Source organism: Gordonia amarae NBRC 15530, assembly GCF_000241345.1.
GTDB lineage: Bacteria > Actinomycetota > Actinomycetes > Mycobacteriales > Mycobacteriaceae > Gordonia > Gordonia amarae.
Genome location: NZ_BAED01000058.1, coordinates 1 through 57,671 on the forward strand (window position 1 = coordinate 1; position 57,671 = coordinate 57,671).

The 57,671-nt window shown below is 66.9% G+C and carries 52 protein-coding genes and 2 pseudogenes (1 of these 54 running past the window's edge); 24 read left to right on the forward strand and 30 right to left on the reverse strand.

Annotation, left to right across the window (positions count from 1 at the left end; genetic code table 11):
• The 10 genes from GOAMR_RS15875 to GOAMR_RS15915 form a co-directional block, all read left to right on the forward strand.
• A partial coding sequence (locus GOAMR_RS15875) for an MlaD family protein (RefSeq protein WP_005190016.1) occupies positions 1-940 on the forward strand: 940 nt, incomplete at its 5' end.
• Between the two features lie 2 nt (positions 941-942).
• Positions 943-2,034 carry an MlaD family protein gene (locus tag GOAMR_RS15880; RefSeq protein ID WP_005190018.1) on the forward strand — a complete coding sequence of 364 codons (1,092 nt, stop codon included), beginning with the start codon at positions 943-945 and terminating at the stop codon, positions 2,032-2,034.
• Positions 2,031-3,125 carry an MlaD family protein gene (locus GOAMR_RS15885; RefSeq protein ID WP_005190020.1) on the forward strand — a complete coding sequence of 365 codons (1,095 nt, stop codon included), beginning with the start codon at positions 2,031-2,033 and terminating at the stop codon, positions 3,123-3,125. The genes GOAMR_RS15880 and GOAMR_RS15885 overlap by 4 nt, the downstream gene beginning before the upstream one ends.
• Positions 3,125-4,114 carry an MlaD family protein gene (locus tag GOAMR_RS15890; protein ID WP_005190022.1) on the forward strand — a complete coding sequence of 330 codons (990 nt, stop codon included), beginning with the start codon at positions 3,125-3,127 and terminating at the stop codon, positions 4,112-4,114. Before GOAMR_RS15885 ends, GOAMR_RS15890 begins: the two co-directional genes overlap by 1 nt.
• Before the next feature lie 11 nt (positions 4,115-4,125).
• Complete coding sequence (locus GOAMR_RS15895; RefSeq protein WP_005190023.1) at positions 4,126-4,803, forward strand: hypothetical protein; 678 nt, start codon at positions 4,126-4,128, stop codon at positions 4,801-4,803.
• A 106-nt stretch (positions 4,804-4,909) separates the two neighbouring features.
• Positions 4,910-5,056 (forward strand): hypothetical protein, encoded by a 147-nt coding sequence (locus GOAMR_RS24260; protein WP_005190026.1) that lies wholly within the window; start codon positions 4,910-4,912, stop codon positions 5,054-5,056.
• A gap of 171 nt (positions 5,057-5,227) precedes the next feature.
• The gene (locus tag GOAMR_RS15900; RefSeq protein ID WP_005190029.1) at positions 5,228-5,419 is read left to right on the forward strand and encodes a ferredoxin; all 192 of its coding nucleotides are present in this window, start codon (positions 5,228-5,230) and stop codon (positions 5,417-5,419) included.
• A gap of 260 nt (positions 5,420-5,679) precedes the next feature.
• Complete coding sequence (locus GOAMR_RS15905; protein ID WP_005190031.1) at positions 5,680-6,405, forward strand: TetR/AcrR family transcriptional regulator C-terminal domain-containing protein; 726 nt, start codon at positions 5,680-5,682, stop codon at positions 6,403-6,405.
• Between the two features lie 129 nt (positions 6,406-6,534).
• Positions 6,535-7,665 carry an alcohol dehydrogenase catalytic domain-containing protein gene (locus GOAMR_RS15910; RefSeq protein ID WP_040515538.1) on the forward strand — a complete coding sequence of 377 codons (1,131 nt, stop codon included), beginning with the start codon at positions 6,535-6,537 and terminating at the stop codon, positions 7,663-7,665.
• 31 nt (positions 7,666-7,696) lie between these two features.
• The gene (locus tag GOAMR_RS15915; RefSeq protein ID WP_005190036.1) at positions 7,697-8,125 is read left to right on the forward strand and encodes a PaaI family thioesterase; all 429 of its coding nucleotides are present in this window, start codon (positions 7,697-7,699) and stop codon (positions 8,123-8,125) included.
• A gap of 140 nt (positions 8,126-8,265) precedes the next feature.
• Here GOAMR_RS15915 and GOAMR_RS15920 read toward each other — a convergent pair whose 3' ends face one another.
• The 12 genes from GOAMR_RS15920 to GOAMR_RS15975 form a co-directional block, all read right to left on the reverse strand.
• The gene (locus GOAMR_RS15920; RefSeq protein ID WP_005190039.1) at positions 8,266-8,931 is read right to left on the reverse strand and encodes a hypothetical protein; all 666 of its coding nucleotides are present in this window, start codon (positions 8,929-8,931) and stop codon (positions 8,266-8,268) included.
• Positions 8,931-9,428 (reverse strand): hypothetical protein, encoded by a 498-nt coding sequence (locus GOAMR_RS15925; protein WP_138943773.1) that lies wholly within the window; start codon positions 9,426-9,428, stop codon positions 8,931-8,933. The genes GOAMR_RS15920 and GOAMR_RS15925 overlap by 1 nt, the downstream gene beginning before the upstream one ends.
• Positions 9,429-9,454: 26 nt before the next feature.
• Complete coding sequence (locus GOAMR_RS15930; protein WP_005190046.1) at positions 9,455-10,915, reverse strand: MCE family protein; 1,461 nt, start codon at positions 10,913-10,915, stop codon at positions 9,455-9,457.
• Entirely contained in the window at positions 10,912-12,273 is a 1,362-nt protein-coding gene (locus tag GOAMR_RS15935; protein ID WP_005190049.1) for an MlaD family protein, read from the reverse strand. The genes GOAMR_RS15930 and GOAMR_RS15935 overlap by 4 nt, the downstream gene beginning before the upstream one ends.
• Complete coding sequence (locus GOAMR_RS15940) at positions 12,273-13,577, reverse strand: MCE family protein (protein ID WP_005190052.1); 1,305 nt, start codon at positions 13,575-13,577, stop codon at positions 12,273-12,275. The genes GOAMR_RS15935 and GOAMR_RS15940 overlap by 1 nt, the downstream gene beginning before the upstream one ends.
• A gap of 57 nt (positions 13,578-13,634) precedes the next feature.
• On the reverse strand, positions 13,635-14,879 hold the full coding sequence (locus GOAMR_RS15945) for an MCE family protein (RefSeq protein WP_005190055.1): 1,245 nt from the start codon (positions 14,877-14,879) through the stop codon (positions 13,635-13,637).
• A complete protein-coding gene (locus GOAMR_RS15950) occupies positions 14,876-15,940 on the reverse strand; it encodes an MCE family protein (protein WP_005190058.1) in 1,065 nt (354 codons plus the stop codon). The genes GOAMR_RS15945 and GOAMR_RS15950 overlap by 4 nt, the downstream gene beginning before the upstream one ends.
• A complete protein-coding gene (locus GOAMR_RS15955; protein WP_005190064.1) occupies positions 15,940-17,151 on the reverse strand; it encodes an MCE family protein in 1,212 nt (403 codons plus the stop codon). Before GOAMR_RS15955 ends, GOAMR_RS15950 begins: the two co-directional genes overlap by 1 nt.
• Before the next feature lie 15 nt (positions 17,152-17,166).
• Positions 17,167-18,030, reverse strand: coding sequence for an MlaE family ABC transporter permease (locus GOAMR_RS15960; protein ID WP_005190067.1), 864 nt, complete (start codon positions 18,028-18,030; stop codon positions 17,167-17,169).
• A gap of 28 nt (positions 18,031-18,058) precedes the next feature.
• Positions 18,059-19,573: an acyl-CoA carboxylase subunit beta gene (locus GOAMR_RS15965; protein WP_005190070.1), complete on the reverse strand. Its 1,515-nt coding sequence runs from the start codon at positions 19,571-19,573 to the stop codon at positions 18,059-18,061.
• A 107-nt stretch (positions 19,574-19,680) separates the two neighbouring features.
• Positions 19,681-20,517: an enoyl-CoA hydratase-related protein gene (locus GOAMR_RS15970; RefSeq protein WP_005190073.1), complete on the reverse strand. Its 837-nt coding sequence runs from the start codon at positions 20,515-20,517 to the stop codon at positions 19,681-19,683.
• The gene (locus tag GOAMR_RS15975) at positions 20,514-21,746 is read right to left on the reverse strand and encodes a cytochrome P450 (RefSeq protein WP_005190076.1); all 1,233 of its coding nucleotides are present in this window, start codon (positions 21,744-21,746) and stop codon (positions 20,514-20,516) included. The genes GOAMR_RS15970 and GOAMR_RS15975 overlap by 4 nt, the downstream gene beginning before the upstream one ends.
• A gap of 263 nt (positions 21,747-22,009) precedes the next feature.
• Between GOAMR_RS15975 and GOAMR_RS15980 the strand changes: the two genes are divergently transcribed.
• Both GOAMR_RS15980 and GOAMR_RS15985 read left to right on the forward strand, forming a co-directional pair.
• Complete coding sequence (locus tag GOAMR_RS15980; protein ID WP_005190079.1) at positions 22,010-23,671, forward strand: AMP-binding protein; 1,662 nt, start codon at positions 22,010-22,012, stop codon at positions 23,669-23,671.
• Positions 23,671-24,507, forward strand: coding sequence for an alpha/beta fold hydrolase (locus tag GOAMR_RS15985; protein WP_005190082.1), 837 nt, complete (start codon positions 23,671-23,673; stop codon positions 24,505-24,507). Before GOAMR_RS15980 ends, GOAMR_RS15985 begins: the two co-directional genes overlap by 1 nt.
• A 33-nt stretch (positions 24,508-24,540) precedes the next feature.
• On the opposite strand, the gene GOAMR_RS15990 is transcribed toward GOAMR_RS15985, so the two are convergent.
• The 3 genes from GOAMR_RS15990 to GOAMR_RS16000 form a co-directional block, all read right to left on the reverse strand.
• Complete coding sequence (locus GOAMR_RS15990) at positions 24,541-25,860, reverse strand: amidohydrolase family protein (RefSeq protein WP_005190084.1); 1,320 nt, start codon at positions 25,858-25,860, stop codon at positions 24,541-24,543.
• Positions 25,860-27,035, reverse strand: a complete 1,176-nt coding sequence (locus GOAMR_RS15995; RefSeq protein ID WP_005190087.1) for a CoA transferase — start codon at positions 27,033-27,035, stop codon at positions 25,860-25,862. The genes GOAMR_RS15990 and GOAMR_RS15995 overlap by 1 nt, the downstream gene beginning before the upstream one ends.
• An 82-nt stretch (positions 27,036-27,117) precedes the next feature.
• Positions 27,118-27,735 carry an acyl-CoA-like ligand-binding transcription factor gene (locus GOAMR_RS16000; RefSeq protein ID WP_005190089.1) on the reverse strand — a complete coding sequence of 206 codons (618 nt, stop codon included), beginning with the start codon at positions 27,733-27,735 and terminating at the stop codon, positions 27,118-27,120.
• A gap of 140 nt (positions 27,736-27,875) precedes the next feature.
• Here GOAMR_RS16000 and GOAMR_RS16005 point away from each other — a divergent pair, with 140 nt between their 5' ends.
• From GOAMR_RS16005 to GOAMR_RS16020, 4 genes are all read left to right on the forward strand, one after another.
• Entirely contained in the window at positions 27,876-28,703 is an 828-nt protein-coding gene (locus GOAMR_RS16005) for a mycofactocin-coupled SDR family oxidoreductase (RefSeq protein WP_005190092.1), read from the forward strand.
• 52 nt (positions 28,704-28,755) lie between these two features.
• Positions 28,756-29,610 carry a mycofactocin-coupled SDR family oxidoreductase gene (locus GOAMR_RS16010; protein WP_005190095.1) on the forward strand — a complete coding sequence of 285 codons (855 nt, stop codon included), beginning with the start codon at positions 28,756-28,758 and terminating at the stop codon, positions 29,608-29,610.
• Positions 29,607-30,575 (forward strand): AAA family ATPase, encoded by a 969-nt coding sequence (locus GOAMR_RS16015; protein WP_005190098.1) that lies wholly within the window; start codon positions 29,607-29,609, stop codon positions 30,573-30,575. Before GOAMR_RS16010 ends, GOAMR_RS16015 begins: the two co-directional genes overlap by 4 nt.
• A gap of 69 nt (positions 30,576-30,644) precedes the next feature.
• The gene (locus tag GOAMR_RS16020) at positions 30,645-31,571 is read left to right on the forward strand and encodes a vWA domain-containing protein (protein ID WP_005190100.1); all 927 of its coding nucleotides are present in this window, start codon (positions 30,645-30,647) and stop codon (positions 31,569-31,571) included.
• Between the two features lie 253 nt (positions 31,572-31,824).
• On the opposite strand, the gene GOAMR_RS16025 is transcribed toward GOAMR_RS16020, so the two are convergent.
• From GOAMR_RS16025 to GOAMR_RS16040, 4 genes are all read right to left on the reverse strand, one after another.
• On the reverse strand, positions 31,825-32,172 hold the full coding sequence (locus GOAMR_RS16025; RefSeq protein WP_138943774.1) for a hypothetical protein: 348 nt from the start codon (positions 32,170-32,172) through the stop codon (positions 31,825-31,827).
• A gap of 284 nt (positions 32,173-32,456) precedes the next feature.
• Complete coding sequence (locus GOAMR_RS16030; protein WP_005190104.1) at positions 32,457-32,876, reverse strand: pyridoxamine 5'-phosphate oxidase family protein; 420 nt, start codon at positions 32,874-32,876, stop codon at positions 32,457-32,459.
• Positions 32,873-34,573 carry a sensor histidine kinase gene (locus GOAMR_RS16035; protein ID WP_040515543.1) on the reverse strand — a complete coding sequence of 567 codons (1,701 nt, stop codon included), beginning with the start codon at positions 34,571-34,573 and terminating at the stop codon, positions 32,873-32,875. Before GOAMR_RS16035 ends, GOAMR_RS16030 begins: the two co-directional genes overlap by 4 nt.
• Positions 34,570-35,280: a response regulator transcription factor gene (locus tag GOAMR_RS16040; protein WP_005190110.1), complete on the reverse strand. Its 711-nt coding sequence runs from the start codon at positions 35,278-35,280 to the stop codon at positions 34,570-34,572. Before GOAMR_RS16040 ends, GOAMR_RS16035 begins: the two co-directional genes overlap by 4 nt.
• Positions 35,281-35,498: 218 nt before the next feature.
• Between GOAMR_RS16040 and GOAMR_RS25765 the strand changes: the two are divergent.
• A pseudogene (locus GOAMR_RS25765) lies at positions 35,499-35,945 on the forward strand (acetyl-coenzyme A synthetase N-terminal domain-containing protein); the annotation flags it as partial.
• A 91-nt stretch (positions 35,946-36,036) separates the two neighbouring features.
• The gene (locus GOAMR_RS16045; protein ID WP_259064793.1) at positions 36,037-37,470 is read left to right on the forward strand and encodes an acetoacetate--CoA ligase; all 1,434 of its coding nucleotides are present in this window, start codon (positions 36,037-36,039) and stop codon (positions 37,468-37,470) included.
• 157 nt (positions 37,471-37,627) lie between these two features.
• Here GOAMR_RS16045 and GOAMR_RS16050 read toward each other — a convergent pair whose 3' ends face one another.
• From GOAMR_RS16050 to GOAMR_RS25815, 8 genes and pseudogenes are all read right to left on the reverse strand, one after another.
• The gene (locus GOAMR_RS16050) at positions 37,628-38,539 is read right to left on the reverse strand and encodes an LLM class flavin-dependent oxidoreductase (RefSeq protein ID WP_005190120.1); all 912 of its coding nucleotides are present in this window, start codon (positions 38,537-38,539) and stop codon (positions 37,628-37,630) included.
• A gap of 182 nt (positions 38,540-38,721) precedes the next feature.
• On the reverse strand, positions 38,722-40,410 hold the full coding sequence (locus tag GOAMR_RS16055) for a class I adenylate-forming enzyme family protein (protein WP_005190126.1): 1,689 nt from the start codon (positions 40,408-40,410) through the stop codon (positions 38,722-38,724).
• A gap of 265 nt (positions 40,411-40,675) precedes the next feature.
• Complete coding sequence (locus GOAMR_RS16060) at positions 40,676-42,316, reverse strand: acyl-CoA synthetase (RefSeq protein WP_005190129.1); 1,641 nt, start codon at positions 42,314-42,316, stop codon at positions 40,676-40,678.
• A gap of 172 nt (positions 42,317-42,488) precedes the next feature.
• Entirely contained in the window at positions 42,489-43,673 is a 1,185-nt protein-coding gene (locus GOAMR_RS16065) for a lipid-transfer protein (protein ID WP_005190132.1), read from the reverse strand.
• Positions 43,670-44,086 (reverse strand): MaoC family dehydratase, encoded by a 417-nt coding sequence (locus GOAMR_RS16070; protein ID WP_005190135.1) that lies wholly within the window; start codon positions 44,084-44,086, stop codon positions 43,670-43,672. The genes GOAMR_RS16065 and GOAMR_RS16070 overlap by 4 nt, the downstream gene beginning before the upstream one ends.
• Positions 44,083-45,102 (reverse strand): bifunctional MaoC family dehydratase N-terminal/OB-fold nucleic acid binding domain-containing protein, encoded by a 1,020-nt coding sequence (locus tag GOAMR_RS16075; RefSeq protein WP_005190139.1) that lies wholly within the window; start codon positions 45,100-45,102, stop codon positions 44,083-44,085. The genes GOAMR_RS16070 and GOAMR_RS16075 overlap by 4 nt, the downstream gene beginning before the upstream one ends.
• Positions 45,099-46,262 (reverse strand): acyl-CoA dehydrogenase family protein, encoded by a 1,164-nt coding sequence (locus tag GOAMR_RS25810; RefSeq protein WP_040515565.1) that lies wholly within the window; start codon positions 46,260-46,262, stop codon positions 45,099-45,101. Before GOAMR_RS25810 ends, GOAMR_RS16075 begins: the two co-directional genes overlap by 4 nt.
• A gap of 255 nt (positions 46,263-46,517) precedes the next feature.
• Positions 46,518-47,519 (reverse strand): annotated as a pseudogene (locus tag GOAMR_RS25815) (acyl-CoA dehydrogenase family protein); the annotation flags it as partial.
• Positions 47,520-47,717: 198 nt separating this feature from the next.
• Between GOAMR_RS25815 and GOAMR_RS16085 the strand changes: the two are divergent.
• Both GOAMR_RS16085 and GOAMR_RS16090 read left to right on the forward strand, forming a co-directional pair.
• Positions 47,718-49,391 (forward strand): HsdM family class I SAM-dependent methyltransferase, encoded by a 1,674-nt coding sequence (locus GOAMR_RS16085; RefSeq protein WP_005190144.1) that lies wholly within the window; start codon positions 47,718-47,720, stop codon positions 49,389-49,391.
• Positions 49,381-50,466 carry a hypothetical protein gene (locus GOAMR_RS16090; RefSeq protein WP_005190147.1) on the forward strand — a complete coding sequence of 362 codons (1,086 nt, stop codon included), beginning with the start codon at positions 49,381-49,383 and terminating at the stop codon, positions 50,464-50,466. Before GOAMR_RS16085 ends, GOAMR_RS16090 begins: the two co-directional genes overlap by 11 nt.
• On the opposite strand, the gene GOAMR_RS16095 is transcribed toward GOAMR_RS16090, so the two are convergent.
• Positions 50,463-50,762 (reverse strand): hypothetical protein, encoded by a 300-nt coding sequence (locus tag GOAMR_RS16095; RefSeq protein WP_005190151.1) that lies wholly within the window; start codon positions 50,760-50,762, stop codon positions 50,463-50,465. The two genes, GOAMR_RS16090 and GOAMR_RS16095, sit on opposite strands and share 4 nt — an antisense overlap.
• Positions 50,763-50,915: 153 nt before the next feature.
• Entirely contained in the window at positions 50,916-51,854 is a 939-nt protein-coding gene (locus GOAMR_RS16100) for an oxidoreductase (RefSeq protein WP_005190152.1), read from the reverse strand.
• 497 nt (positions 51,855-52,351) lie between these two features.
• Between GOAMR_RS16100 and GOAMR_RS16105 the strand changes: the two genes are divergently transcribed.
• The 4 genes from GOAMR_RS16105 (at position 52,352) to GOAMR_RS16120 (ending at position 56,462) form a co-directional block, all read left to right on the forward strand.
• Entirely contained in the window at positions 52,352-53,374 is a 1,023-nt protein-coding gene (locus tag GOAMR_RS16105) for an ABC transporter substrate-binding protein (RefSeq protein WP_211599632.1), read from the forward strand.
• A gap of 1 nt (position 53,375) precedes the next feature.
• Entirely contained in the window at positions 53,376-54,254 is an 879-nt protein-coding gene (locus tag GOAMR_RS16110; RefSeq protein ID WP_005190159.1) for an ABC transporter permease, read from the forward strand.
• A 35-nt stretch (positions 54,255-54,289) separates the two neighbouring features.
• The gene (locus tag GOAMR_RS16115; protein WP_005190161.1) at positions 54,290-55,051 is read left to right on the forward strand and encodes an ABC transporter ATP-binding protein; all 762 of its coding nucleotides are present in this window, start codon (positions 54,290-54,292) and stop codon (positions 55,049-55,051) included.
• A gap of 64 nt (positions 55,052-55,115) precedes the next feature.
• Positions 55,116-56,462, forward strand: a complete 1,347-nt coding sequence (locus GOAMR_RS16120; RefSeq protein WP_005190164.1) for an LLM class flavin-dependent oxidoreductase — start codon at positions 55,116-55,118, stop codon at positions 56,460-56,462.
• A 2-nt stretch (positions 56,463-56,464) separates the two neighbouring features.
• Here GOAMR_RS16120 and GOAMR_RS16125 read toward each other — a convergent pair whose 3' ends face one another.
• On the reverse strand, positions 56,465-57,671 hold the 3' portion of the coding sequence (locus GOAMR_RS16125; RefSeq protein WP_005190168.1) for a carboxylesterase/lipase family protein. 284 nt of this gene lie beyond the right edge of the window; 1,207 of the gene's 1,491 nt are visible here — the last part of the coding sequence; its start codon lies beyond the right edge, outside the window; its stop codon occupies positions 56,465-56,467.

Below are 57,671 nucleotides of genomic sequence, written 5' to 3' on the forward strand. Positions count from 1 at the left end.
TGGACCCACACTCTCCGATCGCCACTGGGGCCTCATCGGTTTCGCGGTGCTCGCGATCATTCTCGGGGTGATCGCCGCGATCTCGATGGTCGACCTCGACTCCACCGAATACCACGCCGACGTGTCCGACGCGGGCGCCATCAAGAAGGGCGCCGACGTGCGCCTGGCGGGGATCACCGTCGGCGAGGTCACCGACGTGAAGCTGCATTCGGACCACGCGAGCATCACATTCACCGTTGAGGACACCGTGTTCGTCGGTTCGCAGACTTCGCTGTCGGTGCGGATGCTGACCGTCGTCGGCGGCCACTACCTCGCGCTGATGCCGGCGGGCAGCACACCACTGGGCAAGGCGACGATTCCGGAGAACCGGGTGCTGCTGCCCTACAGCCTGCCCGAGATCTTCCAGGACGCCATCGAACCGGTCAGCGGCATCGAGGGCGAGAACCTGCGCAAGACCATGAAAGTCCTGGGCGAGGCCACCGCCGACAATCCGCAGTCGCTCAAACGGGCTGTCGCCGCGGTCGATTCGATCGTAGAGATCCTCGACAAACAGAACGCCGATGTCTCCCGCACCCTGAAAATGGCCGACGAATATGTGGGGGCGATCGAGGACACCAAGACCTCCTTCCGGCAGATCATCGATTCCTGGAACTTCCTGGAGGATCTCGCGGAAGAAAAGATGGTCGTCGTCGGCAAGGCGCTCACGTCCGTCGCCTCGATCCTGCAGTCGTTGTCGCCGCTGGGCAAGCACTACAACTCGACGTTGCGGCCAATGGTCATCGAACTGGCGAAGGCGCAGAAACCGCTGGGCGAACTGCTCAACAAGTGGGGTGAGGTGGTGGGTTCGGTCAAGGAGATCGGCGACAAACTGCGCACCGCCGCCGGCGAGAAACGTGAACCCATCACGATCTGCGTCCCGACCCCGGACAAGGCGTGCTGATCATGCAGTGGCTCGTGAAGTCTCGTTCGCGTGTCGCGCTCATCGCGCTGGTGCTCATCGCCGCCGTCGTCGCGGTGGGGTACCGGGCATTCGGCCCGGACGAGGACACCCGCTCCTACTGCGCGCTCATGCCCGACTCGATCGGCCTGTTCCGCGACAGCGCCGTCACCTCCTTCGGGGTCCAGGTCGGCAAGGTCACCAAGATCGGCACCGAGGGTACCGAGGCCAAGGTGGAGTTCGAGATCCGCAAGGACCGCAGGCTGCCCGCCGATGTTGGCGCGACGACGCTCTCGCACACCCTGATCGCCGACCGTAGGCTCGCCCTCATCGGCGCGGAGCCCGAAGCCGGTGCGCCGACCTGGGATTCGGGCAAATGCATTACCAAAACCCTGACCCCGCAATCGATCACACAGACCTTCGCGGCGCTGTCCAAGCTCGCCGACGAACTGAATGGAACACTGACCCCCGCCGAGGCGAAGGACATCTCGCGCGGCGTCAAGGGATTGGCCGCCTCGCTGGACGGCACCGGCGAGGACATCAACGCCGTCATCACCCAACTCGGCACCGCCCTGAAGTCGCCCGATGCGGCGATCGCCCGGCTCGGTGAGATCATCACCGACCTCGCCGGTATCACCGAACCGACCGCCGACCACTGGGCCGACATCAAGTCGTTCCTGGTGCGCCTGGAGCCGACCATCGATTCGGTGAACCAGCACATGACGGTGCCCGCCGCCGAGATCCTGCAGCGGCTGCGCTATGTGGTGCCGCAGCTCAACGACATCGCGATGCTGTACGGCGCCGACTTCATCAACAATGTGCAGAACATGGACAATCTGCCCGCCCAGATCTCGGCGGGCGTCACCGGACTCACCGAGATGATCGACCGGCTGCCGGTGATCACGAGCGCCTTCAGCAATGCGATCGACCCGAAGACACAACGCGTCACGTTGCACTACACCGCCAAACCTGCTGCCCTGCCGCAACTGTCATCGAAGCAGTTGTGTGCCGCCTTGGGCCGCAAGGACAGTTCCTGCACCGACGACGGTCCGCTCGCCGGCCTGCTGCCCGGCCTGCTCACCGGAGGTGGTCGATGAGAACTCTCCGCATCACCCTGCCCGCCAACGGGTTCCGGCTGCGTCGCACCGTCGCCGCGCTCGGCCTGTCGGTGACGGTGGCGCTGAGCGCGACCGCATGCGACTTCGACGCGTCCAGCCTGCCCGCTCCCGGCGGCGGCACCAGCGGTGACACGTACCCGGTGCACATCCAGTTCGCCAATGTGCTCAATCTTCCCGACGGCGCCCAGGTCGTCGCCGACGGTGTGCCCGTCGGCAGGCTGTCCAAGCTCACGACCGACAACCGGGGTTTCGTGGTCGCCGAAGTGAACATCGATTCCGATGTCACCCTGCCCAGTACGACCACGGCGATGCTGCGCCAGTCCGCTCCCCTGTCCGATGTGCACATCGCCCTCACCAGCACGCGTGGAGCGTCGACCCACACAGGCGCGGGGGGCGGCTCGGTCCTGCGCGGCGGATCGACGATCCCGCTCACCCAGACCTCGCAGGCCCCGCAGATCGAGGACACCCTCTCGCAGCTGGCCACGGCCACCGGCAACGGCACGTTCACCAATCTGATCTCCACAGTGCGCGAGGTCAACAAGGCCTTTCCTGACGACCTGACCCGCACCGCAAAGGCTTTCGACGTCATCGGGAAGGACCTCAAGGATCTCGCCGACAATCAGGGCTCGCTCGATTCGCTGCTCGACGGCCTCGGCGACACCACACAGTCCGTCATCGACCACCGCGAGAAGCTGGCCCCGCTGCTCACCCAGGCCGGGGTGGACCGCACCACGTCGTCGATGCGCTCGATCCTGAACATGGTGTACATCCTCACCGACCTCGGAAAGGTCGCCCCGCCCGGAAAGTGGCTGGCGCCGTTGATGGGCGCGTCGGACACCATGATCTCGGCGGTGATGCCGGTGCTCTTCGGCGCGCGTCCGCTCGACACCACCACCCCGCACAACATGAGCCGGCTGATCGACCTGATCAGCAAGGACGTGATCCCCTGGTCGACCACCGGCGCGAAGGTGGACCTCACCAAGGTGACCGTGAACGGACAGTCCTTCTCGGGAGACGACCAGGCTCAGGTGGTCGTGCAGTTGATGAAGATGATCGGGCTGGTGCGGTGATGGCGATCAAACGCAAGATCCCCACCGCGGCCCTGTCACTGGGTGCGATCGCCCTCGTGCTCGTGGTCGGCATCGTCTACATCCTGGTGTCGGTGCTGCGGGTGGAGCCGTTCAAGGACTACCGCACCATCACGATCGCGATGAGCGGTTCGGGCGGCATCGAGGTCAATTCGCCTGTGCTGGTGGTGGGTAACGAGGTCGGCAAGGTGACCGACCTGCGCATCGGGCACGACGGCGGCGTCGAAGCCGTCATCCGGGTCGACGACGACAAGCCGATCCCCGCCGACAGCACGATGAGCGTGGAGAACCTGTCGGCGCTGAGCGAGCCGTACATGATCTTCCGGCCCGACTCCGCCGGCGGACCGTCCCTGCGCGACGGCCAGCACGTCGACACCCGTGAGAGTTTCATCCCGGTCACCATCTCGGATACCGCGGGCAAGGCCGTCACGCTGCTCGAGCAGTTCGATCCCGACGCCATCTCGAGCCTGGTGAACACCCTGCGCGAGGGTCTCGACGGCACCGAGGCCGTGATGCCGCAGCTGCAGCGCTCGGCCCGGCTGCTCGCGCAGACCCTCATCGCCAAGAATCCCGACCTGAAAACCCTGCTGACCAGCATCCAGCGGGTCGGCGGTGACCTGTCCTGGCTGGGTCCGGCGCTGCACGACGGCGGTCCGTCGTGGGAATCCCTCGGCACCGGCATCATCTCGAAGATGTCGGCGGAGCTGGCGAACCTGGCCGACCAGCGCGACCCGTCGGAATACACCGATCAGACCGGCATGATCGGGTTCCTGACCAAGATGACCGACGTCCTGGTGAAGATCGGTCCCGGTCTCAAACCCCTGGGCCCCAGCCTGCAGCCACTGGTCGACCAGTCCGCGACCGCCTTACAGCGTCTCGATATCGGCGAACTGCTCACCCAGGCGCTGGGCACCGTCGGATCCGACGGCGCACTACGCCTGCAACTCAACGTCACACCACCCGGAAAGTGAGGGCTACTCTCGTGACCACCCAGATGGAAGAAGCCACCGAGGCGAAAGTCGAAGTGCCCGAGGACGAGACGTCCCCGAAGACCGAGACCTCCCCGACGACCGAGACATCCACGGAGACAACGGCGTCCACGAAGCGGGAGGCGAGCGCGGCAGCGAGTGCCTCTCAACCGCGCCAGATCGCGATATCGGTGCGGTCACTGGCCGTCGGTGCCGCGTTGATCGCACTCGCCGCCGCCACGATCGTGTTCGCATTGCTGTGGATGGGTGCGCGGTCGGACGTCTCGGACCGCGACGCGAAGGCCTCGAATGAGAAACGCGCCGAGCAGATCTCGCTCGATTACGCGGTCGGCGCAGCCACCACCGACTACCAGAAGCTCGACGAGTGGTTCGCCACCCTCAAGAAGGGCACCACCTCCGAGCTCGCGGCCAAGTTCGACGCGACGTCGGGGTCGCTCAAGCAGATCCTGGCACCGCTCGGCTGGAAGTCGACGGCCCAACCGATCACCGCGGTGACCAAGTCCGAGAACGACGGCGTGTACAAGGTGGACGCCTTCGTCAATGTGAGTTCGACGAGTTCGCAGGCTCCCAACGGCGCGACCACCACGGTCACCTACAGCATCACGATCGACAGCAAGCACGACTGGCAGATCACCGACGTCGGTGGCCTGCAGAGTATCGTCGGCAAGTAGTGGTGTGCGCCCGGTCACGCCCAGGGTGTTCAATCGACAGCGGTGTTCAATCGACAGCAGAGGGCACGCACACCGAGCGTGCACAATCGACAGCGAGGAGGCGGCGATGGCCCGCAGACTGCAATGCCCGTGCGGTGAGGGATTCCGCGAGGAGACCGACGACGAACTGGTGGCGAAGGTGCAGGAGCACCTGGCCAAAGAGCATCCCGATCACCAGTATTCGCGCGACGAAATCCTGTTTCTCGCTTACTGATCCGGGTGTTCGCGGGGGCCGCGTACGGTACGGCCGAAGGCGGGTGTCCCCCTGGGACACCCGCCTTTTCTCACGCCCGGACCAAACGGCGCGATTCGGTTGACTACCATCACGGGAGGCATTACCGTTGTCCTTACGGTAAGTTGTTTCAATCCGCCCGAGGGAGTCCGTATGCGTATCATCGTCGACCGCGACCGCTGCGTCGGCCACGGGATCTGCGAGTCCATCGTCCCCGAGGTCTTCGAGGTTCTCGACGAGGGATATGTGCACATCCACGAGGACGCGATCGCCGATGCCGACGAGGCGGCGCTCACAGACGCCGTCAACGGCTGCCCGTCGGCCGCGCTGTCGATCGAGCCATAACCCGTCGAGCCCTACCCGTCGAGCCATTGCCCGTCGCGCCAGAATTCCGTCGCATCAGAGCCGGCGAACCCTCCGGCGACACACCCTGTGGTCGCCCGAATACGCCCGCGAGCATGACGAATACCACTACTGTTGACATTGCAGTTGGCCGCACCGAACGGCACAATCGATAAACGGTCTTTTGTCATCACGCCCAGGTGACCGACAAGCAACCGCAACCAGAGAATCCGACCAACCAACTCACAGGAGGTGGCCCGACCATGGCAGGTCAGGAATCCGCGCCCAAGCGCAAGCGCCGCGAGCGCGGGTCGATCGACCCCGAGGAAATCATCAACGGCGCATTCGAACTCGCCGAAGAGGTCTCGATCGACAACCTGAGCATGCCCATGCTCGGCAAGCACCTCGGCGTAGGGGTCACCAGCATCTACTGGTACTTCCGCAAGAAGGACGACCTTCTCAACGCGATGACCGACCGGGCCATCACCCGGTACCAACTGCCCGCCGCGATGAAGACCACCGGCGACGACTGGCGCACCCAGTTGCACGGGCACGCGCACTCGATGCGCAAGGCCTTCCTGGCCCACCCGATCCTGTGCGACCTGCTGCTCATCCGGTCGACGATGAGCACCAAGGCCGGCGCGATGGGCGCCAAGGAGATCGAGCGCATCGTCGCGCTGCTGATGGACGCCGGGCTGTCGCTCGAGGACGCCTACGACAGCTACTCCGCGGTGCAGCTGCACATCCGTGGCTCGATCGTGCTGGAGCGGCTCTATCAGCGCAGCAAGGCCGAGGATTCCGGGAACGTCGCCTACTACGAGAACCTGGTCATCACCCCCGAGGCCACCCCGCTGCTCGCGGAGGCCGAGGCCAACGGCTGGGTGGCCGGCGCCCCCAACGACCACAACTTCGAGTACGTGCTCAACTGCATCCTCGACAACACCGAGCGGCTCATCGCCGCGAAGGCATCGGTGGCTTCGAGCGCCTGACAGCACCGTTCACCAGAGTCCGAAGACCTCTAACAGTAAGTCTTACCGTTAGGGACTCGACAGGGGTTGTAAGCTACTTAGGACAGCCAGTGCACAGTGCTGGAAGCAGCCCCGGAAGAGGTACGGACCATGAAGACCACAGGTGCTCTCATCAGGCAGGCCGGCTCCCCCTGGTCGGTCGAGGAGATCGAGATCGGCGAGCCGCGCCGCGGCGAGGTGACGGTCGCGATGGAGTGCAGCGCGCTGTGCGAGTCCGACCACAATCTGGCCGCGGGCACCATCCCCATGGGCACGCCACCGGTCCTCGGTGGCCACGAGGGCGCCGGCGTCGTGGTGGCGGTCGGCGAGGGTGTGACGGAACTGGCCGTCGGGGACCACGTGGTCACCTCGTTCCTGCCGTCGTGCGGTAAGTGCGGCCCGTGCCAGGCGGGCCTGCCCAACCGGTGCGACGGCAGCGGCAATACCGGCGGCCTGCTCGGCGGGGCGTCCATCGCCGACGGCAGCCACCGCATCACCACCGCCGACGGCCGGCCCGTGGCTCCGATGGCACTGGTGGGAACCTTCGCACCGTACGTTGTGGCCCACCAGAATTCGTTAATCAAGATCGATCCGTCGATCCCCTTCGAGGTCGCCTGTCTGGTCGGCTGCATGCTCACCACCGGGTACGGCGCCGCCGTACACGCCGAGGGTGTCTCACCGGGCGAGGACATCGCCGTCATCGGGATCGGAATCGTCGGCGCGGCAGCCATTTCCGGGGCCGTGGTCTCCGGTGCCGAGCGGATCTTCGCCGTCGATTCCTCCGCCGAACGCCGCGAACTGGCGCTCAAACTCGGCGCGACCCATGCCTATTCCACCATCGCCGATGCCCTCGCCGAGATCGGAACCCTCACCGGCGGGCACCTGTGTGCCCACGTCATCGCCACCGGCGACCCGGCCGAGGCCCGAGACTGGATGACACTCACCGCCAAGGGCGGTACCTGCGTGTTCACCGGCATGGGCGACCTGTCCGATCACGACTCCGAACTGCGCATCCCGGTGGCCGAACTGCTGCAGAAGAACCTGCGCAGCAGCATCTTCGGCGGCGGCAACCCGCGTCACGACATCGCCGAACTGCTCGCCCTGTACAAGCTCGGCGATCTTCCGCTCGGTGACGTCGAGACCGTCGAATACCGGCTCGAGGACATCAACGAGGGCTTCGCCGACCTGCGGAACGACCACCTGCGCCGGGGTTTCGTGCGGTTCACCGACGCCGACCGCTGACCACCACCGCCGGAGAAGAACGGACTGATACATGACGGACACCGTCGACTCCATCTACGACCTGTTCACACTTCTGGGATTCCGTGAGTGGACCGATGAGAACGGCTCCGTCGTGGTGGAACTGCCACTGGCCCCGCACATCACCAATCACGCCGGGGCCATCCAGGGCGGATTCATCGCCACCCTCGTCGACACCGTGGCCGGCCGCGCGGTGATCGGCAGCCTCACCGAACGCAAGATGGTGGTCACCTCCGACATGAACATCCGCTATATCCGCGGTGTCCGTGAGGGTTTCGCCCGCGGTACGGCGCGGGTGGTGCACCTCGGGCGGCGCTCGGCCGTCATCGACGTCACCGTGACCGAAGAACCCTCCGGCAAGTTGGCGGTGGTGGCCACCGCCAACTTCGCCATCATGGACCCACCCGCGGGCGTCACCAAGGACGACGTCAACGCCGTCTAGGCGGTCCACGTTCTCGCTGGTCGAGGCGCGAGGAGCGCAAGCGACGAGCCTCGAAACCTGGTGAGAGGACATTGTCGCCTCACCGGGTTTCGAGGCTCATCGCCTAGCGGCTCTTCACACCTCAACCAGCAATGGGATTGTCAGCCAGAGGGTTTGGGGGTGGTCGAACTGGGCATGATGGCCTTACTGATGCTGTCGTCGGAGATGAGTGAGAGCTCCGAGACCTTCCAGCTGCCTTGGTGTTTGGTTACTTCCATCTCGATGCGGCTGGGCACCACCGAGGTGGCGCCGGCGCCCTTGCGGGAGACCGTCTGATCCAGGAACAGCAGGATGGTGGCCGAATCCTTATGAGCCTGGACCACTCCCGCGTCGGCGATGGAGATCGTGGAGGTGACGTCGTTCTTGTCGACGACGTACACCATCTGGTCGTCGGTGAGCACCTGATCGAATTGCTTGGCGGCGTTGCCGGTCAGCATCGGCTTCACCTTCTCGACGTTGGCACGCACCGTCGCCGGCGAGTAGGTGAACATCAGTCCGGCCACCTCGCGCCCCTTGGCCACCGCGTCCCGACGGGCGTCGTCGACAGAGCCGTCGTCGTCGCGTCCGGCGGCGACGAGGATCACCGCCACGGCGAGTGCGACGATCAGCACCGCCGCGACCCCCGCCGCAAGTGGCCGTGCTCCCGGCGCCAGACGAGGTCTGGCCAGGCGGACCACGGGGGTCCGGGCGGTCCTCGGTGAGTCCGCCTGCGCGGTGGCCGTTTCCGGATTCTGGGCGGGTGAGCCGGGGTTCGGGGTCTCGGGCATCACACCACCCAGTCGATCGCGCCGAGTGCCAATTTGCCGTCGCGTTTGTCGACGCGCACGCGCCACCGGAAGGTCTTGATCTCCGGCTGCTGCCCAGGGCTTTCCATCCGCCAGCCGGACACCAGCAGGACCGTCGCCGAGCTGTCGTCGATCTTGGACACCGCGGTCCGCACCACCTTTCCGGTGGTGGTGACGTTCTGTGTCTTGACCAGGTCCACGATCTGGTCGAGCGATGCGTCGTCGGCACCCAGGGCCTTGCCCGCACCGGCCTGCTTCAACTGCGAGGTCACCCGATCTACGTTGCCACTGTTGAGGGTGGTCAGTTCGGTGACCATGACGGCCGCGTACTGGGTGTAGCGCACGCGCTCGGTGTCGTCGGGCTCCGACGAACCGTCGGCCGACAGCAGGACCACGAGAGTCGATGCCAGTGCCAGGATCACGGCGACCGCGAGCGCCCAGCCCACGACGGCGATCCTGCCCGCCCCGGTTCTGGTCACCGCCGGCCTGGTCGCTCCGGTGCGCGTCACTTCAGTGTCGTGGTGATCAGCTGCTCCCACTGTGTGGCGACCTCCCCCTTGCTGCTCGCTGTGTCGACCCGGTAGACCTTGCCGTCCGGACCTGTGTATTCGCCGGTGCGCGGGTCGTAGTTGGTGGCGTACACCGACGGGGTGGAGTCGACGGAGGTCGGCGCGGCGGGCACCAGCTTTCCCTGGGCGCCCGTGTTGGAGGCGGGTTTGGGCACCAGCCCCGGAACACCGTTGGGCAGGGGCAGACTCTTCTGGTCGAGCGGCTGGTATCCGGTGCGGCATTCGGCCGGGGTAGAGGCGCGCCGGCCGGGGTATTCGACGCACGGATAGTTGCGCGAGCCACGCACGGCGAGGGGGCTGTCGTGGGCGACCTTGCACAGCATCCCCGACGGATAGTCCTTGACCGTCTGGTCGCCCGGGCTGCGCCGCTTCTCCAGCGGATAGAAGCCGACGGTGCACGGCGGCGGATCCTGGAACGATGCCACGAAGTCGACGTTGGCGCCCTTGTCCGAGTCCTCGCTGTTGATCGCGGTGATCAGACCGGCGATCAGCCGCGGGTAGATCACCACGATCTGGTTGAGGTTGGCGTGATACACCGCAAGCGTTTTCGCGGTCACGGACAGGTTGTCAATGAGCAGCGGCAGCGTCGGTTTGAGTGACTCGAACAGTTGCCTGCCCTTGTCCGCGGTCGCCGGTCCCTTGTTCAGGATGCCGGTGATCTCAGGCTTGTTGGCGCGCAACTGGTCGGTGACCGTGGTGAGATCACGGGTCCACGAGGCTATCTCGGTGCGGGTCTTGTCCTGCGAGGCCAGCACCGGCTCGGCCGAGTCGATCAGCTTGACGATGGCGTCGCTGTTCTTGTTGGCCTCGGACAGGAACAGGGTCACCGAGTCGATGAACCGCTGTACGTCCTCGGTGCGGCCGTCGAAGGCGGCGAACGCCTCGGTGATCACGGTGCGCAGGTTGCTGTCCTCGATCTGGGCGAGCATCTCGTCGGCGCGGTCGATGACGCCGCTGATGGGGACGGTGATCTCGCCGATGATCACCGAGCCGTCGCGCAGCATCTCCGACGAGATCGCCACCGGCGTCGCATCGCTCTCGGTGTCCTGTTCGGGCACAGCGAAATCCACGTACTGTTCGCCGATCGCCGACGCGCTGCGCACGGTGGCCGTCAGGTTCTTGGGGATCCGCGCCGAATCGTCGATGATCAGCGCGGCGGTCACGCCTTCCGGGGTGAGCTTGACCGAGTCGACCCTGCCGACCGTGACACCCCGGTAGGTGACGTTCGAATTCTTGTAGAGGCCACCGCTGGCCGCCAGGTTGAGCGTCACCTTGTATTTGCCGATACCCAGCATCCCCGGCACCGCCAGGTAGCTGATGGCCACGATGAGCAGCGCCACCGTCCCGACAACGGCGAACGCCAGAAGCTGGAGCCTGACCTTGCGGGTGATGTTCATCGCGGTCCCCCGGTCGGTGCTGCCGAGCCGGTGGTCGACGCCTGTGCGGACCGTCTCTGGCCCGGCTTCTTCTGGCCCGGCTTCTTCTGGCCCGGCTTCTTCTGGCCCGGCTTCTTCTGGCCCGGCTTCTTCTGGGCGGCCGTGCGCTGATCCGGGTCGTTCTGGTCCCGGAGTGGTCCGGTGAACGGATCGCCGCCGACCCGCGCCCGGCCCGCCTGCTTACCGGCCACGCTCTCCGGGTTGACCATCGTCTTGGCAAAGCCCCGCGACAGCCGGTTGAGCGTGAGGTCCAGGTAGATGGCGCCGTTGAGATAGTCGCCGCGGACGAACTGCGGCACCTGTCCGGCCGGGAACGGGAACGTCATCAGGTAGCCGAACGAGTTGACGAAGCTCGGTCCGCTGAGCACCAGTTGCTCGATGAACTTCTCCAGTTCGGTGAGCGTGGTGGAGATATCGTCCGAATTGGCCCGCAGCACACTGTTGGTGGTGCGGCTCAGCTTGTCGACCGACGCCAGCGCGTTCACCAGTTCGGGCCGTTCCTCATTGAGCATCCGCAGGATCTTCGGCCCGTCGGTCAGGGCCTGCTCGATGGTGGGCTTCTGCGCGTTGATGGTGCCGGTGAGCCGGTTCATGCCGTCGAGAGCGGTGACCAGATCGGCCCGCTGGTCGTTGAGGAGGTCGACCATCGTCGCGGCCCGCGGCAGCAGCCTCGACAGTTCGCCGGTGCGGCCGGCGAGCACCCGGTTGAGTTCGTCGACGACTGTGCCCACCTGCGACAGTCCACCGCCGTTGAGCACCACCGACAGCGAGCTGAGCACCTGTTCGGTGCTCGGCACCGTACATTTGCTGATCTTCTGAGCGACGGTCACATTCGGTATGCCCCCGGATTCGGGTGCGGTCATCTCGGGCTGCTCGGGGCAGTCCTGCGCCGAGAGCCGGTCCCCCGCCCGCAGAAAACCGCCGCGTTCGTGTTCAGGCGGCACGATCGCCACGTGCATCGAACCGAGCACGCTGGTGTAGCCGACCCGCGCGTACGACCCGGCAGGCACCTTCACTCCCGGTTTGAGCCGCAGCGTGACCTCGGCCTGCCAGTTCTTTACCCCCTGCCTTGTCGTCACCTTCAGTGCGCCGATCGACCCGACGGTCGCGTCGTTCATCATCACCGGCGCGTTGACCGTGACATTGCCCGCCGTCGGCATGATCGCGGTCAGGGTGTACGAACCGTCCTGGGTGCCGGCCACACCTGGCACGGAGATGTTCTGCACCCCCTCGAACGAACAGCCCGCCGACACCAGCAGCGTCGCGGCCACCCCCACCGCTACCAGTATCCGCGGCATCGCCGCACCCCGCATGCGCATCACTTGCCTCCGAACGGAACGAGAAGAGAGGTCAGCGAATTGGTGTCCTTACCCGGATTCTCCTTGCGGTTGCCGGCGTCGATATCGTCCTGGCGGGCCTGCGCGCGCCGTTTGACGTCCTCGTTCTGGTAGATCAGCTGGTCCTGGGTGGCCGACATACCGGTCATCGGATTGAGCAGGAACGGCGGATAGTTGACGGCGATCGAAGCCAGCATCGGCCCCAGCACGTCGACGCATTCGGCCGCGTCGGCCTGCACCGGGTTGCCCTTGAGGTCCGAACCCTCGATGGCCTGGCACAGGAAGTTGATGAGACTGCCGCCGTTGCCGAGGGCGAACGCACCGGTCAGCGAGCCGGTCAGCGGGTTGTAGATGTTGTAGAAGTTCACCAGCTGATGCGGCCCCGAATGCAGCAGGCCGCGGATCTGCTCGTCCTTCTGCTTTATCGTGGTGGTGACGTCCGAGAGCCGCTCCACCGAGGTGCTCAGCGCACCGGTGTTGGTGTCCAGGAACGAACTCACCTCACCCAGAACCGAATCCACTTCTTTCAGTGCGCCGTCGAGTCTGCCGGTGTTGCCGGCGAGCAGCTTGGACACCGACGCTATCCGGCCGTTGAACTCCATCATCTGATCGTCCACCGACGACAGCGCGGTGGTGAGCGTCTGCAGATTACGCACGGTGGCGAACAGATCGCCCCGGTTGTCGGCCAAGGTGGTGCTGACCCTGGACAGGTCCTTGAGCGCCCGGTTCAGGTCGGCGCCGGTGCCGTCGAGGTTGCGGCCCAGCGTGTTGACGGTCCGGGCGAGTGAGCCCTTCTCGTCGTCGTCCTTCGGTCCGAGATTGTCGGCGAGCTTGTCGAGTTCACTCTTGACCTGATCCCATTCGACGGGAATCGCGGTGCGTTCCATCGGGATCTGACCGCCGTCGCCGAGTGTGTCGCCACCGTGGTAGACCGGCGTGACCTGGATGAAGCGGCCGCCGACGAGACTGTCGGCGACGATGTAGGCGCTCGCGTTCTTGGGGAGTTTCCGGGAGCTGTCGACGGTGAATCTCACCTTGACGTCCCCGGACCGGGGCGTGATGGAGCTGACCTTGCCGACCTCCACACCGATGATCTTCACCGGGTCACCGACGAACATGCCGGAGGTGGCCTTGAAGTACGCGGTGTAGGTGTTGTAGCGCAGGTTGTTGACGATCGTGCCGCCGATGATGACGGCGGCGACGATCGCGATCACGGCGACCACCGCGATCCAGACCGCACGGGGCACCGATCGCACACCGGCGGCGATACCGCTCGATCCGCTCATGATGTCCGTCCTCCTGCCTGCCGCGTATGAGTCAATGTGCTTGCTGCCGACCGCATGTCAGGGCGGTCCCGGGGTGTACGAGGTGGGCGGCATATAGGTGGCGATCGGCGCGTTCCGGGTGTCCTGCGACTTCTTGTACTCGGGGTTGAGCTGGAAGTTCTTCGGGTTGATCGGGTTGTACCGGAGCATCGCCGCCCACGCCTGCGGATACTTCTGTTTGAACAGTTTGATGAAGATGTTGGTGATGTCGCCCGACGACGGGAACTGCGCGAGCGCCTGGAAGTACGGCGCGCTGGCGACCGCCTCGCCGAGCGAGTTGGCGTACGGGCCGAGCCGGTCGATACCGTCGGCGAGGTAGGTCTTGTCCTGCTGCAGCACCTTGACCACGTCGTCGAGCCTGCGCAGGGCGGGAGCGAGTCTGGTGCCGTTCTCGTCGATGAACGCGCGCAGCTGCACCGAGACATCCTTGATCCCGGTCAGCAGGGTTTCGATGGCCTCGTTGCGCCGCTGCAGTTCACCGAACAACGAATTGGCCTGGGCGAGCAGCGTGGTGATGTCGCCGCTGCGTCTGCCGACGACCGCGGTGACGTCGTCGGCACGGCTGAGCAACTGGCCGAGCTGGTCATCGCGGGAGGCGATGGTGCGCGAGAGCCGGCTGATGCCGTCGACGGCGCCGCGCAGTTCTTCGGGGGTGTCGGCGAAGGCGTCCGACATGGCGTCGAGGGCGTCGTCGACCTTCGTGAGCTTGGTGTCGTGGATGGTGGAGGCGGTGTCCTGCAGGGCCTCGGTGAGGGTGTAGCCGGGGGTGGTCTGCTCGACGGGCAGGTCACCGCCCGGCTTGAGCCGCTTGTCGCCGGCCGGGGTGATGGTGAGATTCCGCCGGCCCAGGATGGTTTCGGCCTGCACCGACGCCTTCGACGAGGTGCCGACCACCATGTCGTCGGCCATGTCGAAGGTGACCTCGGCGGTGGTCAGTGGTGTGCCGTCACCGCCGGTGCTGTCCCGCAGGGTGATCGAGCGGACCTTGCCGACCTCCACACCGGCCACCACCACCGAATCTCCAGAGCGCAGGCCGCTGGCGTCCTCGAGTTGTGCGGTGTACACGGCCCCGTTGGACAGGAACGGCAGCTTGTCCATCTGCAGTGCCGACAGCACCACCATCGCGGTGACCAGCACGCCGATCATGCCCATCCGCAGGCGCCGGGCGGCGATCACCGCGGCGTCGTTGGACGAATGCTTGTGCATCGGCGCATGTTTCGGCGACTTCTGGGGGTCGGGCTGGTTGGGTTCGCTCTCGCTCATCGTTTCTGGCACCTCCCCCCGGGATTCTGGTTCTTGTCGGTGGTGGAATCGAGCGCGGTCCAGTAGATGGTCTGGTTGTCGGGGCCGCTGAACATGATCGTGACCTTGCACAGCCAGATCTGCAGCCACGACCCGTAACTGCCGAGATTGCTGAGCCTGCGGAAGGCGTCGGGGAACTGCTTGAACGTGGTGTCGAGCTGTCCCGGCGACCGCAACAGATTGTCGGAGAGCTGATGCACCTCCGGGACCAGGTCTGCCAGCGCGGGCCGATTGGTCTCCAGCACATCGCTGAGCCTGGTGGTGAGTTCGGAGGTGCTCTGCAACGACGAGCCGATGGTGCCCCGCTGGCGGGCCAGTCCGTCGACGAGTTCGCGCATCTGCACCAGCGAGGTGTCCAGTCCCTTGCTGTTGTCGGCGAACGTCCCGAGCGAAGCGTTGAGATTGTCGATGACCTCGCCGATCAGTTTGTCCTTGTCGGCCAGCGCGGAGGTGAACGACGCGGTGTCACCGAGCAGCGATTCCATAGTCGTGCCCTGCCCCTGGAACACCTTGACCAGGCTGTCGGCGAGAGAGTTCACGTCGTCCGGTTTGAGCGTCTCGAACAACGGTTTGAAGCCGCCGAGCAGCACGTCGAGATTCAGCGCCGGTTCGGTGTTCTCCACCGGGATCGTGGCGTTGTGTTTGAGGGTCTGCAGCGAGGTTCCCGACCCCTGTTCGAGTTCGAGGTACCGATCGCCGGTGAGGTTCTCGTACCGGATCAGCGCGCGAACGTCGGTGGGCAGCTCGTAGGCGTCGTCGACGGAGAAACCGATCTTGGCCTGATGGTCGCGGGTCACCGCGACGCTCTGCACCCGGCCCACCTCCACACCGGCGATGCGCACCTTAGAGCCGGCGGTGAGGCGGGAGGCGCTGGTGAAGATCGCCGAATAGTCACCCGACGAGCCGCCGCGGAACTGCCCGAACACGATCACCAGACCGGCGAACACCAGCACCATGACGGTGCCGAACACGCCGAGTTTGAGTGCGGTGGCGCGGAAGACGCGATCTCTTTCGGTGGCCATCACTTGGGCCCCGGTCCCGGGTACTCGCCGAACATCAACTGGAACAGCCTCTTCGGGTTGACCTGCGGCGAGGTACGCGGCTGGTAGGGACGATCGGAGGTGTCGGCCACGTAGAACGGCGCCGGTGTCCGCTGGTTCACGTTTGACAGGCCTGCCATGCAGGTCGGGCCGCCTTCGGCTCCCACCTTGGGCAGGTCGTCGGGATAGCGGTAGCTGTCTTTGTTGGGCCGCAGCGTCGCGTTGAACTTGAAGAAGCCGGTGTCGGTGCCGAACACCCCGCCGGGCTGCATACCCGTGCCCAAGGCCACCCGGGCGATCGGCTCGAAGAAGCACCGCACCCCCGGCGCGAGACCACCGAACAGCGTCGCGGTCTGGGTGAAATCGGACAGGGTGGTGATGAGTGTGTCCTTCTTCGGGGCCAGTGTCTGATTCCCGGCGTCCGCCATACCGGTGAGGTTGACCAGCAGCGAGTCCAGATCGGACTGCTTGTCACGCAAGGTGTTTCCCAGGTTCGTCAGGTTGTCGACGGTGCGCACCAGGTCGGGTGCGGCATCGGCGTAGGTGTCGATGACGCGCCCGGCCGAACTGATGTCGTTGCGCAGTGTCTCCGCCCGCCCGCGCGAGGTCATCGTGCCCAGCAGTCTCGACAGTCCGGACAGACCCTCACCGAGCTTGTTGCCGTTGCCCTCCAGCGCCTTCGACAGCGTGCCCAGCACCACGTTGAGCTTCACCGGTTCGAGTTCGGCGAGCACCCCGACCAGCCGCTGGTAGACGGTGTTGAGTTCGACCGCCACCCGGTCTCCGGTGATCACCGCCCCCGAGGAGATCTTCTGCGGCGACGGATCGTCGGGGGTCTGCAACTCCACCGACTTGGCGCCGAAGACGGTGTTGGAGCGGATCATCGCACCCACGTTGGCCGGGATGTACTTGACCTGATCGCGTTCGATGTCGAGTTTCAGGGTGACCTTGCCGCGGCCCGGGTCCTCGTCTATGGAGGCGACCCGGCCCACCCTGACGCCGCGCAACTGGACCTTGGCCTCCGGGTTCATCACCAGGCCGGCCCGGTCGGCCACCACGGTCACCGGGATGGTGCGGGTGAAGGCGGCCTGGAACTGCATGATCGCCAGGACGACGACGGCCACCACGAAGAAGACGAGCGCCGCCGCGGCCGCCTTCTTGGCTCCCCCCGAGAATTCACTTCCGAAACTCATTGGCCCCGATTACCCCTACCCCGACAGATTGAACTTGCCGTCGATGCCGTAGATCGCCAGTGACATCAGCAGGGTGATCAGCACGACGGCCACCAGCGAGGCGCGCACCGCATTGCCCACGGCCACACCCACTCCCACCGGGCCGCCGGAGGCGTTGTAGCCGTGGTAGGTGTGGATCAGCATCACCGCCACGGCCATCGCTATGGCCTGCACGAACGACCACAAGAGATCGCTCGGCGCCAGGAACGTCGTGAAGTAGTGGTCGTAGACGCCCGACGACTGACCGTAGATGTACACGGTGGCGAACCGGCTGGAGAAGAAGGCCGCCACCGTGGCCAGCGCGTACAGCGGGACGATCGCGACCAGCCCGGCCAGGATGCGGGTGCCCACCAGATACGGGATGGCGGGGATCGCCATCGTCTCCAGCGCGTCGATCTCCTCCGACACCCGCATCGCCCCGAGCTGGGCGGTGGTACCGGCCCCGACCGTGGCGGCGAGCGCGATCCCGGAGATCACCGGGATCGCGATGCGCACGTTGATATACGCCGAGAAGAAGCCGGTGAGGGCCTCCACGCCGATGTTGGCCAGCGAACTGTAGCCCTGCACGGCGATGGTGCCGCCGGTGAACAGGGTCAGGAAGCCCACCACCACCACGGTGCCGCCGATGACCGCCAGCGCCCCGGTACCCATGGTGATCTCGGCGATCACCCGCAGCACCTCACGCCGGTAGTGCTTGACCGCGCGCGGGATGCTGGCGACGGAGACGAAGTAGTACAGCGCCTGCTCGCCGAGCTTCTCCCAGCTCGCGCCCGCCCGCCCGAGCCTGCGGCGCAGGCGCGGCAGCCTCGTGGTGCCGGCGAGAACGGGTCTGGCGGTCATCGGGATCCTGTCGGTGTGACTGCCCGGATCAGGGCATGATCGCGGTGCGCTGCACCGGTTCGGGAGCGGCCTGCCGCGAGTACAGGCCGCGCCGCAGGGCGAACAACAATTGGTTGCGTGTCTCGCGTGGATCGATCAACTCGTCGAATCCCATCATCTCGGCCGAATAGTAAGACGCGGCAAGTTCCATGTCGCGCAACTGTTTTGCCATATCCGCATCCGCCCCGGACGCAGAACTCAACGCCCCCGCCCCCATCGCTCCCATGGTCGCCCCAGGATAGGCGAAGGCCGCGACCTGATTGTCGAAACCGAGCAAAGACATCACCATCGACCCGAAGCCGTAGGCCTTGCGCAGGGTCAGGTGCAGTTTCAGGGTGGTCGCGGTGGTCTGGGCGGCGAACATCTTGCCACCGGCCAGCAGCACGCCCTCACGCTCGGACCTGCTGCCGGGCAGCATGCCGGGATTGTCGGCGAGGAAGATCAGCGGCAGGTGGAACGAGTCGGCGACCTGGATGAAGTGCGCGGCCTTGTCCGCGGCCGCGGCGTCGATCGACCCGGCCAGCACCTGCGGCTGGTTGGCCACCACCGCCACCGGATGCCCGCCGAGGTGGCCGAGCGCGCAGATCACGGCCTGCCCGAACTTCGGCTGGATCTCCATCCAGTCGTCGGTGTCGAGCACGATGTCGAGGACGTCGTGCATGTCATAGACGCGGCGGTTGTCGCGGGAGACCACCTCGAGCAACTCCGACGAGTCGCGGGGCCCGGTGATCTCCGGGTCGTCGGCGTCGCCGGGGCGCGGCGCCGGATACGACCAGGCGCTCGGCGGGAAGTACGACAGGTAGCGGCGCACCTCGTTCAGGCAGGTCAGGTCGTCGGCGTAGTGGTTGTGGATGACGCCGCTGGGGATGGCGACGGTGGGCCCGCCCAGGTCTTCTTTGGAGATGTCCTCACCGGTCGAGGCCTTCACCACCGGCGGTCCGGCGGTGAAGATCGATCCCTGGTCGCTCATCACCCGGAAGTCGGAGACCGGCGCCACCAGTGCGCCGTGACCGGCCGACGGCCCGAGCACCGCGGTCACGATCGGCACCTTGCCCGAGCACTGGGCCTGCATCAGGAGATCGGTGGGGGTGCGACCGTAGTGGTCGCCGGTGGGCCGGAAGCCCGCGCCTTCGAGCAGCATCACCATCGGGATCCGGTTGCGCAGGGCGAGTTCGGCGACGCGATACCGCTTGGCGTTGCTGCCGGGGGCGATGGTGCCGGCGAAGGTGGTGAAGTCCTCGGCGCCGACGACCACCGGCATGCCGTTGATCTCGCCGGTGCCGGTGACGATGGCGTCGGCGGCGATCTCACCGCCGACCAGGGTGCCGAACTCCTGGAAGCTGCCGGGATCGAGCAGCGCGCGGACCCGGGCGCGGGCGTCGAGCTTGCCCTTGGCGCGGTGCTTGGCCACCCGCTCGGCGCCACCCATCGCATAGGAGCGTTTGCGGCGCGCCTCCAGGTCGTCCAGGGTTTCGTCCCAGGCTCCTGCCTGCGTCGAGGTCATCGGGCCTCCGTGTCTCTCGTCTTGGTGCCGGCCGTTCCGGCGGACCATTTCACTGTTGTGAATCAGGTATTTAGGGTTACGACATCAGCACCGGGGAATATTGTGCGTCAGCCGTCGGCTTTCAGGGGCGGGAATTGCGGATCCCGTTTCTCGAAGAAGCTGGTGATGCCTTCGATGACATCGGGCTGCTTGATCGAAAGATTCATCAGCTCAACGGATTTCGCGGTGGTCGCGGCGACGGCGGCGCGGTCGGACTCATCGTAGAGCTGCCCCTTGATCTGCGCCAGCGCCCACGGCGAACACCGTGTCGCCAGTTCGTCGGCGTATTCGATGACCCGAGTCAGTAAATCCGCGTCGTCGACGACTTCTTTCACCAGACCGAGCCGGGAGGCCTCGGCCGCGTCGAACTTACGGCCCGACAGCAGCAGGTCCGCGGCGGGCGCGGCCCCCACCACCCGCGGCAGGATCCACGAGATACCTTGCTCGGCAACAAGACCCAGCCTGACGAAGGTGGCACCGAACTTGGCGCTCGCCGCGGCGAAGCGGACATCGCACATCAGCGCGAGGGTGAAGCCGAATCCGATACACGGCCCGTTGATGGCCGCGATGACCGGTTTGCGCAGCGCCGTCAGGGTATACGGTTGCCGCTCACCCAGAATCGCACCGAGCGCGTTCTCGTCGGTATTGCCCAGATCGTCGCCGAGCGACTCGGTGCTGGTGGCACCGCCACCCGAGAGGTCGGCGCCGGCGCAGAAACCGCGGCCGGCACCGGTGACGACGATGACGCGCACCGCCTCGTCGGCGTCGGCCTCGTCGATCAGCCGGTAGAACGGGACGGCGAGGTCCATCCCCCAGGCGTTGAGCCGGTCGGGGCGGTTGAGGGTGAGCACCGCGACGCCGTTGTCGCGGAGTTCGTAGCCGACTGCGTCTGCGGTGGACGTCATCGCAGCGAGTAGCGGATCGGGAGGTGTTTGAGGCCTCCGACGAACGTGGTCGCGGTCAGTTGCGGCTCCCCGGCGAGTTCGATGTGGTCGAGGCGGGAGAGCAGTTCGGTGAAGAAGGCCGCGATCTCCATCCGGGCCAGCGGTGCGCCGAGGCAGAAGTGCAGGCCGTGCCCGAACGCCAGATGCTTGTTGGGTTCGCGTTCGATATTGAAGGCGAACGGATCGTCGAAGGCGTCCTCGTCGCGGTTGGCCGACACGTACGACAACAGCACCGCATCTCCGGCCTTGATGGTCTTGCCGTGCAGTTCGGTGTCCTCGGCAGCGGTGCGCATGAACTCCTTGACCGGGGTGACCCAGCGGATCATCTCCTCGACGGCCGTCGGCATCAGGTCGGGATTGTCGCGCAGCTTGGCGAGCTGATCGGGATTTTCGATGAGCGCCTGCAGGCCACCGGTGATGGAGCTACTGGTGGTGTCGTGGCCGGCGGTGGCGACGATCGCGTAGTAGGAGACGGTCTGGATGTCGTCGAGCGGGGCGCCGTCGACGGTGGCGTTGGCGATGGCCGAGGCGAGGTCGTCGGTGGGGTTGGCGCGGCGGTTCTCGGTGAGCTTCTGGAAGTAGGCGAACATGTCGAGCATCGCCATCATGTTCTCTTCGTCGCTGGTGCCACGCTGCAGTTCCGGATCGTCATTGCCGACGAGTTCCTGGGTGAGTTTGAGCATGAACGCGAAGTCGTCCTCGGGGATGCCGAGCAGCGACATGATGACGTACAGCGGGTAGTCGACGCCGACGGTCTGCACGAAGTCGCATTCGCCGCCGGCCGCGGCCAGCTTGTCGACGAAGCGCTTGGCCAGCGCGTTGACCTGCTCCTGCAGCTGGGCCAGGGCGCTGGGCTTGAACCAGTTGACGCCGATGGCGCGGTACTGCCGGTGCTTGGCGCCGTCCATGTGGATCAGGGTGTCGATGCCGACCTGCTGCTGCAGTCGGTCCTGTTCGGCGGTCATCAGCACCGGGCGCGGGGAGTTGGTGAACGTCTTGGCGGCGCGTTCGACCTTGATGATGTCGGCGTACCTGGTGACAGCCCAGAACGGGGTGTAGCCCTCGACCTCGACCAGCGAGACCGGGTCGTCGCGGCGCGCGGCCGCGAGGGCGGCGTACAGCGCCTCGGGATCCTTGTAGGCTGCCGGGGTGGCCAGTACGGCGGCCGGCACCGCCTCTGCTGTGGTCATCGTTCCGCCTTTCACCTGGTGCTGCGCACCACGGTCGGACATGAGCTGTCGGACATGGGCTGCGAGGGCTGGGTTCTACGTCACACTAGGTCGACTGACGATCTTACCGCAAGGCTTACGGGATTGTTTACGTCCACACAGATGAACAACCGTTGTCATTACAGTAAGGACGCTTGACAGTGCGGCCGAGGCCACGGAAGTATGACTGCCATCACAGCGACGTCCAGCCCGGCGTCGCGTCGTCTTCGCGGAGGTACAAGCGCATGGAATGGACCGTGGGAACCGTCATCGACGCCATCGCCGACACGATCCCCGACCGGCTCATGACCATCTGCGGCGACCGGCGCAGCACCTACCGCGAGGCCTCCGAGCGCACCACCGCCCTGGCGAAGTTCCTGGTGAGCGAGGGCTTCGGCATCCACACCGAGCGCGCCGACCTGCAGCCATGGGAGTGCGGACAGGACCGGGTCGCGCTGATCATGCACAACGACCTGTACCCCGACGCGTTCATCGCCTGCTCCAAGGCACGCGTGGTGCCGGTCAACGTCAACTACCACTACACGCCCGCCGAAATCCGGGAACTGCTCGACTACGTCGCACCGCGCGGAGTCATCGGGCACCGGTCGCTGCTGGCCAAGCTCGGTGACGCGCTGCCCGATACTGTCGAACTGATCGTCTCCATCCCTGATGAGACTCACGATCAGGCCCCGGCCGGCCCCATCGACGGGGCCGTTGAGTTCGACGATGCCTTGACGCAGGGCCGCTCGTGGGACGGCACCCTCCCCGAGGCCACTCCCGACGATGTGGTGATGATGTGCACCGGCGGCACCACCGGACGCCCCAAGGGCGTGCTGTGGCGCCAGGGCGACCAGTATGTGGTGTCGATGAACGGCGGAGTGCACGAGCACGTCGACGAGATCCATCAGAAGGTGCAGTACGCCGGAGCGCCGTGGTTCGCGGTGTCGCCGCTCATGCATGCCGCCGGTCTGCTCACCGCGTTCGCCGGAATCCTCAACGGACAGACCGCTGTACTGTACGACCGCACCAAATTCGATCCGCACCGGGTGCTCGCCACCATCGAACGCGAGAAGATCGGCCTGATGACGATGGTCGGCGACGCCTACGCCGTCGGCCTCATCGACGGCATCCGCGGCGGCGAATACGACGTGTCGACGCTGTTCTCCGTCGCCTCCGGCGGTGCACCGCTCAACGTCGAGCATCAGAAGACGCTTCGCGAGCTCCTGCCCGGGGTGATCCTGGTCAACGGGTACGGCTCCACCGAAACCGGCAACGTCGCCTTCGGCGCGAGTGAGAACGACGAGACCACCACGATCGTCGGGTTCACGCCGCACGCCGACACCCGCATCGCCTCCGAAGACCTCACCGGCTTCCTCGAACCGGGCGCCGACGAGGACGGCTGGGTGGTGCGGCAGGGCCGGATGCCGTTGGGCTACTTCTCCGATCCCGAGGCCACCAACAAGACCTTTCTCACCGTCGACGGGGTGCGTGTCGTGCAGTCCGGCGACCGCGGGCGGATCTCCCAGGACGGCAAATTGTTGCTGCGCGGCAGGGATTCGCTGGTCATCAACACCGGTGGCGAGAAGGTGTTCGCCGAGGAGGTCGAGGAGGTACTGCGCACCTTCGAGCACATCGACGACGTCCTCGTCGTCGGGCGGCCCAGCGAGCGTTGGGGTTCGGAGGTGGTGGCCGTGGCCTCCGGTGACGATGAGCTGGTCGCCTCCGTCGAATCGGGTGAGCTGCAGCGGTATTGCCGCGACAAGCTGGCCGGGTACAAGGTACCCAAGGAGGTCGTGGTCGTCGACGCGGTGCGCCGCCTCGGCAACGGCAAGGGCGACTACCGGTGGGCCAGGGCCGCGGCCTCGCCCTCCGGTGTCCCGGCACCTCCTCGGGATACAGTGGCCTGATGGCCGACCGCATCACCGAATACCGCAACGGCGACTACGTTTTCGACGTCATCGACGCGGGACCGATCGACGGCACGCCGATCGTGCTGTTGCACGGGTTCCCGCAGCGTGCCACCGCCTGGGATCTCGTCGCCCCGCTGCTGCACGCACAGGGGTTCCGGACACTGGCACCGGACCAGCGCGGCTACTCGCCCCGGGCCCGGCCCGGGCGGCGCCGCGACTACACCCTGAGTGCGCTGGCCGGTGACGTGGTCGCCCTGTTCGACGCGATCGGCGCCGGCCCTGTCCATCTCGTCGGACACGACTGGGGCGCCATGGTGGCATGGTCGGTCGCCGCCAAGCATCCCGACAGGGTGAAAAGCCTGACCACACTGTCGGTTCCGCATCCGTCTGCCTACCGGGCCGCCATGCCGCACGGCCAGATCTTCCGCAGCTGGTATGCGGCCCTTATCAACATCCCCCGACTTCCGGAAGTGTTCCTCAGCAAGGCGTTCGCATCCCCGGACGCGCGGGCGCGCATCGGCCTGCCGGCAGAGTCCGCGGACCGGCTTTATGACGACATCATCGCCTCGGGCTCCCTGCCCGGTGCCCTCAATTGGTACCGGGCACTGCCGTTCTGGTCCAAGGAAGACATCGCGCCCGGCACCGTCCGCGTCCCCACCACCCACGTGTGGAGTGACGGCGATTTCTACCTCAGCCGCTACGGTGCCCGGCACAGCGGCCGCTGGGTCGACGCCCCGTACGAGTTCCGGATCATCGCCGGCGCCAACCACTGGCTCCCCGAAATCCACCCCGCCGAGATCGCCGACGCCATCCTGGATCGGGTGCGCGGCTGAGGGTCCGAGGTGGTCACGGCATGCACCGAAAGGTCACCGGACCATCTCGCCCGCGACCACGGCGAGCGTCGCACCTGAGCCGTCCCGGATGACGAAGTCGGCCGGCGATCCGTTCACCGGCGTTCGGAGAAGGCCCACGGCTTCCGCCGCGGTCAATCGTTCCGATGGGCCGGCGATCTGGCCGCCGGGGACCCGCCGGGTGACCGCGGCGTCGATGATCGCGGCCGGGTCCAGCGGGCCGTAGGGGGCGTCGCTCGACAGGGCCACCGGAACCCCCGCTTCGATGAGACTGGCGCAGCGGTAGAGGTTCTCGCGATCGGATGGGTCGACGTCGCGGAGGTAGTCGTGGCCGCGGTCGGCGAGGAAACCGGGCTGGGTGACCACGGTGACGCGAAGGCGGACCAGGTCGTCGATGAGGTCGGGTGGGACGATCGCGGCATGCTCGATGCGGTCGGCTCCGGTCGGGCCGGCATCGTCGAGGGCGGCGAGCGTGAGGATCAGGGCCTCGCGGGTGACGCAGTGGACGGCGACGGCGCGGCCGGCGTCGTGGGCGGCACGGATGCGTTCGGTCAGGTCGTCGAGGTCGGGCAAACCGGAGTCGGCGACGACGATCTTGTACGGCCCCGTCGTTATCCGGGGTTCGGTGATGGTGCGGCCCAACGGAACCCCGAGCAGGTGGACGCGCTGCGGGATCGCACCGGCGGCCACCGCCGACCGCAGGTGGGCGAGGGCGGTGTCGTCGAGGTCGGGGGTGGCGTCGGTGACCGAGGTGATGCCGAGAGACAACAGTTCGGCCCCGACGGCGGCGAGGTCGGGAAATCCTGTGGTGGGCAGCCGTTCTCGCAGCCAGTCGTCGGCGCGGAAGATGCGGCCGGTGGCGGTGCCATCGGACCGTCGTTCGATACCGGCGTGGTGGGCGGTGTCGAGGCCGAGGAGCCGGGCACCGAGACCGTTGACCATCCACATCGCGCCGCTGCGGTGGGAGATCCGCACCGGACGATCGGCGTACATCCGGTCCAAGGTGGTTGAATCCAGGTCACCGGCAACGGTTTCGGCGTACCCGATTCCCCGGACCCAGCCGTTGTCGTCGGCGGTCGCACCCGCCAGCGCGGACGCGAACCCCGCGCCGTCGACAACCTCAGGCGGACCGCATTTCACCGATCGCCGCACTGCCGCGAGGGCATGCAGGTGCAGGTGGTGGTCGGTGTAGCCGGGCTCCGCCGTTCCGCCTTCGCAGTCGACGACCCGCTCCCTCACGGTCCGCCTCAGGTCCGGATCGATCGCTTCGATCGTGCTGCCGGCCACACGGATACGTGTCATCGCACCATCGACGACCACATTCGTCAGCAGCATCACAGCTCCCCGAACACCGAGTCGGTATCCGCGCCGGACGCCGGTGCTGTTCCGCCGGGCACACGCGATCTCGGCGCGGCGACGGCGTACCCGGTGGGCGTGACCCACTCGTCTCCGGATCGCACGCAGGCGGCGGACCGTTCCCCCGTCAGCGTCGACGCCACCGTCTTGGCCATCGAAAGATCATGCACCACACCAGGTTCACCGAGAGCGAGGACCGCCGCGGTGAGCCCGGTGAGCGGATCGGCGATGGCATCGCCGCAGAAGACCGGATCGCCTGCGTCATCAAACGCCACCAGACCCGCCGCCGCGGCGACGTCGTCGCCGAACCCGATCCGGTGGGAGTCGCGGCCGAAGGCGGTGATCGATATCCACGTCGCACCCGACGCCGCCACCTCGTCCGCGTCGATCCCGAAGCCGCGCAGCGCCCTTGGCCGCGATGCCTCGATCACGATGTCCGCCGATGCCACCAGTTCGGTGAGCCTGCGACGGTCGGCCGGGTCGGCGGGGTCGAAGACGACGCTCCGATGACCGGCGTGCAGGAGGTCGTAGAACTCCCGGTTGCCGCGCCGCGCGCCGTCGGGCCGGGTGGTGGTCTCCACCTTGATGACCTCGGCACCCCCGAGCCCCAGCAGCTGGGCACACAGCGGCCCCGCCCACAGGGCGCTGAAGTCCACCACCCGCAACCCTTTCGGTGATCTTCCTCCGCGCAGTCGTACCGGCGTTCGCGGCGGTGAGGACACCGAATGGGCTGCGAGGCCGAGGAGTTCGGCGCGCTCATCGAGTTCGGCTCCGGGGTGTGCCGCCAGCCAATGCTCAAGTTGCGGCCACGGATCATCGGCGTCGATATCGCCGGAGATGAGTGCGCCGTACAGGACCGGATCGTCGGGCCGCGAACACGACAGCGCCGCCCAGCCGTCGGCCGTGAGCAACAGTCGGGTGTGACCACCGGGCGCGATCCGGCCGGCCCGGGTCATACCGGTGAACGCCGCCCGCTCCCCCAGCAGCACCGCACCGTCGACATCGATCACTCCGCCGGATACCGTTCGCAGGATGTCCGCACAATGCCGGGCCCACGACGCCGCACTCCCGGGCGGCACGATCGGGCGCGCGGCGTGACCGGTCAGTGCGACCACTCCGCTCGCTGCCCAGTCGTGTTCGGTGCCTGGATTCATCGACGTCCCGCCGACTCTCTCACCACACGATCCTCCACAAGCACAGCACGGCCCCGCAGGCAACTACCTACGCACCACTGTGTCACATCCGCGGAAGCATCAGCGTGAACATCCGCCGTAGGCAATCGGCGAGTTCGGTGGCCGGCTCGCTGAGCCACAGTTCATGAGCCGCGGCCGAACCGGCGATCACCGCATGGCCGACGGCCAGCGGAAAGTCCGCGGTCTCCGGCTCGCCCCGCCGGGCCGCCACGAACTCGGCGATGACGCGGCGCCAATTCCGGTAGACCGCGTTGGCCTGCGCCTGAACCGCAGGCGAGCGCAACACGAGTTCTGCTCGCTGCCTTTCCCATTCGATATCGTCAGGCCCGTAGTCGAGGGCTGCGATGAACGCGGAGGCCACGGCCGCTACCGGGTCGCCGTCCGGCGCCGACGCGGCGAGCGACCGTTGGAAGGCGGCGAGTTCGGTCGTCGATTCCACCCACACGACGTCGGCCTTGGTGGCGAAGTACCGGAAGAACGTACGCCTGCTGACACCCACCGCCGCGGCGATGTCGTCGACGCTGGTCTCGTCGAATCCGTCTCGGAGGAACAGTCGCTGCGCGACGGCGGCCAGTGCATGCGCGCTCGTGCTCGCGGGTCGGCCACCGCTGTTCGGGCGGTCGTCACCCGGCCGGTGGTCCGCGTCGGTCAGATCAGGCACCCATCTATCTCACCACTACGGACCAAAGTCCCATGAGGTTTTGTCACTCTGTGACATATCCTCGAAAGAGACGCACATCACATAAATGTGTGCCGGATCCTCACACCATCACCGATCAGCGAGCGAAGGAGCACCTGACAATGGGCAAACTGGACGGCAAAGTCGCTTTCATCACCGGAGCAGGCCGCGGCCAGGGCCGCAGTCACGCGGTCCGGCTCGCCCAGGAGGGCGCCGACATCATCGCGGTCGACATCACCTCGCAGGTCGACACCGTCCCTTACGACACCGCCCGGCCCGGCGACCTGGAGGAGACCGTGCGGCAGGTCGAGGCACTCGACCGGCGCATCATCGCCGCCGAGGCGGACGTACGCGATCTGCCCGCACTCACCAAGGTCGCCGACGACGGTGTCGCCGCGCTCGGCAGACTCGACATAGTCCTGGCCAACGCCGGGATCAACAGTATGGCGCCCACCCTCGAGATGGATGAACAGACGTGGGACACCATGATCGGTATCAACCTCACCGGCGTCTGGAAGACCGTCCGGGCCGCGGTACCGCACATCGTCGCCGGTGGGTGTGGCGGATCGGTGGTGCTGACCAGCTCGCTCGCCGCAATCACGGTCAATGAGAACATCGCCCATTACTCGGCAGCCAAACACGGCCTGGTCGGGCTCATGCGCGTATTGGCGAAAGAGCTGGGGCCACAAAGTATCCGGGTGAACACGCTACATCCGACGACGGTCGCGACGGAGATGATCCTCAACGAGCCCACCTACAAACTGTTCCGGCCGGATCTGGAGAATCCGACCCGCGCTGATTTCGAGGAGGCGGCCTCGACCATGAACATACTGCCCGTCTCGATGGTCGAGCCCATCGACATCTCCAACGCAGTCGTCTACCTGGTCTCCGACGACGGCCGGTACGTCACCGGCACCACCCACGTCATCGACGCGGGCGGGCGACTGTAACCACCCCAACCGTATTCACCGGCAACATTCCCGAACCGACAAAGGAGTCATCATGGGCCTGCTGAACGGAAAGACCGCACTCATCACCGGTGGCGCACGTGGCCAGGGCCGCGCACATGCCGTCCGGTCGGCGCAGGAGGGCGCCGACGTGATCCTGCTCGATATCACCGAACCGATCGGCTCGGTGGACTATCCGCTGGCCACCGCCGAGGACATGGCCGAAACCGTCCGGCAGGTGGAGGCGTGTGACCGCCGGGCATTGTCGTTCGATGCCGACGTCCGCAACCAGTCCCAGCTCGATGCCGTGGTCGCCGCGGGGATCGCCGAGTTCGGCAAGATCGACATCCTGATCGCCAACGCCGGCATCTGGACCCGCGCCCCGTTCTGGGAGATGAGCGAGGAAACCTGGATCGACATGACCGACATCAACCTGACCGGTGTGTGGAAGTCGGCAAAGGCGGTGGCGCCACACATGATCGAGAGGCAAACCGGGTCGATCGTCATCACCTCGTCGGTGAACGGGCTCGAACCCGGCCCCGCGTACGCGCACTATGTGGCCGCCAAACACGGCGTCATCGGTCTGATGAAGAACATCGCGCTCGAACTCGCCCCGTTCGGTGTCCGGTGCAATTCCATCAACCCCGGCGCGATTCTCACTCCGATGACCAATCAGCAGGCCGCCTGGGATATGTTCGCCGGACACGAAGGCGGCACCTACGACGACCTGCTGGCGGGCGGGTACGGATTTCACGCGCTCAAGGGCAAGACGTTCCTGCCGCCCGAGGCCATCGCCGACACCGCCGTGTATCTCAATTCGGCTCTGGCCGAGAATGTCACCGGCGTCACCATCCCGGTCGACGCGGGGCACATGCTGCTCACCGGCGTCAACCAGGACCCGGTGAAGTGACGACGCCCCATTCGCGATCGACACCCCATTCGCAATCACTGACCGATCTCGCCGCGATCCGTGAACGGGTCGCGGCGCAGGTCGTCGGCCGTGAACGCGAGCTCGATCTGGTCATGGCCGCTGTCGTCACCGGCCGCGACCTGATCCTCGAAGGTCCGCCCGGCACATCGAAATCGACCCTGCTGCGTGCGATCACCGCCGAATGGAGCATCCCGTTGGTCCTGGTCGAGGGCAACGCGGACCTGACCCCGAGTCGACTTGTGGGGCACCATAACCCATCTCGGGTTCTGCGCGAGGATTACAGCGCCGACAACTTCGTCGACGGCCCTCTGCTGCAGGCGATGCGCGGCGGCGGGTTCCTGTATGTGGAGGAGTTCAATCGTGCACCCGAGGACACCATCGACACGCTGCTGACCGCGATGGCCGAACGAGTGGTGACGGTACCCCGTGTGGGCAGCGTCGTCGCCGCGCCGACCTTCCGGGTGGTGGCATCGATGAACCCCTACGACAATGTGGGCACCACGAGGCTGTCCATCTCGGTGCACGACCGGATGTGCCGTCTCGTCGTCGACTATCAGGACGCGGCTGCCGAACGCGATATCGTTGCCCGGCATGCGGAATCGGCACCGGTACGCATCGTCGCCGATGCCGTCGCCGTCACCCGCGCCACCCGCGAACACGACGCCATCAGGCAGGGAAGCAGTGTGCGCGGCGCCATCGATCTCGCCTTGCTCACCGAGCAGCTCTGCGCGATGCACCGCATCGAGATTCCGGCGGCCGGCACCGTCGAGCCGCCACGGGATCTGCCCACCGACTACACCGCCACGTTCCTCGATGCGATGACGGTGGCCCTGTCGGGCCGGATTCACCTCGACGACACCGCGTTCACCACACCGGAGGGCGTGCTCACGGAGATCTGGGAAGACCACTTCGCACTGAATCCCGCTGCGGCGAAACCGGGTTGAAGAACCGCCGAGGCCGACTCCCCACTGACGCGGCCGGCCGGGAAGCACCTTCCCCGATCGCCCGGAACCTTGCGCCCGTTCCGGCGCAAACCCAAACAGCTCGACACCGAACCCGATCTGCTGATCGCGTCATCGGGCGGTGGGTATGTCCTTGCGGACAGTCGCCGGGACCGGCGGACCGCCGCGTTCGGGGAGCGCCCCGGGTCGCGCGGCGCCGCCGGTGTCACCGACGAGACCGGTGACCTGGACTCCCCGCCGCCGCCCGAGGTCGACGAGAACGCCCGGGCACGGGCCCGGCTGATCGCCCGCACACTCGCTCTTGCCTCGGTTCTCGGCCCGCGCAAGGCACCCCGGTCGGCCTCCGGGACACTGGTCACCCGCCGGTGGCGTGGTGATTCCGACGAGATCGACCTCGACCGCACCTTGGAGGCGATCGCCGCCGAACCATTGCCGACCGACGACGACATCCTGGTACGGCAGCGAGTTCGGCGCCGCCGCAACATCATCCTGGTCGTTGACGTGTCCGGGTCGGCCCGCGGCGAACAGGTGCGGACCGCTGCGGCCACCGCGGGAGCGGTCAGCGGGGAACTGACCCGCGACGCGGTGGGTATCGTGGCGTTCTGGTCGGCTGCGGCGCTGGTCAGCCCGCTCGGCGAACATATCCGGCCCGACACCGTCGTCGACCGGCTGCTCGCGCTGCCCGCACAGGGTCTGACGAATGTGTCGTTCGCGCTCGGTGTGGCTGCCGACGAACTGCGGGGCACCCGGACCGCCGACTCCCGGGTTCTGCTGCTGAGTGACTGTGTGCACAACGCGGGCCCCGATCCGCGAACGATCGCCGCGATGCTCCCCCGGCTCGATGTGCTGATCGACGTCTCCGGCGAACACGACCTCGACCTCGGCCGTGATCTCGCCGCCGTCGGCCACGGCCGGTGCCTGCCGGTCACGGGTTACCGCGATGTCGCCCCGGCCCTGCACCGGATCTTCGCCCCGTAGGCGCACGAGGGCATCGCTCGCCCACCGGTGTACCCGATTCGGCGCGGCGCTATGGCACCGCCTCCCAGCCGGTGAGGTTCTGGATCCGCAGCACCAGCACCGCCGCGAACGGCCGGTCGGCATACTGCGCATACCGCTGTGCCAGCAGGTCGGCAAGGCGGGCCGTGTGCGGGTCCGGATGTTCACAGCGTGGGTCGATGAGTCAGGCTCCGATATGCGGCGTGACCCCGGGACCTACATGTTGAGCGCGGCCCTAGTCGAAAACGGCAAAGAGGAAGGTGCACGCGCCGCGATGCAAGCGCTGCTGCTGCCAGGTCAGAAGAAGCTGCACTGGCGCGATGATGCCAGCCGCCACGCCCTGATTGTTGAGGCGATCGCGGCGCTGGGCGTCGAGCATTTCGTCGTTGTTCACTGCGCGCCCGACATCGACATACGACCGGAACGCCAACGGCGCCTGTGTCTTGGCCGACTGGTCCCCGAGTTGGCCGAGCTCGGAGTGACCCGCGTCATCGCCGAATCCCGCGGGCGAGCGGACGACAGGCGCGACGCACAGGCAGTTGAGCACCTCCGGCAGAGCCGACGTCTCTCCGGTCCGTTTCATATCGACCACGCGAGAGGGCCGTTTGATCCGCTGCTGTGGGTGCCGGATGCCTGCTGCGGCGTTATCACGCGACACAGATGTGGAGACAGCACCCACTACGAGAAACTTTCCACACAGATCACGATGTGCGAAGTGGAATCCTAGAAACGCGAAACCCCAGGCCCTGTCGTCCGGCAGGATCTCCTGGGGTTCACTTCCGATGCCACCGCGATGTCACCGGCTACGTCACCAACTATGCCCGGCCAACGGCGGTGACGTCAACCGGGCGGCAATGCGAGCCGTGGTCACCGGGCCCGCCACCCGGTGAGGTTCTGGATCCGCAGCACCAGCACCGTCACGAAAGGGCGGTCCTCGTACTGCCGGTAGCGCTGCGCCAGCAAGTCGGCGAGCCGGTCCGCCCGGACACCGGCGTCCATCTCCCGGAGCAGCTCCGCGCGCACCCACCACAGCCGCGACCAGTCCCGGGGATCCCAATGGTCGACGAGCAAGGTGGCTCGCGGGTCGGCCTCCAGATTCCGCTCGCGCTGTAATCGCGTCGACGCCTTGGGTTTTACCCGGTCCACCGGAATCCCGAGGTAACCGTCATCGTCCACGGCATAGACCACCGGCACCGCATCCACCCCGCGGACGGGGTGCACCGTCGCCAGCACCCCGTGATCGTGTGCGACGAGTCGCTCACGTGCCCGCTCGGCAGAGAGCCTCACCGTCCCCGACTCCTGATGTCCACCGCCCGTGGCAGCCGCAGGGTGAAGACGGCGCCGCCGGAGTCGGCGTTCCCGGCGGACAGGTCACCGCCCATGGCGGAGGCCAGCCCGTGGCTGAGCATGAGGCCGAGGCCGTATCCGTCGACGGGTTCGGACGCGGCGTCGATACCGCGGGTGAACGGGGTGAAGATGCGGTCGAGGAGGTCCTCCGGGATGCCGGGACCGTCGTCGGCGATCGCCACGAGCACGTCGGTGTCGGTCGCGGATGAGGTGATCATGACGGTCCCGCGCCGTCGCCCATGCCGGATGGCGTTGCCGATGAGGTTGAACAGCACCTGACGCAGCCGGTCCGGGTCGGCGAGCACCCATTCGTCGTCGTCGAGCCGGCTCCGCACACACACTGCCCGCTCGGCCGCCAGTTCCGACGTCAGGTCCACCACCTCGTCGATACTGCCCGCAAGTTCGACCCGCTCGGGACGCAATGGCAGGGCGTTGGCCTCGGCGCGACTGATATCGAGCACATCGGTCACCAGTCCGAGCAGGTGGTCGGCGGCGGTATTGATCCGCGACAGCGCCTCGTGGCGTCGTTCCTCCCCGAGTTCCAGGGTCGCCAGCAGTTCCGTGAATCCCCGGATGGCCTGCAGAGGTGTGCGGATCTCGTGACTGACGGACGTGAGAAGTGCCGACTTCGCCCTGCTGTGCTCCTCGGCGATCTGCCGGGCGACATCGGCCTCACGGTGCGCCTGCCTGTGTGCCTCGGCGGCCAGCCGCTCCGTCAGGTCGAGCACGTTGAATGCCAACCGGGCCGGCGACCCATTCCGGTCCCGGATCACCGAGACCGTCGCCTCGACGGGACACTCCGAACCGTCGGCGGTGATCACGACCGATTGCCTGGTCACGCACGCGCCACCCGCGGTGAGCATCAGCTGGATCCGCGCCTCGGTGTCCGCGCTCAGACACAGCACCGACCCGATGGACGTGCCGATCAGTTTCTCGGCCGGATACCCGCTCAACGCGCAGAACGCGGCATTGGCCCGTTCCACCCGACGATTCAGATCGCACAGCACTTCCCCGGCCGGATTGTCCTCGAACGACCTCCGGAACAGTTCCTCGCTTTCCACCACCTCGTCGATCAGCCTGCTGTGCTCGATCGCCACCGAGGCGATGTCGGTGAACCGGTCCACCAGCCGTCGTTCCCGGTCGGACGGCTCGTGCGGGTAGCCGTGATACACGGCGAACGTGCCCACGATGTGGCCGCCGGGACCGCGGATGGGGGTCGACCAGCAGGCGACGAGCCCGCAGTCGAGCGCGGCGTCCCGGAAGTCCGACCAGCGGTCGTCGATGCGGATGTCGGGAATGAGAACGGCGTGTCCTTCGTGGACGGCCGTGCCGCAAGATCCGGCGGACGGTCCGGGACGCAGGCCGTCGATGGCCCGCAGGTACGCGGGGCACAGGCTCGGTGCGGCGCCGTGCCGCAGCGTCCCGTCGCCGGCATCGATGGTGAGAACCGAACAACGGGCACCCGGCATCATCTGTTCGAGGCTGGCGATGATGGCCGTGAGCACTTCCCGCAACGGTGCTGCGGCAGAAAGTAATTCGAGTACATCCATCTGCCGTTCCAGCAAGGTCGACGCGTCGTCGGGATGCAGCTCGGTGGCCGGCGACGGCCCGGCCCGGCGCCAGGTTCCGCCGCTCATCCGCACCCCGCGTCGAACTGGTAGCCGACACCGCGGACTGTGCGGATCAGCGGGACCGTGGTGTGGCGCCCCAGTTTGGCGCGAAGCCGGTGCACGCGTTCGGTGACGGTCGCCTGGCCGAGCCACGCCGGCGACAGCCACACCGCCTCCAGTAGCTGGGTACGGGAGAACACCTGGCGGGGGTGCCGCAGGAAGTGGACGAGCAGGTCGAATTCCTTGGCAGTGAGTTCGACGACGACCTCCTCGACCCTCACCTCGCGACTGCCGGGATCGACGGTGACGGGTCCGGCGCTGAGCTGTGCGGGCGCGGCCGCCCCGGCACGGCGCAGCAACGACCGGACCCGTGCGGCGAGTTCACCGGGTGAGAACGGTTTGATCAGATAGTCATCGGCGCCGAGATCGAGGCCGACGATGCGGTCCGTCTCACCGCTGCGGCCGGACAGAATGATGACGGGCAGGTCGGCCGGCACGTTCGCCTTGCCCGTCCGGATCTCGCGGAGTACATCGAGGCCTCCGAGCCGGGGCAGCGACAGGTCCAGCACCACGAGCAGCGGCACCTCGGAGGCCATGAACGCCAGCCCCCCGTGGCCGTCGGCGGCCTGAGCCACCTGGAAACCGGCATCGTTGAGCTGCCACTGGACGACCGTGCGGGTGTTCTCGTCGTCGATGACGAGAACCTGCGATCGGCCGGGTGACGCGACGCTCATGTTCGTGCGATCCTGCATCGGGTATGCGGGCCACTCCGTTGTCGGGCCCGCGCCTGCATTCGAGCGTAGCGACGATCGGCGTCGTCCGGGGACGCAACCGGCGCGGATTTTCTCAACACTTCATCAACGTCTCGCGAGGCGGTACCCACTGTCGGCCGGTGACCATACCGTGGAAGCATGCGAACAGATGTCTACGCCGGCAGGCGGTGAATCATTCTATGTCCGAAGTGATCTGGCAGCCGTCCGCCGACAGGATCCGGCAGTCCCCACTGCGCCACTATCTCGATTGGCTGGAGCGGCGCGAAGGCAGGGAGTACCCCGACCACACAGCCCTGTGGCAATGGTCGGTCACCGACCTCACCGGGTTCTGGTCGTCGATCGTCGACTACTACGACGTCGGGTTCTCGGCACCCGCGAACCGCGTCCTCACCGACGATCCGATGCCGGACGCACGATGGTTTCCCGGCGCCAGGCTCAACTGGGCCGAACACATGCTGCGCCGCGGCCGCGACGGCGACGCCGCCCTGATCTGTGTGCAAGAGGGCGGCCACCCCGCTCACGAGATCACCTTCGCGGAACTGCGCGAGCAGGTCGCCGCCATGGCAGGTTGGCTCCGCGGAGCGGGAGTACGGCCCGGCGACCCGGTGGCCGCCTACCTGCCCAACACCGAGCACGCGGTGATCGGGGTGCTGGCCACCGCGGCCGTGGGCGCGACGTGGGCATGTTTGTTCACCCGACTTCGGGCCGGACGGCACCATCGACCGGCTCGCCCAGCTCGAACCGACGGTGCTCATCGCGATCGACGGCTACCACTGGAACGGCAAGGTCCACGACCGCGCCGACGTGGTGGCGCAGTTGCGCGACAGGCTGACCTCCGTGCGTCATGTCGTGCACGTGCCTTACGCGTTCGACAGGCCCGGACCCGACGGGACGACCCCGTGGGACGAGGTGCTGGCCACCGGAGCTGCGCCGGAGTTCGAGCAGGTGGAGTTCTCCCATCCGTTGTGGGTGTTGTTCACCTCGGGAACAACGGGCCTGCCGAAAGGTCTGGTGCACAGCCATGGCGGGATCACTCTCGAAGGGCTCAAATGGTCCGGCCTGTACGCCGGGTTGCGGCCCGGTGAGCGGCTGTTCTCGGCGACCTCGACAGGCTGGGCGTTGTGGAACATCGAACTCGGAGCGCTCACCCAGGGTGCGGGCATCGTGGTGTACGAGGGCAGCCCCCTGTCGCCGGTCGACGCGATCTGGGAGGTTACGGCCCGCACCCGCACCGACGTGATGCTGCTGGGCGCGGCCGTGGTCTCGGCGTCGTCGGCCACCGAGGTGCCGCCACGCGAACGGTACGACCTGAGCAGGTTGCGTCACGTCATGGTCAGCGGCTCCGCGCTCCCCTCATCGGGATACCACTGGATACTTGAGCAGGTCGGCGGCGATGTGTGCGTCGACTCGACCAGCGGAGGCACCGACATCTCGGGTTCGTTCGTCGGCGGCAACTCGTATGCACCGGTGCGGCCGGGACGGATCGGCGGACGACTCGCCGGCGTCGACTGTGCGGCATGGCGCCCGGACGGCACACCGGTGGTCGAGGAGATGGGTGATCTCGTCATCACCAAGCCCATGCCCTCGATGCCGGTATCGCTGTGGAACGACACCTACGGCAGTCGCTACCGTGACGCGTACTTCGACACGTGGCCCGGCGTGTGGCGGCACGGGGACTGGGTGACCTTTCATACCGACGGCAGTCTGACCATCCATGGCCGATCCGATTCGACGCTGAATCGGCAGGGAATCCGGATGGGGACCGGCGACTTCTATGATGTGCTCGACGGCATGGACGGAGTCGCCGAAACCCTCGTGATCGGTATCGACCGGCCCGGCGACGAGTACTGGCTCGGCCTGTTCGTCGTTACGGCCGCCGATGGTTCCGTCGATGACGCTCTGCGACAACGAATCACAACAGAGTTGCGCTCACGACTGTCGCCGCGGCATGTGCCCGACGAGATCGTCGCGGCACCGGCGATTCCGCACACCATCAACGGCAAACGCCTGGAGGTTCCGGTCAAGAAACTGCTGATGGGCCGTGCGCTCGACGAGGCCGCCAGCACCGCATCGGTCGATAACCCCGGCGTCCTGGACTGGTTCGCCCAGTTCGCGGCTGCGCGGTTCGGGCCGACCGAATCCGGCGAATAGGCCTCACCGAAACAGTTCGGCCGGTCGGTGTGTCACCGACCGGCCGAACTGTTTCGTTATACTACTGCGACGCAGAGGATTTCAGATGGCGTTGACCTTCGGCATGATCTCCTCGGTGAGCCGCTTGAGGTCGTCCATCGTCTTCGATGTGGGCACGTCACGGAACGGCGGCCATAGCAGCGGCATGGTCATGCCGGCTTCCTTGTAGCGCTTGAGGCGGTCCTCGATCTGCTGGGCGGTGCCGGCAAGCAGATTGGTCGCCTTTCCGGCGTCGCTGATCCATCGGCTCGTCGGTGATGACGAACCAGATCATGCTGCACATGTCGAAGCCCTCGGGGAATCCACGGCCGAGTTCACCTAGTTCCCTTTCCATTTCGCCCTTCCAGTGGGCGATGTCCTCCGGCGAGTCCTGGATACCGATCCAGCCTTGCAGACCGTACTTGGCGATACGTTTGGCCGAACGCTTCGGATCTTTGAGGCCGGAGAAGTAGATTGGCGGGCCGGGCTTCTGGACGGGTTTGTGACCGAAACCGGAGAGTTCGAAATCGGCGAATTCGCCGTGATACTCGAACAGTTCCTCGGTCCAAACGCCCTGCATGATCTCCAGTGTTTCGCGGACGTGGCCGTGCCGGCGCTTGAACAGGTGCGTGACGCTGGCCGCGGCGAACTCCTCGGGCATCCAGCCCGATCCGACGCCGACGTTGAGTCGGCCGCCCGCCAGATGGTCCTGGGTGGCCAGCTCTGCGGCGAGCACCCCCGGTGAACGGTACGGGGTGTCGATGATACTCATGCCCAGACGCACCTTGGTCGTCTTGGCCGCGAGATATGGGATCAGCGGCATTCCCTGGAACCATTCGCCACGGGAGATGACCGGCAGGCTCTTGGGAAGGTCCGACATCATGCCGAACGGATAGGTCAGATTCTCGTGGTCGGAGGTTTCCGGGACGATGATCCGGTCCAGGGTCCAGACGGAATCGAAGTCGAGGTCCTCGGCAAGTGCGGTCAGGTCGTCGAGTTCCTTGAGCGTCACATGGTCACGAAAGTTGGGTAGGTAGAGAGCAAGCTTCATCGGGGCTCCTCGGTGAGCTGTACAGGATCGTGTGTGGCCGCGATCGCAGGCGAGGTGATCGCGTGTGACTGCAGCCACACCCTGAGATTAGGAAGGCTTGCTCAATTCCGAGCCACCTTATTATCAACGGACCATCAACGCAGGCGGCCGGCGTTCGGCAGTGCCCGGCGATCAACGCCGGTTCACGGGCGGATGGCAGCAGAAAGATCCGTGCCGAGTTGGTCGCGGAGGCGGCGTTTGGCAATCTTGCCGGTGGCGGTACGGGGGACGTCGTCGGTGAGGACCAGAAGTTCGGGGAGTTTGAAGTAGGCGAGCCGGTCGGTGGCGAACCTGCGCAGGGCGTCCAGCGTCGGTTCGCACCCTGGGGCGGGAATGACGACGGCGCATACCTTCTCTCCCAGCATCTCGTCCGGGACCGCCACCACAGCGACGTCGACGATGTCGGAGTGCTCGAACAGGACCGATTCGACCTCGACGCAGTACACGTTCTCGCCACCGCGGATGATGATGTCCTTGATACGGTCGACGACGTAGATGAAGCCGTCGTCGTCGATGTAGCCGACGTCGCCGGTGCGCCACCAGCCGTCGACGAACGACTCGGCGGTGGCTTCCGGATTGTTCCAGTAGCCGCGGGCAATCTGCGGGGACCGGAACCACAGCTCCCCCAGCTCATTCGGGCCCAGGTCGCGGCCTTCGGCGACGATGCGGAGCTCAGCTGTGGGATTGAGCTTTCCGACGCTCGACGGGTGAGAGGCATATTCGTCGCCGACGTTGGTGGCCATCGCCGAGGTGGTTTCGGTGGCGCCGTAGCCGTTGAAGATGAGCAGGTTGTCGCCGAGGACCTCACGAGCCTTGAGCGCGATGTCGGGCGGTACGCTCGCGGCGCCCATCTGGAAACTCAGCACCTTGCCTGCGAAGTCACCGATATCGGGGTGCGCCAGCATCTTCCGGACCATCGTCGGTACGCCGCCGAGGCCGGTGACCTGTTCTTCTTTTCCGAGCCGCAGCACGTCGTCGACGTCCCACTTGTGCAGCATCACGATCTTGGCGCCGGTCAGTGCGGAATTGACGATCGCGGCGATGCCGCCGATATGGAACAGGTGGGTGCCGAGCAGTCCCGCGCTCTGCCGCTGTTGCACCGCGGGCGCCGACGACGCGATCAGCATCCCACGGCGCATCATCAGCGCCATGTTCATCACGTTGTGGGTGACGCCACGATGGGTGATCACCACACCCTTCGGGCGGCCGGTGGTGCCGGAGGTGTACAGAATCGCAGCCGGATCGTCCGGCTTCCGGGCCACGATGTCGTCGACGGGGAGTTGCTCGCCGAAAGCGCAGTCCTCATAACAGGTTTCGCCATATGCCTCACCGACGCCGATCACCGGCACGGCGCAGCCGCTTTCCCGGAACCTCGTGATTCGCTCGGGGTCGGCGATGATCACCTTCGGCTCCGATTCCGCGACCGCCGCGGCGAGTTCCGGCCCCTGCCACCACGCGTTGACCGGAACCGCGATCGCCCCGCACGTCACCGCCGCCCAGAACGCGACGGTGAACTCGGGCCGGTTCCGCATCGCGATCATCACCCGATCGCCCGGCGCCACGCCGTAATCGGCCCGGAAGGTGCGGGCAAGGGCGAGCGCCTGGGCGCGGATGTCGGCGAAGGTCAGTCGCTGGTCGCGGTACACCATCGACACCAGGTCGCCGTGGGCGGCGGATCGGGCGAAGATGTCGGCGAGGGTGCGCGGGCACCGCAGGTACGTGCGGACCGGGCTGCCGTCGACGATCGTCTCGGTGATCTCGAACGGCCCACCCTCGGCGAACAGGTCCGCCAGGCGCGGGTCGTCCGCGAAACCGCCTTCGAAGATCGTCATGACATCAGCACCCTATCGCTACCGTTGGTCATACGGTAGCAGTCGCGATAATGTTTGCGCCGTACCACCAGCTGGTTGAGGTGCGACGAGCCGCCAGGCGAGGAGCCTCGAAACCCGGTGAGACGACATTGTTCGCTCACGTGGTTTCGAGGCTCGTCGCCTGCGCTCCTCACACCTCAACCGGCGGCGGGGTCGACGCCACACGATCGCCGACGCACATCTCAACCGGCGGCGGGGTCGACGACATCTCGACCCGCGGCGGAACTCAACTAGCGGAAACAGTCGTGCCCTGGGCTTCGGCGGTCTGCTTGGCCCAGCGGTAGTCGGCCTTGCCGGCGGGCGTGCGGCGCACCTCGTCGACGAAGACGATGATGCGGGGCACCTTGTAGCCGGCGAGGGAGGCGCGGACGTGGTCCTGCAGTTCTTCCTCGGTGGGTTCGGGGACGCCGTCGGCGATCTTGGCGACCGCGGCCACCCGCTGACCGTACTTGGGATCGGGCACCGGTACGACGAGAGCGTCGGCGACGGCGGGATGGGCGTGCAGCACGGCCTCGACCTCCTCGGCGAACACCTTCTCGCCGCCGGTGTTGATGCATTGCGAACCGCGACCGAGGAAGACGATGGTGCCGTCGGCCTCGACGGTGCCCATGTCACCCAGGATCGACACGCGGCGGCCGTCGGGCAGCGTCGGGAAGGTCTTGGCCGACTTCTCCGGATCCTTGTAGTAGCCGAGTGGCACGTTGCCGATGCGGGCGATGTAGCCGAGTTCGCCGGAACCCGGTTCGATCGGGTTGAGGCTTTCGTCGACCACCATCATGCGGTCGGTCGGCGGCACCTTGAGGTTGCCCGCGTCGTCCATCATGATCTCGCCGTCGTTACCCGATTCGGACGCACCGAAGTTGTCACGCAGGAGCAGACCCGGTTTCACCGCGAGCATCCGGTCCCGCACGTGCTGCGACCAGATCGCACCGCCGGAGGTGATGGAGAACAGCGACGACAGGTCCACATCGCCGGCGCGGCGCTCCATTTCCTCCACCAGCGGCATGCCCATGGCGTCGCCGACGATCAGCACCAGCTGGACCTGCTCGTCGGCGATGCAGGTGACCATCTTCTCGGGGTTGAACTCGCGCATGATCACCAGCCGCCCACCGAGGGTGAAGAACGTGAACAGCGAGTACGACGCCGCGCCGTGCATGAGCGGCGCCGCGAGCATGAACGACATCGACGGGAAATCCTTGACCGCGGAGGCGATCTCGTCGAGGTTCTTACGGTCGTCGCCGTACGGGTTGCCGCCCGAGAGCGGCTTGCGGAAGAAGTCGTCGTGCCGCCACATGACACCCTTCGGGTATCCGGTGGTGCCGCCGGTGTACAGCAGGTACAGCTCGTCGCCGGTGCGCGGCTCGAAATCGCGTTCCTTCGGCAGGGATTCGGCGTCGGAGAAGGCCCCGATCGCGACCTGACGGCCATCCGGCAGGGCGGCCACCGCATCCCGCAGTTCGTCGGTGACCTCGCCGATCACGAACACCGACCGCACCTGCGGCAGCGTCGGCAGCAGTTCGGCGACGCTCGCCTGGTGTTCGGGGAGTTCGACGATGATGCCGGCAGAGTCGGAGTTGTCGAAGATGTAGTGCAGTTCGGCGTTGGTGTACCGGTAGTTGATGTTCACCGGCACCGCGCGGATCTTGATCAGGCCCAGCAGGCTGGTGACATGCTCGACGCTGTTCTTGAGGAACAGCGACACATTGTCTCCGGCCCCGATCCCGTTGGCCTTCAACAGGTGCGCCACCTGGTTGGCCTCGCCGTCGAGCTCGGCATAGCTGACCTGCCGTCCTTCGTAGCTGAGCGCGATGCGCTCGGGTACGGCATCGACGACGGTCTCGAAAACGTCGGCCAAATTGAACTGCATCGCTATCTCCTCGTGCTCTGCCAAAGATGTTGCTGTTTACCCCCGCTGGTTGAGGTGCGAGGCCGCCCAGCGGCCGAGCCTCGAAACCTCGTAAGGGGACATTGTCGGCCCACCGGGGTTCGAGGCTCCTCGCCTGGCGGCTCGTCACACCTCAACCAGCGATAATCGACCTTCATGCGGGGTCTCCGGTGAGGATGAGGCCGCTGGTGGGGACGCCGGTGCCGGCGGTGACGATCACCTTGGACGCGTCGGGCACCTGGTTGACGGAGGTGCCGCGGATCTGGCGGACCGCCTCCGCGATGCCGTTCATGCCGTGGATGTAGGCCTCGCCGAGCTGGCCGCCGTGCGTGTTGAGCGGCAGGATTCCGCCGACCTCCAGCGCACCGGGCTCTCGCACAAGGTCTTTCGCCTCACCACGGCCGCAGAACCCGAGTTCTTCGAGCTGCAGCAGGGTGTACGGGGTGAAGTGGTCGTACAGGATTGCCGCATCCATGTCGGACGGGGACAGTCCGGACTGCTGCCACAGCTGGTCGCCGACGAGACCCATCTCGGGCAGGGCGGCGAGCTGCTCGCGGTAGTAGCTGGTCATGATGAACTGATTCCGGGCACTGCCCGACGCCGCCGCGGTGATGGTCACCGGCTTCTGCGGTAGATCCTTTGCCCGCTCGGCGGAGACGACGACGATCGCGACACCGCCGTCCGATTCCTGGCAGCAGTCGAGCAGGTGCAGCGGCTGCGCGATGTAGCGGGAGGCCTGATGGTCCTCCAGGGTGATCGGCTTGCCGTAGAAGAAGGCGTTGGGATTGTTGGCCGCGTGCGTGCGGGCGGTGACCGCGATACGGCCGAAGTCCTCACTGGTGGCGCCGTATTCGTACATGTAGCGTTGCGCGATCATCGCCACGAACGCGGCGGGCGTGGACAGCCCGTGCGGATAGGAGAAGGCGTTGTCGGTACCCGACGAATTCTCCTGATTGGCAACCGAACTGTCGACCTGACCGAACCGGCGCCCCGAGCGTTCATTGAACGCCCGGTAGGCGACCACGACGTCGGCGACGCCGGTGGCCACCGCCATCGCGGCCTGCTGCACCGTCGAACACGCCGCTCCGCCGCCGTAGTGGATGCGGGAGAAGAACTTCAGGTCGCCGAGTCCGGCCGCGCGGGCGACAGCGATCTCGGCGTTGGTGTCCATGGTGAAGCTGACCAGGCCGTCGACGTCGGCGGGGGTGAGCCCGGCGTCGGCGACGGCGGCGGTCACCGCTTCGGCGGCCAGCCGCAGTTCGCTGCGTCCGGAGTCCTTGGAGAATTCGGTGGCGCCGATCCCGACGATCGCCGCGGCTCCCGACAGCGTGCCCGTCATGCGGCCACCCCGAGAGTGCAGGCGACGGTCGAGATGACGTGCTTGCCGAGCTTGTTGGCGCCCACCACCGAAATGGTGACGGTGCCGTCGTCGGCCACGTCGGTGACCTCGCCGGTGAATGTCACCGAATCGTAGGCGTACCAGGGCACGCCGAGCTTGAGCTTGATCGAGGTGATGCGCGCCGACGGTCCGGCCCAGTCGGTGATGAACCGTTCGACGAGGCCGGTGTCGGTGAGGATGTTGACGAAGATGTCCTCGGACCCCTTCTGGTGCGCCAGATCCCGGTCGTGGTGCACGTCCTGGAAGTCGCGGGTGGCCAGCGCGGAAGCCACCACGAAGGTGGGGGTGGCCTCGATGGTCAACGGCGGCAACACCGTTCCCACCGCGACGGGTACGGATGTCACCGCGGTCATGCCCGACCATCCTCTCCTGAAGTTGCTGCCGGACGCCATGCGTACAAGGTCCACGCGGGCTTCTCGCCGGATGCGGGGAAGTCGAGGAAGGTCACCTCGACGGGCATGCCGATGCGCACCGCGTCGGGGTCCACCCCGCGCAGCTCGCCGAGCATCCGCACGCCCTCGTCGAGTTCGACGAGCGCCACCACGAACGGCAGCGACCGGCCGGGCACCTTGGGCGCGTGGTGGACGACGAAGCTGTAGACGGTTCCGGTGCCGGCCGCCACCACGTAGTCGGTGTCGGGGACGGTGCCGTCCGCGCCGCGTTCCTTCCAGATGGCCGGGACCGGCGGGTGCCGCAGCGAGCCGTCCTCGACCTGCTGGATGCGCAGTTCGTGGGCGGCCACCCCCTCCCAGAAGAACCTGGTGTCGCGGGATGAGTTGGGGCGCAACAGCCTGTCGGGATCGAGATCCTCGGGGACCGCCGGGGCGGGCTCGTCGGCCGCGAGGTCTTTGACCGGCGGCCGGAACTTGAGAATCCGGAAATCCATCTCGGCGACGATCTCGTCGCCGACCCGCCAGGTGTTGCGGGTGGTGAAGAACCAGCCCTCACCGAGCCCGGTGTTCTTGGGCCCGACGACGTCGGTGAGTTCGCTGGAGAGCGTGACCTGTTCACCGACCTGGGTGTAGCGGTGGTAGACGGTGTCGCAGTTGGTGGCCACCACCGAGGTGTATCCGGCGGCGTCGAACAGTTCTGTCGCGAGCCGGAACGGGTCCCCGGGGGCGCGCTCGCCGTGCAGACCGCGCATCGTCCACACCTGCGACATCGCGGGCGGGGCAACGATTCCCGGGTGACCGGCGGCACGCGCGGCGGCCTCGTCGACGTAGACGGGGTTGGTGTCGCCCATCGCCTCGACCCAGTTGTTGATCATCGGTGTGTTGATCGGGTCGCGGCCGGGTGCGGGGGCGGACGGGCCCGCGGCCTTGATCGCGGCCGCCGCGTTCAGAATCTCGTCCGCTGTGTCGATGCTCATCGTTTCGCTTTCGGCAGTCCGAGTCCGGCCGTGGCGATCATGTCCCGCATGACCTCGTTCACCCCGCCGCCGAACGTGATGACGGCATTGCGTTTCTGTTGGACGTCAAGCCAATTCACCAGATCGGCGGTGGCCTCGTCGGAGAGGTCGCCGAAGCGGCCGACGATCTCGTCGATCATCCGGCCCACCAGCTGCAGCCGTTCGGTGGAGAACACCTTGGTGGCGGCGGCGTCGGCCATCGAGATGGCCTCTCCGGTGGAGGCGACCTGCCAGTTGAGCAGTTCGTTGATCCGCACGTAGGCGTCGATCTGCGCGAGAGTCCTTGTCACATCGGTGTGTTCACCGATCACCACACCGTCGGGGCCGGTGCCGCGCGCCCAGGCGCGGACGTGTTCGGCGAGGCCGTCGAGCTTGCCGGCCGGGCCGAGCATGACGCGTTCATGGTTGAGCTGGGTGGTGATCAGGCGCCAGCCGCCGCCCTCCTCGCCGACCCGCATCGACACCGGAACCTTGACGTCGTTGTAGTAGGTGGCGTTGACGTGGTGGGCGCCGTCGGCGGTGATGATCGGGGTCCAGCTGAACCCCGGGTCCGTGGTGTCGACGATCAGGATGGTGATGCCCTTGTGTTTGGGCACCTCCTTGTCGGTGCGGCAGGCCAGCCAGATGTAGTCGGCGTCGTGGCCACCGGTGGTGAAGATCTTCTGCCCGTTGACGATGTAGTGGTCGCCGTCGCGGACCGCGGTGGTGGTCAGCGACGCCAGGTCGGTGCCGGCGTCGGGTTCGGTGTAACCGATCGCGAAGTGCACCTCACCGGCCAGGATCGCGGGCAGGAACCGCTGCTTCTGTTCCTCGGTGCCCAGGGCCTGCAGGGTGGGGCCGACGGTCTGCAGCGTGACCGACGGCAACGGAACATCGGCGCGCACAGCCTCGTTGGTGAAGAGCTGCTGTTCGATCTCTCCGAAACCCTTGCCGCCGTATTCCTTCGGCCAGCCGACGCCGAGCCGGCCGTCGTCGCCCATCTGTTTGATGACCTTGCGGTAGGCCGGGCCGTGGCGGTCGACGAGCATTTCGCGGGCGTCCTCGGCAGAGACGAGTCCGGTGAAGTACGAACGCATTTCGTCGCGCAGCGCGTACTGCTCGGGGGTGAGGTCGACGAACATCGTCGTGTCCTCGGGGGCGGTGTCGGCGTGCGGGGTTTCGAGGTCGGCGTGCGGGGTTTCGAGGCTCGTCGCTTGCGCTCCTCTCACCTCAACCAACGACGGGGGCACCTCAACCAACGAAGAGCTGACTTTCTCGCCGGTTGAGGTGCGAGGAGCGTCAGCGACGAGCCTCGAAACCTCGTGAGATGACGATGCCAGTTCGTCGAGGTTGGCGGCGGCACCCCCGACGAGGCGGGCGAGGTCCTTGGCGACGGAGAAGTAGCGGTGCAGCGGGTAGGTGAGGTCGACACCGATGCCGCCGTGCAGATGCGTCATGGTGCGCATCGTGGCGGGGATCTCGGCGGCCAGCCAGTAGGTGGCGATCGTCAAGTCGCGGCCGGCGGCGAGACCCTGCGACAGACGCCAGCCGGCGGCGGTGGTGGCCAGTTCCATGCCGCGGCCGATGACGTAGATGTCGGCGAGCTGCTGGGAGACGGCCTGGAACAGGGCGATCGGCTTGCCGAACTGTTCGCGGGTGGACACGTGGTCGGCGGTGAGCCGGGTGGCGCCCTCGATGAGTCCGTCGGCGTAGCGGGCGAGCGCGAGCCGGTACTGATCACGCAGCACAGCCGAATCGACACCGAGAATATCGTCCGCGGCGACCGCGACATCGGTGAAGGCGACCGTGTATTCGCCGGCGCCACTGGACGACGGGGTCCGCGCCACGGTCACCCCGGCCGCCTCGCGCGGCACCACGACCACGCCGTCGGCGGTGGTGACGAAGAACGCGACGGCGCCGTCGGCATGCAGCACACCGGTTTTCACGCCGGTCAGCTTGCCGTCGATGATCCGGGTGACGGGATTCACCGTGAGCGCCGCACCGGGTTCGGAGACGGCGACCGAGTACCAGGCGCCACGGGCCGGTGGTGCGGCGAGCCGTTCGCGGGTGGCCGGGGCGGCCGACCGCAGGGTGAGTTCGGCGGCGATCGTGCCGATGGCCGGGGTGACGGCCGCGGCCGCACCGAGCGTGCGCAGCAGCGGGGCCACCCCGAGCACGCCGAGGTCGTCGCCGCCGGCGGATTCGGGCAGCGCGAGCGCGAGCAGACCGGCGTCGACCAGCGACTGCCACAGCTTGGCGTCGTGGTCGTCGGCATGCGCATGTTTGCCGAAGGTCGACGACCACTCGGCCTCATGCCGCGACAGCACGTCTGTCGCCACGTCGCGCACCGCAGACGCGGTGGCATCGAGCGCGAAGTCCACGAACGCCCTCCTCATCATAATTAGAACCTGTTCTAGTTGTAGCAGACGGCCGCGATTCGGGGTAGATCAACCCTAATCACCTGCGGGTTTGTTTGTGCCGTGTTTGCCGTACCCATCCCAGAAGTGGAATGCGTTCATCCTGATGCCGGACGACCGCGCCACGCGGGTGCGCGGGGTGCCGGAGGGTTGTCGTAGCCGTCGGGCAGGATTGACCGCATGCTCACCGGCGACACCTCGACCCTGCGCAAGGCGCGCGGGGCTTTTTTCACGCCCACGCCCGTCGCCCGGTTCCTCGCCGACTGGGCAGTCCGCGACCCCTCGGATGCGGTTCTGGAGCCCTCGTGCGGCGAGGCGGTGTTCCTGCACGAGGCCGGCGACAAGGTCGGCGAGCAGGGCCGGCTGGTGGGTGTCGAACTGCATGCGGCGTCGGCCCGGCAGGCGGCCCGCACGCTCGCCGCCGAGGGCATCGACGCCGACATCCACACCGGGGACTTCTTCGCCCACACCGAGTTCGGCGGCTACGACGCCGTGGTCGGCAATCCGCCCTATGTGCGCTACCAGGACTTCTCCGGCGCGGACCGGGCCACCGCGCAGCGGGCGGCGCTGCGGGGCGGGGTGCGGCTGACCAACCTCGCGTCGTCGTGGGCGGCGTTCACCGTGCACGCGGCGCTGCACCTACGGGCGGGCGGGCGGCTGGCCCTGGTACTGCCGGCGGAGCTGCTGACCGTCAACTACGCCGGTGCGGTGCGCCGGTTCCTGATGGACCGGTTCTCGCACGTCGAGCTGGTGCTGTTCACCGAGCGGGTGATCCCGGAGGTGCAGGAGGAGGTGATCCTGCTCCTGGCCGACGGCTACGCGCCCGGGACCGGGGTGTCGGGCACCGACCACATGATCGTGCGGTCGCTGCACAACGCCGACGATCTGGGGGCGCTCGCCGCCGAGAGTCCGGCCCGGCGCTGGATGCCCACCGACAAGTCGGCCAAGTGGTCGGCCGGGCTGCTGTCGGCCGACGGCCTCGACACCTACACGCGCGCGCTGGGCGAGGCGGGCTTCGCCGGGCTCCAGACCTGGGGCGAGACAACTCTCGGCATGGTGACCGGCAACAACCGGTTCTTCACCCTCTCCCCCGCCAAGGCCGCCGAACTCGGCCTGGCGGCCACCGACACCATCGCATTGTCCCCACCGGGATCGCGGCATCTGCGCACGATGAACCTGACTGCCGCACAACTGGCCTCGCTCGCTGCGGACGGTCAGGCGACCCTGCTGTTCCGGCCCCCGGCCACTCCCTCGCGGGCGGCGAGACACTACATCCGCTCGGGTGTGGATCTCGACGTTCACCAGGCGTACAAATGCCGGGTGCGTACGCCGTGGTGGCGGGTGCCGTACCTGAAACCGGCCGATCTGCTGCTCACCTACATGAACGCCGACACCCCGAGGTTGGCGTCCAACCAGGCGCGCGCACACCACCTCAACTCGGTGCACGGGGTCTACCTGCGCCCCGATCTGCGTGCCGACGGGATGAGTCTGCTGCCATTGGCCTCGCTCAACTCGCTGACCCTGCTGGGCGCCGAGCTTGTGGGCAGGCCGTACGGCGGCGGCATGCTGAAGATCGAGCCGCGCGAGGCCGACCAGCTGCCCGTCCCCGCTCCGCAGCTCGTGCGGGCGCACGCGGCCGAGCTGCGAGCGATCCGGCCCGCGGTGCGGCGGCGGTTGCGGGCGGGTGACCTGACCGGTGCGGCCGAGTTGGTTGATCATGTGCTGCTCACCGGTGCGATGGCACTGTCGGCCCCGCAACTGGACGCACTGCGCTCCGACCACGCTCACCTGTCCTCGCGGCGTAAGGCGCGTGGCCGGTCCGCGACGCCGGGAGGCCGCGCCGGTGGCGAATGAGCCGAGCGCCAAGAGCCGGGCCTGGCCGCTGTTCGACGCGATCGTCGCCGGCGCCGACGGCCGCCAGAGGAACCCGTGGGCTTCGGACGCCGGCGGTGACCTGCGGTTCTGTCCCGACTACGCCACCCTGGAGAAGCTGCTGGCGGTGCCACTGCTGCTGTCCGCGTCGTCGCAGTCGGGCGTACCCGCGCTCGCGATCGACGTGTGGGTGGCGTACGAGCTGCGCCGCGCCGGACTCGACCCGGATGCCGTGTGGCCGCGGGAGCAGGCGCCCCGGGTCGTCGACCGCGACGTGCTGCGGTTCATCGAATCGCTGCCCAAACCGCAGCGCGCCGAACTGATCGCCCGGCTCGCACGCGGTTCGGGATCGGTGGCGTCGGCGTCGGCCAACATCCTGGGCAAGAACTATCTCAAACAGGTCGACGTGCTGATGACGTCGTGGCAGACCGGGCCGGAACTGCTGATCTCCACCAAGCGGATGGACTCGTCGTTCGGTAAGAACGCCGCCAACCGCGTCGAGGAGTCCTACGGCGACGCCAAGAACCTGGCACTGCGGCATCCGTTGGCCGCCTTGGGTTTTGTCTACAGCCTGCGGTCGACCGCCTACACGCAGGAGCGCTACCACTTCGACTGGCTGGTGGATCTGCTCACCAAACTCGGCCGCGAGGACGACGCCTACGACGCGTGTGCGCTGATCGTGCCCGAATGGGAGGGCATCGAGGTGCCGGACGAGCCGGACACCGTTCCCGAGCCCGAGGTTCCCGAGCTGTTCCCGGAGCTGTTCGCCGCACCCGAACCCGAGGACGAGCCGGGACTGTTCGAACTCGATCTGCCCGCTCCCCCGGCCGACGCCCCCACACCCGCCCAGGCGCTGCCGATCGACCGGCTGCCGACGGTGCGGCTACGGCACGATCTGGTGCCCGACGAACTCAGTCCGGCAAGGTTTTTCACCGAGATGCTGACCATCGTGCTGTACAACAGCACCGTCGCCCAGCACCGGGAGGCCCGGACGCTGCGCGATCAGGCCCGGAATACACCCGCGGCACCTCGCGCGGATTCAGCGGACACGCACTAAACGGGGAAACCGTCTGCCGGGTGGACTTCGAAGGTGTACCTGCCCGCGACGACGGCCGGGTCGGCGGCGACGATCGCGGTGGCGGCCTCCACGCCGGCGGGAATCACGGCGATGCCACTGATCAGCGGGTTGTCGCCGGCCTCCAGCAGCGCGGGCAGCCGGCCCTCGGGAGCGGCGAAATTGTTGATCCAGCCGACCAGCAGCTCCGAGTCGGGCACGGCGTCGGAGCCGTGTTCGGGGCCGGGCTTCAGGATGACGACGCTGTAGGGCGTGTCGGGTGCGGTCTGCTCACTCACGAAGATCTCCTTTGGCGGCCGACGACGCTGTCGGCGCGAGACGACTGGCCGGAGGTCGGCATTGGTCGACTGTAACCTGTTCCACATTCGGCGAGGCAGTCGGCTGCGAGGCACGGCACGGCCGTCGGGCCGGACGGCCCCGATCGTCCCCGCTCAGTCGAACGAGTACTCGATGCCGGTCAGGTCTTCGGCGGTCTCCCAGAGTCGTTGCGCGACAGCGGGATCGACAGCCCTGTCGGCGGGGCTGACGAGCACGGGCGCACCGGTGGCCTCCAGCCGCCCGGACGGGCCGTAGAACTGCCCGCCGAAGGCCGCCGGATCGGTGGCGGCCCGCAGTGCCGGCAGCGCACCCTTGTCGGGTTCCTGGACGAAGGTGTTCAGCAGCCAGCGCATGTTGGGACTGGTGAATGCCCAGTTCAGGACCTTGTTCTGGTCACGCATGACGCCGCTGTAGCTCGCCCCGGGGTGCGCGGCCAGCGACGCGCCGGGCATGCCCTCGGCGGCCAGTCTGCGTTGCAGTTCGATCGCGAACATGAGTTCGGCCAGCTTCGACCGCGCATACGCCGCGGGCACCGAGTAGCCCCGGTCCATCCGCAGGTCGTCGAAGTCGATGGCACCCTTGCGGTGCACCGCGCTCGTCACGGTGACCACCCGTCCGACACTGGTGTTGATGCGGTCGAGCAACAGCCCGGTGAGCGCGAAATGACCGAGGAAATTGGTGCCGAAGTCCAGCTCGAACCCGTCGGCCGTGAGCTGCCATTCCCGGCTCATCACACCGGCGTTGTTGATCAGGATGTCGATCTGCCGGTGGCTGCCGCGGATCAGGCCTACGGCCTCACGCACCGAGCCGAGATCGCTCAGGTCGAGGCGGACGATGGACAGTTGCGCGTCCGGTTCACCGGCCGCGATATCGTCCGCGGCGGCCTTCGCGGCGTCCACGTTGCGGCAGGCCAGCACCACCGTCGCGCCCAGTCGCGACAGCCCACGCGCGGTTTCCAGACCGAGCCCGCTGTTGGCCCCGGTGACCACGGCGGTCTTGCCGTCGAGTCGGGGTGCGTCTGCCAACGTCCATCCGCCGCCGGATCTGGGCACGGTGTCTCCTCATCTGGTGGTGGGCCGCCTGCGGTGAGCTGTCCGGCCGTGAGCCCGTTCACTCGTCCTCAGACAGGGTGCCACATACGGCACCGAGACCGGGACAGCTGAGGGGACCTGAGATGGGGACGACCGACCGTCGGCCGACGGCGGCGGGCGTGGTGTCGCGGGCGCTGCTCGCGCTGGGGCCGGCACCTCGTTCGGCGGTCGCCAGACATGCCGGGCTGTCGCCGATATCGCGGGCACAGTACTCGCATCGCCGATCGTGCCCCATCGCAGCACGTCCGGGGCCGAGCTGATCGGCGAGTCGGCCGTTGCCTGCGCACCCTGTACGACGATCCGCTGCCGGCATTCGGCAATCATCGACCCGTCTTGCAACCCGACTAATTTTAACCTGACCGAATATTGAGATAGCGCCGCGATTTCGACACGATCGGAATATGTCAAGAGCCAAGCGTCCGCTGTCCCGGAGATATTCTCGACCGATCACCCGCGTCGTGATCGGTTGCGTTGCCACGGCGCTCACGCTCACATCGTGCGCGGACAGCGGTGAGCAGCTGGACGAGAGCAAGGCCCTGCCCACCACCGTCGCACCGGACGCCGAAATCTCTGTTGCGACAGCCAAAACCAAGGTAGCACTGACCGCAAATGGAGAGATCGGAAAGATTCCGTTCAGAGTAAAGAATTGGGCGGCCATCACCGGCGGACCCGATGTCATCCAGGGATTCAAGGGCGGATCCGTGGACCTGGCCACCAATGCCGGAATGCCCTCCATTCAGGCGCACACCCAAGGGGTGAAAACCAAGATCGTCGCCGTCCAGGTACGTTCACTGCCGACTCAGAAACTGGCCACCGCACCCGGCACCGATATTTCCACCCTCCAGGACCTGCGCGGCAAACGCATCGCCTTCTCCGCCGGGCAGGCGCAGGGACTCGTGGTGCTCCAATCGCTGAAGGATGCCGGACTGAGTGTCGACGACGTGACACTCGTCGAACTCAACAGCCCCCAGTTCCTGACCGCGCTGCAGGGCAAGCAGGTCGACGTCGCACCACTCGGTGAGCCGGTTCTGACCAAGTACCTCAAGGAGTTCGGCCCCGAAGGGGCACGCTCGATCCACACCGATGCCCTGGATGCCCTGAGCGTGTTGTGGGCGCCGGTATCGGCCCTCGCCGACGACAAGAAGCTTTCCGCCATCACCGAATTCGCCAAACTCTGGGCCAAGGGCGAGGTCTGGCAGTGGGAGAATCCGGATAAGTGGATCGACGCGTACTACGTCAAGGATCAGGGTGTGACCGCCGACGACGGTCGGCGCATCATCGATTCTCTCGGGCAGCCGTACTTCCCCACCGACTGGACCGACGCCATCAAATGGGAACAGGACACCGTCGACCTCGTCACCGATGCGGGCCTGTTCGGCGGTAAATCCTTCGACGCCTCCGAACTGTTCGACCGGCGCTTCGAAAAGGTCATCGCCGGCGCGATTCCCGACAAGTACAAGACCGCACCGGTGGTGAGGTGAGATGACCACCGTCACCACCGGATCCCGGTCCGGAACAACCATCGCGCCAACTGCGTCCACCACCGGTGCCGGTGACACAACGGGTTTCGTCACCCGACCACGACGTCGGCAACTGGGTCGGCGCCGCGAGGTCCCGTTCGGCAAGCTCCTCGGCGTCGCACTGCTGCTGGCCTTCTGGTCACTGGGCGCCTACCTGGGCTGGTTCGATCCGCGAAAACTGTCCGCGCCGTGGACCATCGTGTCGACCGGATGGGACCTGCTCGTCGACGGCCCGCTCATCGACAACACCCTGATCTCGCTGCGGCGGGCCGGTCTGGGCATCGTCTTCGGCCTGGCCCTGGGCACCGCGCTGGCGGTCCTGGCCGGCCTGTCCCGGCTGGGTGAGGCCACCGTTGACGGCCTGGTGCAGCTCAAGCGGTCGATCCCGACGCTCGGCCTGATCCCCCTGCTGATCCTGTGGCTGGGTATCGGTGAGGGGTTCAAGGTCATCATCATCACCCTCGGGGTGCTGGTGTCGATCTACGTGCCCACCCACTCCGCGCTCATCGGGATCGACCGGCGGCTGGTGGAACTGTCCGAGATGCAGAACGTGTCGCGACCGGCGTTCATCCGCAATGTGGTGCTTCCGGGGTCGTTGCCCGGCTGGTTCCTCGGCCTGCGGCTGGCGGTCACCGGCGCCTGGCTGTCGCTGATCGTCGTCGAATCGGTCAATGCCACCGACGGTTTGGGCAAGATGATGCAGAACGCCCAGTACTACGGACAATCCGACGTCATCATGGTCGGCCTGCTCGTGTACGCCGTGTTCGGCCTGACCGCAGATTCCCTCATCCGCATCGCTGAACGAAAGGTGCTGTCGTGGCGTCAATCATTGGTCGACTGAAGGTCGAAGTCTTGCGGGGTTTCGAGGCTCGTCGCTTGCGCTCCTCGCACCTCAACCAGCAGCGGGTGCGGACCGCCGAGGACGGTTCGGTCGAACTACGGGGACTGACCAGGAATTTCGGTGACGATGACATTCTCAAGGGCATCGATCTGACCATTCCCGACGGCCAGTTCGTGGCACTGCTCGGGCGCAGCGGATCGGGCAAGTCGACGTTGCTGCGGGCGATCGCGGGACTCGATCACAGCGTGGCCGGGTCCGGTCTGCTCCGGGTTCCCGAACGCACGGCGATGGTGTTCCAGGATTCCCGGCTGCTGCCGTGGCAGCGGGTGCTGCCGAATGTGCTGTACGGACAGCCGCGATCGGCCCGGCCCCGGGGCGTCGACCTGCTCGCCGAGGTGGGCCTGGCCGGTCGGGAGAAGTCCTGGCCCAACAGCCTTTCCGGTGGTGAGCAGCAGCGGGTGTCGCTGGCCCGGGCACTGGCCGGTGAGCCGCAACTGCTCCTGGCCGACGAACCGTTCGGCGCCCTCGACGCGCTCACCCGCATCAAGATGCACGGGCTGCTGCGCACGCTGGTGCGGACCCACCGGCCGACCGTACTACTGGTCACCCACGACGTCGACGAGGCGATCAGCCTGGCCCAGCGGGTGCTGGTGTTGCAGTCCGGCCGGATCGGCCGCGACGTGACCATCGACCTGCCCGAACCCCGCGACGCCACCGATCCCGGATTCCAGCGGATCAGGCGTGATCTGCTCGCTGCGTTGGGTGTCGAACAGACTGCCCCACAACCTGTTCCGTGACCTATACGGCATCGGCCGCACGTCCCGGAGCGACACCGTCCACCATCACCATGAAAGGTTCGTCATGCCCCGCAAGCTTCACCTCAACGCTTTCCTGATGTCGACCGGGCACCACGAGGCGTCGTGGCGCCTGCCCGAATCCGATCCGCTCGCCCATCTGAGCGCCGAACACTACATCCACCTGGCGCAGACCGCCGAACGCGGCCACTTCGATTCGATCTTCTTCGCTGATTCTCCTGTGCTGCAGGGTGAACCGGGACGACGGCCGGCGGGCAAGCTGGAACCCACCATCCTGCTGACGGCGATCGCGGCGCGCACCTCCAAGATCGGCCTCATCGCCACGGCGTCAACGAGCTACAACGACCCGTACAACCTGGCCCGCCGGTTCGCCTCCGTCGACTGGGTGTCCGGGGGCCGGGTCGGCTGGAACATCGTCACCACCGCCGGTGCCGACGCCGCCCGCAACTTCGGCCTCGACGACACCCCCGATCACGCCCAGCGGTACGAGAAGGCCGCCGAATTCGTCGATGTGGCCACCAAACTGTGGGACAGCTGGGACGACGACGCCTTCATCGGCGACAAGGAACTCGGCATCCACTCCGACCCGGACAAGGTGCACGCCACCGACCACGTCGGCCGGTTCTTCCGGGTTGCCGGACCGCTGAACGTGCCCCGCTCACCGCAGGCGTATCCCGTTCTGGTGCAGGCGGGTTCGTCGGAGGACGGCAAGAACTTCGCCGCCCGCTACGCCGAGGCCGTGTTCACCGCCCAGCAGACCGTCGACGACGGCAAGGCGTTCTACGGCGACCTCAAGGAGCGCACCCGCAGGCTCGGCCGCGACCCGGAGACCATCAAGATCCTGCCCGGTATCGTGCCCGTCATCGGCGACACCGAGACGCACGCCCGCGAACTCGACGAGGAACTGACCCGGCTGATCCTGCCGGAGTTCCAGCGCCGCAACCTCGCCGAAAGGTTCAAGCTGCCGGTGGAGGCGCTCGACCTCGACAGTCCGCTGCCCGCGGATCTGCCCACCGAGGACGAGATCCAGGGCGCCAAGAGCCGCTTCACGCTGATCGTGAATCTGGCCCGGCGCGAACAACTCACGGTGCGTCAGCTCATCGCCCGACTCGGCGGCGGACGCGGGCACCGGACGTTCGCCGGCACCGCCGAGCAGGTGGCCGACACCATCGAAGAATGGTTCACCTCCGGCGCGGCCGACGGCTTCAACGTGATGCCGGCGGTGCTGCCGTCCGGGCTCGAGCGGTTCGTCGATGAGGTGGTACCGATCCTGGTGCAGCGCGGCCTGTTCCGCAGCGAGTACGAAACCTCAACTCTGCGTGAGCATTATGGACTCCCCCGGCCCGCCAGCCGGTTCTCCGCCGATTCCGGGGAGACCACGATCGCCCTGTGAGATCACTCGGCCGGGCTGCCCCACGCGGCGATATCGTCGGCGCGGGGCAGGCCGGTCGTCTGCGACTGCGGGGCATTGAACACATGCACCGCCTCGCCGCCCCCGTACGACGCCCAGCCGGGACCGCCGGTGGTGGCGAATGCCACCCACGCCGCGTGCATGTCGTCGGCGACCTGCTGCGGCGGGTTGGGGCCGGTGAACGACGAGGTGTCGCGCAGGGCGTCGAACACGAACGAGAGCTCCAGCGCGTGGCACGAACCCAGCCCGGAAACCTCGCTCTCCCAAGCGAACTCGTACACGTGCGTGGGACCACCCGCGGCCTCGTGGCCGGCGGCGAAATCGAGCGCCGGCTTGCGGAAGAAGGCGTCGGAGGCGATGAGATCGAACACGTCGGCGGCGGCCGCGTCCGGGTGGTTGGCGACGTAGGCCGCCACGACATCGGGACCGGCGCCGAACCGGGCGGCGACCAGCGGCAGGGCCTCTGCGGTGATCAGTCCGCGGGTGCCGGCGGCCAGGCTGAACAGGGTGAACTCGCGGGCCGTGGTGCCCAGCAGGAGCGGCACATCGCCACCAGCACCCGCCCCGATCGCGACCTGCGGGAAATCGGGGACCAGCTCGTCGAAGGTGGGCAGGTAGCCGGTGATGCCGCCGCCGGCGGAGATGGTGGTCGCACCCCACCGGTCGGGGTCCGGTGCCAGCCGGATCGCGTTGTCGATGGCGGTCTGGGCCTCGATGAGCTTCGCCGGATCCACCTGACTCAGCGCCTGCGCGGTGGGGTCGACACCGAGCAGCTCGGCGAGCTCGGCGGTGACCCGGCGGGCGTCGTCGGGCTGGACGACCGACACGCCGTGCCCGCTCTGCACGATGGCCTTGTTGAACAGGCCGCGCGCACCCGGTGAGGCGAGCAGCCCGGCCACGCTCATCCCGCCTGCCGACTCGCCGAAGATCGTCACATTGCCCGGGTCACCACCGAACGCCGCGATGTTGTCCTGTACCCAGCGCAGGGCCGCGATCTGGTCGCGCATCCCGAGATTCGTGGGCGCGCCATCGACGGGCAGCCAGCCGTAGGCGCCGAGCCGGTAGTTGATGGACACCAGCACCACACCGTCGCGGGCGAACGCCGAGCCGTCGTAGGTGGGTGAGGCGTTGGCCCCGCGCACGAAAGCGCCGCCGTGGATCCAGACCATCACCGGCAGTTTCGCCGCGCCC

Bases quoted from the DNA above. Each gene is read 5' to 3' on its own strand.
- GOAMR_RS15965 (WP_005190070.1), bottom strand. From the start codon at position 19,573: ATGACCTCGACGCAGGCAGGAGCCTGGGACGAAACCCTGGACGACCTG.
- GOAMR_RS15980 (WP_005190079.1), top strand. From the start codon at position 22,010: ATGGAATGGACCGTGGGAACCGTCATCGACGCCATCGCCGACACGATC.
- GOAMR_RS16065 (WP_005190132.1), bottom strand. From the start codon at position 43,673: ATGACGGGCACGCTGTCGGGAGCCGCGGCGATCGTCGGGATCGGCGCC.
- GOAMR_RS15975 (WP_005190076.1), bottom strand. From the start codon at position 21,746: ATGACCACAGCAGAGGCGGTGCCGGCCGCCGTACTGGCCACCCCGGCA.
- GOAMR_RS16060 (WP_005190129.1), bottom strand. From the start codon at position 42,316: ATGCAGTTCAATTTGGCCGACGTTTTCGAGACCGTCGTCGATGCCGTA.
- GOAMR_RS15905 (WP_005190031.1), top strand. From the start codon at position 5,680: ATGGCAGGTCAGGAATCCGCGCCCAAGCGCAAGCGCCGCGAGCGCGGG.
- GOAMR_RS16085 (WP_005190144.1), top strand. From the start codon at position 47,718: ATGCTCACCGGCGACACCTCGACCCTGCGCAAGGCGCGCGGGGCTTTT.
- GOAMR_RS15930 (WP_005190046.1), bottom strand. From the start codon at position 10,915: ATGAACATCACCCGCAAGGTCAGGCTCCAGCTTCTGGCGTTCGCCGTT.
- GOAMR_RS15885 (WP_005190020.1), top strand. From the start codon at position 2,031: ATGAGAACTCTCCGCATCACCCTGCCCGCCAACGGGTTCCGGCTGCGT.
- GOAMR_RS15940 (WP_005190052.1), bottom strand. From the start codon at position 13,577: ATGAGCGGATCGAGCGGTATCGCCGCCGGTGTGCGATCGGTGCCCCGT.
- GOAMR_RS16040 (WP_005190110.1), bottom strand. From the start codon at position 35,280: ATGAGCGTCGCGTCACCCGGCCGATCGCAGGTTCTCGTCATCGACGAC.
- GOAMR_RS16075 (WP_005190139.1), bottom strand. From the start codon at position 45,102: ATGAGCATCGACACAGCGGACGAGATTCTGAACGCGGCGGCCGCGATC.
- GOAMR_RS16110 (WP_005190159.1), top strand. From the start codon at position 53,376: ATGACCACCGTCACCACCGGATCCCGGTCCGGAACAACCATCGCGCCA.
- GOAMR_RS16010 (WP_005190095.1), top strand. From the start codon at position 28,756: ATGGGCCTGCTGAACGGAAAGACCGCACTCATCACCGGTGGCGCACGT.
- GOAMR_RS15915 (WP_005190036.1), top strand. From the start codon at position 7,697: ATGACGGACACCGTCGACTCCATCTACGACCTGTTCACACTTCTGGGA.
- GOAMR_RS16035 (WP_040515543.1), bottom strand. From the start codon at position 34,573: ATGAGCGGCGGAACCTGGCGCCGGGCCGGGCCGTCGCCGGCCACCGAG.
- GOAMR_RS16055 (WP_005190126.1), bottom strand. From the start codon at position 40,410: ATGACGATCTTCGAAGGCGGTTTCGCGGACGACCCGCGCCTGGCGGAC.
- GOAMR_RS15920 (WP_005190039.1), bottom strand. From the start codon at position 8,931: ATGCCCGAGACCCCGAACCCCGGCTCACCCGCCCAGAATCCGGAAACG.
- GOAMR_RS15950 (WP_005190058.1), bottom strand. From the start codon at position 15,940: ATGGCCACCGAAAGAGATCGCGTCTTCCGCGCCACCGCACTCAAACTC.
- GOAMR_RS15945 (WP_005190055.1), bottom strand. From the start codon at position 14,879: ATGAGCGAGAGCGAACCCAACCAGCCCGACCCCCAGAAGTCGCCGAAA.
- GOAMR_RS15970 (WP_005190073.1), bottom strand. From the start codon at position 20,517: ATGACGTCCACCGCAGACGCAGTCGGCTACGAACTCCGCGACAACGGC.
- GOAMR_RS16120 (WP_005190164.1), top strand. From the start codon at position 55,116: ATGCCCCGCAAGCTTCACCTCAACGCTTTCCTGATGTCGACCGGGCAC.
- GOAMR_RS15985 (WP_005190082.1), top strand. From the start codon at position 23,671: ATGGCCGACCGCATCACCGAATACCGCAACGGCGACTACGTTTTCGAC.
- GOAMR_RS15995 (WP_005190087.1), bottom strand. From the start codon at position 27,035: ATGAATCCAGGCACCGAACACGACTGGGCAGCGAGCGGAGTGGTCGCA.
- GOAMR_RS15910 (WP_040515538.1), top strand. From the start codon at position 6,535: ATGAAGACCACAGGTGCTCTCATCAGGCAGGCCGGCTCCCCCTGGTCG.
- GOAMR_RS15955 (WP_005190064.1), bottom strand. From the start codon at position 17,151: ATGAGTTTCGGAAGTGAATTCTCGGGGGGAGCCAAGAAGGCGGCCGCG.
- GOAMR_RS16050 (WP_005190120.1), bottom strand. From the start codon at position 38,539: ATGAAGCTTGCTCTCTACCTACCCAACTTTCGTGACCATGTGACGCTC.
- GOAMR_RS16025 (WP_138943774.1), bottom strand. From the start codon at position 32,172: ATGAAACGGACCGGAGAGACGTCGGCTCTGCCGGAGGTGCTCAACTGC.
- GOAMR_RS15890 (WP_005190022.1), top strand. From the start codon at position 3,125: ATGGCGATCAAACGCAAGATCCCCACCGCGGCCCTGTCACTGGGTGCG.
- GOAMR_RS24260 (WP_005190026.1), top strand. From the start codon at position 4,910: ATGGCCCGCAGACTGCAATGCCCGTGCGGTGAGGGATTCCGCGAGGAG.
- GOAMR_RS15990 (WP_005190084.1), bottom strand. From the start codon at position 25,860: ATGCTGCTGACGAATGTGGTCGTCGATGGTGCGATGACACGTATCCGT.
- GOAMR_RS15880 (WP_005190018.1), top strand. From the start codon at position 943: ATGCAGTGGCTCGTGAAGTCTCGTTCGCGTGTCGCGCTCATCGCGCTG.
- GOAMR_RS16070 (WP_005190135.1), bottom strand. From the start codon at position 44,086: ATGACCGCGGTGACATCCGTACCCGTCGCGGTGGGAACGGTGTTGCCG.
- GOAMR_RS16005 (WP_005190092.1), top strand. From the start codon at position 27,876: ATGGGCAAACTGGACGGCAAAGTCGCTTTCATCACCGGAGCAGGCCGC.
- GOAMR_RS25810 (WP_040515565.1), bottom strand. From the start codon at position 46,262: ATGTTCGTCGACCTCACCCCCGAGCAGTACGCGCTGCGCGACGAAATG.
- GOAMR_RS15935 (WP_005190049.1), bottom strand. From the start codon at position 12,273: ATGCGCATGCGGGGTGCGGCGATGCCGCGGATACTGGTAGCGGTGGGG.
- GOAMR_RS15960 (WP_005190067.1), bottom strand. From the start codon at position 18,030: ATGACCGCCAGACCCGTTCTCGCCGGCACCACGAGGCTGCCGCGCCTG.
- GOAMR_RS15900 (WP_005190029.1), top strand. From the start codon at position 5,228: ATGCGTATCATCGTCGACCGCGACCGCTGCGTCGGCCACGGGATCTGC.